The following is a 57,671-nucleotide window of genomic DNA, read 5'->3' as shown; positions in this document are numbered from 1 at the left end:
TTCCCATTTGATTGCTGTTTTTTGTCCTTCTGCAATAAAAGGATGAGATAGCCTATCAAGCTATAAAATCAATAAAAGCATGGTTTTATTACTGTTTGTATGCTGTAATATTTGTTTCTTTTGGCTGGGGCCTTATGTTCTTCATGTTCCATCATTATCCTTCAGATTTTTTTCCTGATGATCATGTGAATAGGTTCCAGTCCCTTGTTTTTTCAGGGGAGGCAATGTTTGGCATCTATCTTATTGGCAGTTGCTGGGTCTGTAGTACGGGTGTATATATGGTTATAAAGGGTGTGAAAAGACATTTCCTCACTATTTTTTCTAATCTTTGGTAGAAGAGGATCTCTGAGGGGGCCAAGCTCTCCAGATCCATGCCTCGGGATGGAGTCGCATGACGTGAGACGGCACATCGCGTTCTAACCTGTGGTCAAAGCAGTAGAGCTCATGACAATGGGCCTGGCGTGGTGGAAAGGGCGGCTATCACGCCTGAGTGAGAAATATCGCCTTGGGCTCGACGCTGTTGCCGAAAGGGCCTGGTCCGTGTGGTAGACTGCGCGCCTCGGCCTGCGCCTGCAACACATCCCCACCGGTAGCCCGTCATGGAAATCAAAGTCAATTTTCTCGAAAATCTCAGGCTTGAAGCCAAGTTTGACGATTTCACCGTCATCACCGACCAGCCCATTCGCTACAAGGGCGACGGCTCGGCGCCAAGCCCCTTCGACTACTTCCTGGCGTCCTCCGCGCTGTGCGCGGCCTACTTCGTGCGGGTATACTGCAAGGCGCGCGACATCCCCACCGAGAACATCCGGCTTTCGCAGAACAACATCGTCGACCCCGAGAACCGCTACAACCAGATCTTCAAGATCCAGGTCGAGCTGCCGGAGGACATCTCCGAGAAGGATCGCGAAGGCATCCTGCGCTCCATCGACCGCTGCACGGTCAAGAAGGTGGTGCAGACCGGTCCCGACTTCCAGATCGAGACGGTGGAAAACCTCGACGAGGACGCCCAGGCGCTGCTGATGGTGCAGCCTGACGAGGAAGCCTACACCTGGATCGAGGGCAAGGACCTGCCGCTGGAGCAGACCATCGCCAACATGTCCGGCATCCTGGCGGAGCTGGGCATGAAGATCGAGATCGCCTCCTGGCGCAACATCGTGCCCCACGTGTGGTCGCTGCACATCCGCGACGCCGCCTCGCCGATGTGCTTCACCAACGGCAAGGGCGCCACCAAGGAGAGCGCGCTGTGCTCGGCGCTGGGCGAGTTCATCGAGCGACTGAGCTGCAACTTCTTCTACAACGACCAATTCTTCGGCGAAGAGATCGCCAACAGCGCCTTCGTTCACTACCCCAACGAGGAGTGGTTCAAGCCGGGGCCCAACGATGAGCTGCCCGAGGGCATCCTCGACGCGTACACCCGCGCCATCTACGATCCGGATGGGGAGCTTGCCGGCTCGAACCTGATCGACACCAATTCCGGCAAGACGGAGCGCGGCATCGTTGCCTTGCCCTTCGTACGCCAGTCGGACGGCGAGACGGTCTACTTCCCCTCCAACCTGATCGAGAACCTCTACCTCAGCAACGGTATGAGCGCCGGCAATACGCTGCAGGAAGCGCAGGTGCAGTGCCTCTCGGAGATCTTCGAACGGGCGGTGAAGCGCGAGATCCTCGAGCAGGAGCTGGCGCTGCCGGATGTGCCTATGAAGGTGCTGCAGCGCTACCCGGCAATTCTCGAAGGCATCCAGGCGCTCGAGACCCAGGGCTATCCGGTGCTGGTCAAGGACGCCTCCCTGGGCGGGCAGTTCCCGGTGATGTGCGTGACCCTGATGAACCCGCGCACCGGCGGCGTGTTCGCCTCCTTCGGCGCTCACCCCAGCTTCGAGGTGGCGCTGGAGCGCAGCCTCACCGAACTGCTGCAGGGCCGCAGCTTCGAAGGCCTGAACGACTTCCTGCCGCCGACCTTCAATTCCCAGGCCGTTGCCGAGCCGAACAACTTCGTCGAGCACTTCATCGACTCATCGGGGCTGGTCTCTTGGCGCTTCTTCAGCGCCAAGAGTGACGTCGAGTTCAGCGACTGGGATTTCTCCGGCAGCAATGAAGAGGAAGCGGCAACGCTATTCGGCATCCTCGAGGAGATGGGCAAGGAAGTGTACGTGGCCGTACATGAGGATCTGGGCGCGCCGGTGTGCCGCATCCTGGTGCCGGGCTACTCCGAGGTGTACCCGGTGGACGACCTGGTCTGGGACAACACCAACATGGCCCTGGATTACCGTGAGGACATCCTCAACCTCCACGCGCTGAACGACGGCCAACTGGCCGACCTGCTGGAGCGCCTGGAGGAGAGCCAGCTCGATGACCACATGGACATCATTACCCTGATCGGTATCGAGTTCGACGAGAACACCGTGTGGGGACAGCTCACCATCCTCGAACTGAAGCTGCTGATCAACCTCGCTTTGCAGCAGCATGAAGAAGCGTTGGAGCGGGTCGAGATGTTCCAGCAGTACAACGACAACACCGTGGAGCGCGGCCTGTTCTATCAAGCCGTGGCCGCGGTGCTGGAGATCGTGCTCGACGACGAGCTGGAGTTCGATGACTATAGCTACAACCTCACACGCATGTTCGGCGAGCAGACCATGGCAGCCGTTGTCGGCTCGGTGAGCGGCGAGGTGCGCTTCCACGGCCTGACGCCCACCAACATGCAGCTCGAAGGCCTGGAGAAGCATCAGCGCCTGATCGAGAGCTACAAGAAGCTGCATGCCCACCGGGCCGCCAAGGCCGGGGTGGCGTTGTAAGCCGCATTGGTAACAGCTTCAAGATACGTAGCGCCCCGGGCCGATCAGTCGCCTGGGGCGCTGCGTTTGATACCAATAAAAAGAGGACACGGCATGGAGAAAGTGGCGATATTCGTTGACGTCCAGAATGTCTATTACACAGTGCGGGACGCCTATAAGTGTAATTTCGATTACAACAAGTTTTGGACGCAAGCCACCGCAGGAAGAGAGGTCGTCAAAGCCTTTGCCTACGCCATAGACCGGGGCGACCAGAAGCAGCGAGAGTTCCAGAATATCCTCAGGGCCATTGGGTTTGAGGTAAAGCTGAAGCCTTTCATCCAGAGGTCGGATGGCTCCGCAAAGGGAGATTGGGACGTTGGCATCACTCTCGATGCCATAGAGTACGCCGAGAAAGCTGATGTCATAATACTGGTGTCGGGTGACGGGGATTTTGACCTGCTGGTGAATAAAATTCGTGATGTACATGGAAAGAAGGTTGAAGTCTATGGTGTGCCTCAGTTAACGGCTGGCTCACTGATAAGGGCGGCCACCGAGTTCAAGCCTATTGGGAAAGAGCTTCTCTTGATATGAAATAGCTTCTGGTCGTCTGGTGCCAAGAAAGCAGCTTCCCTAACGCCGCTCATGCATCGTTTCCTCTGCACGCCTGAACCTTGAACGTCGAGTGCCTTACTTCGGCCCGGTGCGCTCCCTGCCTTCACTCAATCTGCTACGTTACCCAATGGCATTGCTACGTCGACGGGCGCTCAGTCATGTTGGGTAACGCAACACCGCGTTGAGACGATAACAGAGCAAGCCTGGCTACTAACGGAAAGGTACTAGCTGCAGGAGGCAACATGCCAGAAATTGTAAAAGCGGTTGCAGAGTGGGGTGTGAGCATCACGGAGATCACCGGCATCCTGATTATCGTCGGGATTGCCTTTCATGCGCTGGTATTCGTACCGCTCTTCCTGATGAAGCATCACAAAACCGAAGAAATATACACCCAGGTCCGTCAACGTCTCGGGAGGGGTATTCTGCTTGGCTTGGAATTTCTCGTGGCGGCAGACATCATTCATACCGTGGCGGTGGAGCTGACCTTCGAAACGGTGGGAATCCTGGCTATCATTGTCCTGATCCGTACTTTCCTCAGCTTTACGCTGGAAGTTGAGCTATCCGGCCGTTGGCCCTGGCAGAAGAAGGAATGACAGACTCGGCGAAACGGCACCTGAGGGAAACCGCAGAGACACTGGCTCGGATGTCGAAATCCGAGCGGGCCGCTCGATGACTGAGCATGGATTGTGTTCCTTCAGGAGATCACGATGACTCAGCTACGTGTGCCATGCTTCAGTCTGTCGCTCGATGGGTTTGCCGCCGGCCCGGAACAGAGCCGGGAGGACCCCGGCGGTCTCAATGGCTTGGAGCTCCATGCATGGCAGTTTGCTACCGCAACGTTCCAGCGGCGCGTGCTAGGCACGGAGAGCGGTGAGGCCGGGACAGACGACGACTTCGTTGCGCGCGGCTTCGAGAATATCGGGGCCTGGATCATGGGCCGAAACATGTTCGGCCCCGTTCGCGGCCCCTGGCGGGACGAAAGCTGGAAGGGATGGTGGGGGGACAATCCGCCGTTTCACACGCCGGTCTTCGTGCTGACGCATCATGCTCGCGTTCCCCTCGAGATGGCAGGCGGCACCACGTTCTACTTCTTCACTCAGGGCATTCATGAGGCCCTGAAGCGTGCACGTGAGGTTGCGGGCGGTCAGGATGTGCGCCTTGGCGGCGGCGTTGCGACCATCCAGCAGTTCCTGCAGGCGCAACTGGTCGACGAACTCCATCTAGCCATCACCCCTGTTCTGCTCGGCGCCGGGGAGCGCTTGTTCTCCGGTATCGACATGCGCGCGCTCGGCTACCGATGCGTGGAGAGGGTGGCTAGCGAGAAGGCTACCCATGTCGTCCTCCAGAGGAGGCGTTGAGTCGTACAGCGAAGGCTGGGCCGCTCGATAATGCAGGAGAAAGGGTATATTGACAGCACTTCTCGCATCTCTAGCCTGTTCAGCATCAAGAGTTAGGCAAGGGGGCAGCAATGGTCTTGTCGTTCAAGCCATTAACCACAGCAACCTGGCATGACTTTGAGTCGCTATTAGGCGCCTATGAGGGTTGCAAGGGTTGCTGGTGCATGCACTGGCGACTGACATTTCCAGACTGGAAGAAGCAGCAAGGTGAGGGCAATCGCCAGGCAATGAAGGCTTACGTGGATGCGGGCGACGTGCCGGGTATCCTCGCTTATGCAGAGGGGCGGCCTGTTGCTTGGTGTGGGTGTGGGCCTCGCGAATGGTATCCACGACTGAACAAATCGCAGGTTGCCAAACCGGTAGACGATCAGGAAGTGCTATCGGTTAACTGTTTCTTCGTCGACCGTCAGGCCCGGGGAAATAATATCCAGCTCGAGCTTCTCCATGAGATTTTGCGTTTCGCCAAGCAGCAAGGGTACAGAGTCGTTGAGGGTTATCCGGTTGAACCGGGGGAGCGTCGTCTCGATTCCTCCACCTCGCTTGTCGGCTTGGCCAAAGCTTTTGAAGAGGCCGGTTTTCATGAAGTGGCTCGCCGGAAGGAAGATCGGCCCATCATGCGTAAGGAGATTCAAACGGGCTAAACGCGAATGGTTGCCGGCCTGCCGAGGCTATGTCGAGCGCGCCACGGCCCGCCCGGCCTTTGTGAAGGTGGATGCGGACCAGATGGCGCATCTCGTGTCGGCTGACTGAGCCATACTGATGTAGTCACGAATGCTGTCCAGACGATTCGCAACGATTGCATGGAAATCCGAGCCATGAAAACCACGATACGCAAAGCCAAGGTAGAAGATGCCCCGAAGCTGGCCGAGCTGATGAACTTGGCAGGCGAAGGGATCCCTGCTTATCTCTGGGAGCGCATGGCCGACCCCGGTGAGGAAGTCATGGCGTTTGGCATTCGCCGTGTAGCCGGAACCGAAAGTGGATTCAGCTATACCAATGCGCATGTCGCAGAATGCGACGGCGTGATCGCTGGCATGTTGCTCGGCTACCGGATTCCCGATCCCTACGAAATCGGTCCACTGGATGAGATTCCCGCCGTCGTTCGGCCACTCGTCGAGATGGAAGCGTTGGTCCCCGGTTCCTGGTACGTCAACGCAGTGGCGACGGATTCAGCGCATCGCGGCCAAGGTGTGGGGCGCATCCTCATGGAAGAGGCGGAGCGACTTGCCGCTGAAGCCCGTGCAGCGACGCTTAGCCTGATCGTGGCGGAACAGAATGCTGCCGCTCTGCAGCTATACGAAAAGCTCGGTTACCAGATACAAGCTCGTCGGCCAATCGTTCAGTTTCCTCGCTGTCCGCACACGGGAGATTGGATACTGATGATAAAAGAAACAGTGCCCAGCTCATGACTATACCTGCAACTCGAAACGCTCAAGGCTTTACAATATTGTCCTATATATGTTGAGAAATCACAGTCCTTGAGGAGGCGGCATGCTGAAACCAGTCATACAAGAAGAGACTACAGGTTGCGGAATTGCGTACGTAACTGCAGGTTCTGAAGAAGGCTACTGGGCGCATGGCTTCTACTGTGCGCAAGGATGGCACACGAGCGGTACCACGGTGACGATGGTGACGAGACTCTGATGCTCAGGCCAGTCTCGTAGCGAAACAGATGTCGAATTGGCCTCGTCTCGTTCGTTTATGGGGTGAATGCCACCGCTTTACTTGATTCGAGGAACCCTTCATGAAAATCGCCATCGAAACCGTAGTCAGGGCCGATCTGGACAGTGTCTGGGCGGCTTGGAGCAACCCTGACGATATCAAACAGTGGAACGCTGCCTCTGACGACTGGCACACCACACGGAGTAGTGTGGATCTGCGCGAGGGAGGAAAATTCCTGTCGCGCATGGAAGCCAAGGACGGCAGTATGGGTTTTGACTTTGAAGGTACATACACCCGCATCGTACCATCCCGGCTCATCGAATATCGCATGAGCGACGGCCGGGAAGTTGAGGTCGAGTTCATCGAACGCGCCGACGGCGTCCTCGTCAAATCGGCATTCGATGCAGAACCGGAGAACCCGCCGGAAATGCAGCGACAAGGCTGGCAGGCTATCCTGGACAACTTCGGGCGGCATGTGGAGATGAAGCGTCCAGGTTAATGCGTAGGGGATCTTTTTGAGCACAGCGAAGCATATTCTCGAGCAGCTGGCCGGCTGCTCGCTTCCCACCCCAAATGGCAGCGCGCGCTCAGGCGAGCCTCTGAACTCGACGGTTTTCGCAGTGAGTGTCGAGAGCGCGAGCTGCTGCTCTACTCCGCGGAGGCGCGCTACCGGCGCCTCATCGAAGAATACCCTCACATCGCAAGCCGTGTGGCCGACCGGGATATAGCCGGCTATGTTCGGGTTACACCGGCGTCGCTCAGTCGGATCAAGGCACGCATCAGGCAGGCTCATACTCGCGTATGAGTCCAATGGTCTTATTTTTGTTCTATTTCCTGGCCTCGCTGTGTCAAAGTCATGAAGCAAGATCAGTTCATGCATGGACGCGCATAACTTATTTGCGGAGGCCATGAATACATGAATGACGTTGTCGTAGAGATGAATGTAGACACCACCGTTTATAAAACGCTGCTGGAGTCCACCAAGGCCATCCCTTGGAAGATCGACTGGGAAACGCTGCGCTTCACCTATATCGGGCCGCAAATAGAGAGCCTGTTGGGTTGGTCGCCACACAGCTGGGTTGGTATCGACGACTGGGTAGAACGCATGCATCCGGACGACCGCGACAGAGTCGTCAACTTCTGCGTCGAGCAGTCCAAGGCGGGGGTCGATCACGAAGCGGATTACCGCGCGCTGAAGGCCGACGGCAGCTACGTGTGGATTCGCGATGTCGTGCATGTAGTACGCAACGGCGCAGGCGAAGTGGAAGCGCTGATCGGCTTCATGTTCGACATCAGCGAGCGCAAGCAGAACGAAGAGAAGCTGCTACGGCTACAACGGGAGCTGGAGGAGCTCTCGTATCAGGATGGCCTGACCGGCATTGCCAACCGCCGCCTGCTGGATTCCGTGCTGGAGACTGAGTGGGCGAGTGCCCGCCGCAGTGAACAACCGCTCTCATTCATCATGTTGGATATCGACTGCTTCAAGCAGTACAACGACCACTACGGCCATCTCGCCGGCGACGACTGCTTGCGCCGTATAGCGCAGATCCTTGTCTCGTCGATCGTGCGGCCTCGCGACTTGCTGGCGCGCTTCGGTGGCGAGGAGTTCGTGCTCGTCTTGCCGGAGACAAGCCTCGAAGCCGCCCGGCAGGTGGCGGAGCGCTGCCAGGCAGCCATCGGTGACGCGGCCATCCCGCATCGAGCGTCCGACGTCTCCCACCTCGTCACCGTCAGTATGGGGGTCGCAACTGCAGATCCGACGGACGGCGGCGGCCAGGCCTCGCTGATCGAGAAGGCGGATCGTCTGCTATATCGCGCGAAGCAGAACGGGCGGGATCGTATCGTCGCGGAGTGACAGTGGAGGGCGTCGGACTAAATAAAAATTGCTGTCGAGGATCGGCTTCAGGCAATCTGGCAGCGCAGGAACTTCCGATAATAATTAAATGAAGGGGAAGCTATGAAAATAGTAATCGTTGCTCTTGCGCTGCTGGTGTTCAGTAGCAGCGTTCTGGCTCATGGCGGAGGCTGCCGCAAGAGTTCCCCGCCGGGGCAGTGCTGCCACATGGATAACAGCGTAGGTAGCGTTCACTGCCATTGAGCCAGTGCCAGGTAGCCCACCACATGTGTGGCGCTAAACCCCGGGCCAGTTAACTGGTTCGGGGTTTTTGTCTTGAGCCGTGGTCAGCTCGATCTCACTCGCCCTGGGGCTTCCAGCTACCGGGCAGCGTGAATTCGGCACCTGCAGCTCTCCTTGAGCCTTGACCGAATAGGACGATCGTCCTATGCTTTATCCGACGTTAGGGCATACGTCCTACAGTGCTTGAAGCGACTGCCGTGAGAGGGGAGAGGTCCCGATGCAAAACTCGACGCGTGAGCAAATCATCACGGCAGCGGACGATCTGTTTTATCGGCAAGGGTTCGAGCAGACCTCTTTCGCGAACATAGCGGAAGCTGTTGGCATATCCCGGGGTAATTTCTATTACCACTTCAAGACGAAGGACGAGATCCTGAAAACCGTGATCCAACGGCGCCTTGCCAACACGCGCGACATGCTCGACCAGTGGGAAGCCGAGAGTAGCGGGCCTGTAGAGCGCATCCGCAGCTTCGTCCGCATCCTGATCGGCAACCGGGGCAAGATCATGCGCCACGGCTGCCCGGTCGGCACGCTCTGTGCCGAGCTTGCAAAGCTGGAGCATCTCCAGCGCGATGCGGCGAATGAGGTCATGACCTTGTTCCGGACCTGGCTACACCGGCAGTTCGTCGCCCTGGGGCATGAGGCCGATGCCGATGCGCTAGCGATGCACCTGCTGGCGCGCAGCCAAGGGATCGCCTTGGTGGCGAATGCCTATCAGGACTCGAGCTTCGTTGACGCTGAGGTTGAGCAACTGCTCGATTGGCTGGACGCCTGCGTAGCACAGAGCACGCACGCTGAATAACCACAAGAAGGGGCTTGATGATGCACCTGGTATTTCTACGCTTTTCGGACAACAAGAGTGAGGCCGGCCGTTTCATGGAGGGCCACAAGCAATGGCTCGAACGCGGCTTCGATGAAGGTGTGTTTCTCGTTTCGGGCAGCATTCAGCCGAAGCAGGGCGGTGCCATCCTGGCGCATAACGTCTCCCTGGACGTCCTTCAGCAGCGAGTCGATGAGGATCCATTCGTGGCAGAGGGTGTCGTGAGCGCGGAAATCATTGAAGTAGCCCCAAACAAGGCGGATGAACGGCTAGCGTTTCTGCTCTCCTAGCATTCCGACCTGCTTCACTCAGGACGACAAAATGACAAATCTGATTTCTGGCCCCGACGGCCACCAACGTTGCCGCTGGTGTAGCGCTGCCCCTGAGTTTCTTGCCTATCACGACACCGAGTGGGGGTTCCCGGTCAGCGATGATCGGCGCCTGTTCGAAAAGCTGTGTCTCGAGGGGTTTCAGTCGGGTCTGAGCTGGCGCACGATCCTCGCGAAGCGAGAGAACTTTCGTGCTGCTTTCTGCGATTTCGACTTTGCACGCATCGCACAGTTTGATCAGCACGATGTCGAGCGGTTGGTTAACGATGCGGGAATCGTACGCCACCGTGGCAAGATCGAAGCCGTCATCAACAATGCGCGCCGTGCCATGGAGCTCGTCGAGCGGGAAGGCTCTCTTGCGGCCTTCTTCTGGCGCCATGAGCCAGCCCCGCAGCGGGACGTTGAGCCACAGAGTGCATCGACATCGGCGGAGTCGATTGCACTGTCAAAGGCACTCAAGAAGCAAGGCTGGAAGTTCGTTGGGCCGACGACGGTTTACGCCTTCATGCAGGCCATGGGATTGATCAACGACCACGCAATAGGCTGCGTCGTCCGTGACGAGGTCGAACGTGCCCGTCTGGGCTTCGAGCGGCCTGCCGCTGCGTAGTCACGTAGCCAACGCGCCACTAGTGCACCCCGAGCCAGGTACCTGGCCGGGGTACTACCGTTTAACGACGAAAGCCGGAACGGCCCTCTACACCTTGCTCACGATCAGCGCCGCATTCACCCCACCGAAGCCGAAGCCGTTGCACAGCACGTGCTGAGTCGCGTGCTCGCGTGCCGAGCCCGAGACGATATCCAGGTCGTGCAGGTCCTCGTCGCGGTTCTCCAGGTTCAGAGTAGGGGGCAGGCGGTCGTGCATCACCGCCAAGGCGGAGAAGATGCTCTCCACTCCGCCGGCGGCACCCAGCAGGTGGCCGGTCGAGGATTTGGTGGCGGAGATCGGGATGCCACCCAGGGCGTCGCCGAAGGCGTTGCGCAGCGATGCGATTTCAGCGCGGTCGCCTACAGGCGTCGAGGTGGCGTGGGCATTGATATGGTCGATTGCTCCGGGAGAGAGACCCGCCATCCGCAGCGCCGCGCGGACGGCCGCCGCGGCACCGGCGCCGTCTTCCGGGCCGGCGGTGATGTGGTGGGCATCCGCGCTGGTGCCGTAGCCACTTAGGATGGCCAGCGGCGTTGCCCCGCGCGCCTCGGCGTGGGCCAGGGTTTCGATCACCAGCAGTCCCGCGCCTTCCCCCATCACGAAGCCGCTGCGGGCCTGGTCGAAGGGTCGCGACGCCTTGGCAGGGTCGTCCTGCTCGGTGGAGAGCGCCTTCATGGCGTGGAAGCTGGCCAGCGAGAGTGGATCGATACAGGCCTCGGCGCCACCCACCAAAGCCACCTCGGCCTCGCCGCTGCGGATCAGGCGCATGCCGTCGCCGATGGCCTGCACGCCGGCCGCACAGGCCGTGACCGGGCAGCCGATCGGCCCGCGCAAGCCATAGCGGATCGAGACATTGCCCGCCGCCAGGTTGGCCAGGAAGGCCGGCACGGTGAACGGTGAGAGCCTGCGGTGGCCGCGCGTCGAGAGGGTGTTCTGCGCCTGTGTGATGGTAGGGAAGCCGCCGATGCCGGAGCCCACGATGGTGGCCGTGGCCAGCCGATCCGCATCGCTTTGGGGGAACCAGTTGGCCTGGGTCAGCGCCTCTTCGGCGGCGGCCATGGCGTAGAGGCTGAACAGCTCCAGCTTGCGGCGCTCCTTGACATCCAGCACGCGGTCCGGGTCGAGGCCGGCTTCCGGGTCACTCTCGATGCCGGGCACCGAGCCCGCGACCTTGACCGGCAGCTCGCCAGTATCGAAGCGGCTGATCGAAGAGATGCCGGAGCGGCCGGCAAGCAGGCGCTCCCAGCCTGCCTTGACGCCGCAACCGAGGGGGCTGATCATGCCCATGCCGGTGATGACGAGCGGTGATTGCATGGTAATTTCCTGAACAGCTTGGGGTTGTGCCACGCTAACACCGAGCTTGATATGATCAAGATAATATTCAGCGTGGGAGTGTGAAGTCGCCATGCCCTACTCGACGAACCACAAGGCCAAGTCTCGGGAGCGTATCCTCAAGTCGGCCATCGAGCTGTTCAGCCGCAAGGGCTTCGAAAAGGTCTCCATCGGCCAGATCATGAAATTGGCCAAGATGACCCACGGCGCCTTCTACGCGCACTTCTCCTCGAAGGAGGCGCTCTATCACGCCTCGGTGCGCGAAACCCTGGAGAGCAGCCGCGCGGCACGGCTGGTCAAGGGGCCCCTCTCAGTGAAGCACCTGACGGAGCTGGTCGCCAACTGCTGGAACTTGCAGGAGCTGGAACGCAAGCGCAAGCCGGGTCCCGAGTCGGTGCTGTTCAACGAGATCGGCAACGAGAACGCCGAGATCCGCACACTGTTCGAAGCCTCCTACCTGCGCATGAAGAAGATGCTGGAAACCCGCCTCATCGCGCTGAGTCGCCTCAAGAAACTCCCCTTCGAGCCCGACCGCGAGATCATCGCCGACAAATCCCGCGTGATTCTCGCCTCCTTGGTAGGTGCCGTGGCCATCGCCAAGAGCCTGCCCAGCGAGCAGGAGCGCCAGCGTATCCTCGACGCCGCCCAGCGCAACATCCTGCAGATGCTCGGCGTCGATGAGAGCGAACTGGACGGCATGGCGGGAGTTGCGGGGCAGGGCGGCGTTTGAGCGTACCCGATCGGCCCTGAATACCGGAGCGGGCGCGCCCGTCGGGAGCCGTCAGGTCGTCCAGTGCACCGGCGCGCGAGGGTCGGGCTCGTAGGCGAAATAGCTGCCGGTTCGGATCGTTCGTACTAGATGCTTGCCGAGGCTCGGGTGATGCTGCGAGATGCGCTTGAGGGCGTAGCGCAGCGAGCGGGTGGCGCTGGTGCGAGCGCGTTCCAGGCCGTCACCGACGGTTCGGGCCCGACCGTTCAGACCGACGCCGCGACGAAGCTCATCGATCAAGAACTGACGGTCGGCACGCGCCAGCTCAGCACGGTGGAAATCATTGTTTGCCTCGGCCTCGGCAATGTCCTCTTCGGTTTCGGCGAGTCGCTGCCGGTAGGCCTCACGGGCCTTTGAGTCGAACACTTCCAACCCCGCCTGGCCCAAGCCGGAATCAGCACCGCGCCTGGTGCCACCCACAGCGCCACCGACCGGGAGTGAGCCACGCTCCACAGCCACCAGATCGAGCACATGAAATTCCCGGCCGGGCTCCATCAGCAGGCGTTCCAGGTAGTGCATGCCCTTCAGATCCTTCAAGTACACGGTGAGGCCGTCGAACGTCACCGTGCGCATGTCCCCCTCGCAACGGAAGAGGCACTGCTCGGGCTCGGCCGCTTGACGCGCAGCCAGGACCGGCACGTGTTCGCGGGCCAGTTCCGCCCAGGGCAGGGCATGGAGGTTCTCGAAGGCTCGACACGCCGCGTCGAGCTCCAGCTCGGCCGACTTGTCGTTGCCCGCCGCGCGGTGCGCCGCCGCCAGTTCGACGCGCAGTTGCGCCGCCTCGAACGGCATTCGCAGCGAGACCCATTCCATGACGGCCTCGCTCAGAAGCCGTATCGCATCGTTCTGCTGACTGTCGAATAACGCTAGGCGACCCTGCGCGGCGAGCGCCGAGTTCTGCAGCGTGCGGCTCCGGTACGTCCGGGCGATCTCCGCGAGGTCGGCTGCGGCGGTGCGGGCCGTGCCGCCGTCTCCGGCCGCCAGCGCGATGACCACCTGGGCATCGCGCAAAGGAGCCCGCTGCAGGCCTCCCGAAGGCGGGCGCTCCTTCGACGGCACGTCGAATGGATGGTCGAGGGCGCCGTTGATCATGGATAGCGCTTCGTCGACCCGGCCCTCGGCCAATCGCAGCAGCGCCAGGCCCGGTTGAGGGAGCCAGGCGTTCTGATGCGCCGCGAGAAACGCCTCCTCGGCACCGGCGAAGTCACCCTTGCGCAGCCGCGCGTTGCCGAGTTCGGTCAACGGCCAGCCGTACTCCCGCCGCATCCACGGGCGCAGCTCCTCGCAGGCCAGCAGCGCCTCCTGCTCGGCGGCGTCGCAAGGCCCGCGCAGGCGCATGATTTCCGCGCGGTGCACCCGGCAGCGGCCGTTGAGCCCGCCGAACGCCGCCCCATGGCGCCAGCGTTCCATCGCCTCGGTCCACTCCTCGGCGCGGTCGTGCTGGCCGATCCACTGCATGGCGCAGATGACCTCGCACCACATCTGTCCCGTGGTGAGGGGATCGAGATGGCCGGAGCTCAGCTCCACGGCAACGTCGTCCAGTGCACTCAGCCCTTCATCCAGGTCGCCGTCATGGATGCGGACCCGCGCCATGGCCACCTGCCCGATGATCGACGGTGGGGCCAGGCTGTGCCGTTGGCCTTCGTCCATGGCCCGTTGCGCCCACTGCGCCGTGCCCGGCATGTCGCCGCACATCAGGCGCTCATAGGTGCGCACGGCGGCGAGCCACGCCCAGACGGGATTGTCCGGCGCGTCTTTTACCAGGCGTTCCGCCCGCGACAGCCAGGCACGCACGGTGGCCATCAGGCCCGTGTCCATCATCAGGTACATGCCGACCATGACGGCGGCAAAGGCAGCCTCATGGAGGCGGTTCGCTTCCAGGTGCAGGTGGTAGAGCTCGCCATAGGCGGCCAGCGTGCCTTCCAGGTCGCCGGTGCCGTAAGCCGCCTGGGCCTGTAGCGCCAGCAGCTCGGCTGAAGGTGGCATCGTCAACCCGGCGAGCTGTTGCTGGGCCAAGGCGAAGTCGCCGTCCTCCAGGGCGGTGCGAATCGAGGAGAGGTCCGCTTCCGTCATCGCTCGGTTGCCTTTGTTGCGGTTGTAACAAGGAATGTTACGCCCTTTATGTAGGTACCACGGTACCGAACCGAAACCGCATCCAAGAAAGGAACATCTCGACATGAACGAAACTCTTTATGACAGACTCGGCGGTCGAGCCGGCATTGACAAGCTTTGCGATCGCATCGTCGAACTCCACCTGCAGAACGACGTCGCCGGCCCACGCTACCAAGCGCTCGACCAGGAGGCGCTGGACCGGGCTCGCATCAAGGTCAAGGAGTTCATCGCGGCCGGTTCCGGCGGGCCCGTGGAATACACCGGGCGCTCGATGATCGAGACCCACACCGGCATGAACGTCAGCGCGGCCGAATACGTGGCCGTGATGGATGACATCATGCAGGCCATGAACGAGATGGAGTATCCGCGACCGGTCTGCGACGAAGTGCTGGGCATTGCCTATTCGCTCAAGGGGGAGATCATCCACAAATGAGCGAGGCTGAGCCATTCGGCCATTGCCCAACTGCGACCGGCTCGGCCGGCTGAAGGAGTGGGTGATATAGTTACCGGTATCGGTCGGCTTGCGCCGGTCGATAACGGCCTTGCATCCGGTCAGTGACGGTGAAGTGAACGCGATAGAAAGCCGGATCGTCATTTCTGGACTAATGCCAGCCTTACTATCGAGGTGCCGCTACATGCGCCCGACAATGTTTGACGATGCCACCTGGTTCGTGCCGTTCATCGAGACCTACACGAGCGAGAAGCTGCCATGGGCCACCACGCCGGCGATTCATCGCTTCGATCAGTTCCCTCCCTTTGAACACTACGAAAGCCTGATCCAGGACTACGCAAACCACGCCGGTGAGGCCGGCACCCGATGAAATGCCTCGTCATCACAGCGCATCCGCTGGCGCAGAGAGGAGTACGCAGATGACCAAGTCCGAACTCACGAGCATTTATCGGGACTACATCGCCTGCTTGAACAGGCAGGATTGGCCATCGCTGGAGCGCTTTGTTCACGAAGACGTCAAACACAACGGCGAGCAGCTCGGGGTATCGGGCTACCGGCGCATGCTGGAGAGAGACAGCTCCGAGATCCCTGATCTATTCTTCCATGTCGAGCTGTTGGTTGCCGATCCGCCCTTCATCGCCAGCCGACTCCGCTTCCACTGCACGCCCAGAGGTAATTTTCTTGGGCTGGCGGTCTGCGGAAGAAGGGTGTCCTTTGCCGAGAACGTGTTCTATGAGTTCCGCGGCAAGAAGATTGCAGAGGTGTGGTCCGTCATCGACAAAGCGGCTATCGAGGCCCAGCTACAGCCCTCTGTCGACCCGAGTCGCGCCTGACACCACCTCCCTCGCGTGTCAGGCATCAAGCATGGAGAGTCAGATGCATCAGGACGAAATCAAGGCGCTGTTCGACCAGCAGGCGGCAAGCTACGATGCGCAGTGGGCGAAAACGGCGCCGATTCGAAACTGCTTGCACCTGCTTCTCGGGTCGCTGTTTGCCGAGCTGCCATCGGACGCGCGGATCCTCTGTGTCGGCGTGGGAACCGGCGATGAGCTGCTCTATCTCGCCTCGAAGTATCCCGGCTGGCGTTTTACGGCGGTGGAGCCATCGGGCGCTATGCTGGCTATCTGTCGACGCAGGGCAGAAGAGGAAGGGGTGGCGTCACGGTGTGAATTCCACGAAGGCTACCTTGCCTCACTGCCGGCGCTGAAATCGCATGATGCCGCCACTTGTTTCCTGGTCTCCCAGTTCATTCTGGACGAGGTGGAGCGCTCCCGGTTTTTCAGCGAAATTGCAGAAAGACTCAAGCCGGGCGGACTTCTCGCGAGTTCCGACCTGGCGTCGGATGTCGACTCGCCTGAATACGAAGTGCTGCTGCATGCCTGGATGAACATGATGGCCGGGGCGGATATTTCCCCAGAAGCGGTGGAGCGCATGCGTAAAGCCTACGCTAACGATGTGGGTGTCCTCTCGCCGGCCAAGGTTGAGTCGATCATCGAGGCGGGTGGCTTTGAGCATCCTGTGCCGTTCTTCCAGGCCGGCTTGTTCCATGCCTGGATATCGAGACGAGGCCAAGACCCAGTTGCCTGACCAGGCTGTGCAGAGGATCCACGCTAGGCCTGCATTCAGACTTATGAAGGGGCATGCCATGACACGCGACAAGACCAAGCCACCGTCAGATGCGAAACCGAAGCTACTGTCGGGAGGCAACCCGCAGATCGCAAAGGGTGACGGCGACGGCCCGGTGCAGGCCTACATCGCCGCCATGCCGGAGTGGAAGCAGGACATCGGGCGGCGGCTCGATGCGCTCATCGTGCGTACGGTCCCCGAGGTGCAAAAGGCCGTGAGGTGGAACTCGCCCTTCTATGGCATCGAGGGCCAGGGCTGGTTCCTCACCTTTCACTGCTTCACCAAGTACATCAAGGTGGCATTTCTCAACGGCGCCTCGCTGGAGCCGCTGCCGCCCATTGCATCCAAGGACCCCAACACCCGCTATCTTCATATCCACCAGGACGAGCCAATCGACGAAGACCAGCTGACGCAATGGCTGCGCCAGGCCGCCAGCCTGCCCGGCGAGCCTATGTTCTAGCGAGAGCCTGGGCCTTGGCGAACGCGATCAGATGACGGCACCTCGACCGGGGCCTTATGAATGGCCTGCTCGAGGCTTCCGGTTTTGCGTCCTTCTGCCGCTTGATCCGTCTCCTGTTGTGAAAGCCTCGCCAAGGGCGAGGAGCTCACCTCTGGAGGAACCCAAATGAAGCAGAAAGCTCAGGCACCCGTATCGGCCGAGGCGACCGGGCAGGACAGCACAGCGCAGCCGTGCTGCGACCCAAGCGAGCAGGCCACCTGCTGCCAGCCACAGGCCAAGGCCGAATGCTGCGGCCCACCCACGGAGGAAGCTGCATGCGGGTGTCGGTAAGCGCGGACGACAGCCAGGACCAACGCCTGCTGTGGCAGGCGTTTCGCATCGAACTTCTGCGCTACGTGAGTAAGCGGGTAGCGGACGAGAGCGTGGCGGAGGATATCGTGCACGATGTCCTCATCAAGGCGTTCTCACACCGCGATGAGCTGAGGGACGGCTCCCGGCTGCGCGCATGGCTCTACCAGATCACCCGCAATGCACTGGTGGATCACTATCGGGCACACAGGCCGCTCGAACCGCTGCCGGCGGATCTGGAGGGACCGCCGGAGGCCGATGAGCGAGCGGAAGCGGAGCTGGCCCTGTGCCTGCGCCCGCTCATGGGCAAGCTGCCGGAAAAGTACCGCGCGGCGCTGCTCTCCACCTTGGAGAGCGGCTTGAGCCAGAAACAGTACGCATCCCAGGCGGGGCTGTCGAACTCGGCGCCAAGTCCCGCGTGCAGCGCGGTCGCACCATGCTGCGCGATGCGCTGGTGGAGTGCTGCCGGGTCGAAATGAACCAGCGCGGAGAGGTACTGAATTACGACATTGGCGAAGGGTGCCAATGCCGCTAGCGCAAGCCCGCCCTGAGACACCGACCTTCCACGTCGCCAATCTCTAATAGCCTGCCTCTCATAGCCTACCCCTATCGAGCCGAAAGCCTCCCTTCGCCTTGACGGCTTCGGTCCTGAATCCTTCACTGATATCTGACGGCTTACAGGTACGACAAAAAAATGAGGCGATGCGGCGTTGTCGGCTCAACTCTCCTGTAGGCCACCATCCAGTCGAGGAGAAGACCGTGTCTGAACAAAAGTCTACGCGCCGGGAGTGGGGGGCACGCACCACGCCCCGTCTGCAGGGCAACGAACACTGGTGGCCCGACCAGCTCAACCTCAACGTGCTGCACCAGAAACACCCCGACGCCAGCCCGTTCGGTGCCGACTTCAGCTATGCCGAGGCGTTCTCGCAGCTCGACGTCGACGAACTCTGCGCCGATCTCGATGCGCTGATGACCGACTCCCAGGAGTGGTGGCCCGCCGACTGGGGCCACTACGGCCCGTTCTTCATTCGCATGTCGTGGCACGCCGCCGGCACCTACCGTGCGCTCGACGGCCGCGGTGGTGGCGGCACCGGCGCCCAGCGTTTCGCGCCGCTCAACAGCTGGCCCGACAACGGCAACCTGGACAAGGCCCGCCGCCTGCTGTGGCCGATCAAGCAGAAGTACGGCGAGAAGATCTCCTGGGCCGACCTGCTGGTACTCGCCGGTAACCGCGCGCTCGAGACGATGGGTTTCCGCACCTTCGGCTTCGGCTTCGGCCGCTCCGACATCTGGGCGCCCGAGGACGACATCTACTGGGGCCCCGAGACCGAGTGGCTCGCCACCAACGACGAGCGCTATACCGGCAGCTGGGAAGACGGCAGCCGCGTGCTCGACAACCCCCTCGCCGCGGTGCAGATGGGGCTGATCTACGTCAACCCGGAAGGCCCCAACGGCATTCCCGACGCGATGAAGTCCGCCCAGGACGTACGCGAGACCTTCGCCCGCATGGGCATGAACGACCGCGAGACCGTCGCGCTGACGGTGGGCGGCCACACCTTCGGCAAGATGCACGGTAACGGGCCGGCCGACGCCGTGGGCGATGCGCCTGAAGCGGCGAAGATTCACGAGCAGGGGCTCGGCTGGGCCAACAAGCACGAGACCGGCCTCGGCGAATACACCGTGACCTCCGGCCTCGAAGGCGCCTGGACCCCGACGCCGACCAAGTGGGACAACTCCTACCTCAACACCATCTTTGCCCACCAGTGGGAGGTGAAGAAGTCGCCCGCCGGCGCCAACCAGTGGCAGCCGGTCGAGGTCAAGGAAGGCTACTGGGTGCCCGACGCCCACGTCGAAGGCAAGAAGAACCCGCCGGTGATGAACACCGCCGACATGGCGATGATCACCGACCCCATCTACCTCGAGATCGCCAACGAGTTTCACCAGAACCCGGACGTGCTCGCCGACGAGTTCGCCCGCGCCTGGTACAAGCTGCTGCATCGCGACATGGGCCCGCGCGACCGCTACCTCGGCCCGCAGGTGCCCGATGAAGTACTCGTGTGGCAGGATCCGGTGCCCGAGCACCAGGGGCCGCTGGTCAACGAGCAGCAGATCGCCACGCTCAAGCAGCAGATCGCCGACTCCGGCCTCAGCGCCAAGCAACTGGTGAGCACCGCCTGGGCCTCGGCCTGCACCTACCGCCAGACCGACCACCGCGGCGGCGCCAACGGCGCGCGCATCTGTCTCGAACCGCAAACCGGTTGGGACATCAACCAGCGCTCCGGCGTGTACGACGTCATCGACAAGCTCAAGCAGATCAAGGACGCCTCGGACGCCAACATCTCGCTGGCGGACATGATCGTGCTGGGCGGCAGCGTCGGCGTCGAAATGGCGGCCAAGGCGGCCGGGCACAACGTCACCGTGCCGTTCACACCGGGCCGCACCGACGCCACCCAGGAGATGACCGAGGTGGATACGACCGCCTACCTGGAGCCGAGGCACGATGCCTTCCGTAACTACATGCAGCCCCAGGTGACCTCCATCCCGGCCGAGCACCTTATGGTCGACCGCGCCTTCATGCTCAACCTCAGCGTACCGCAGATGACCGCGCTGCTCGGCGGCATGCGGGCCATCGGCGTCAACGTGGGTGACAACAACGACGGCATCCTCACCGAGCGCCCCGGCCAGCTGACCAACGACTTCTTCGTCAACCTCGTCGACATGGGCACCGTGTGGGAGCCCCTCGGCGACAGCGAAGAGCGCTTCGAAGGCCGCCACCGCAAGACGGGCGAGAAGAAGTGGACCGCCACCCGCGTCGACCTCGTGTACGGCTCCAACTCCCAGCTACGCGCCATCGCCGAGGAGTACGCCGCCAGCGGCGGAGAGGAGCGCATGATTGACCGCTTCGTGAAAGGGTGGGTCAAGGTCATGGAGAACGACCGCTTCGACCTGCACCGCTGAACGACAGGTCCGCGGCAGCAACGCGGACCTGGCTCCAAACCGACCCCGAAGGTGGGATTCCCGCCTTCGGGGTTTTTAGGCACTGTCGGAAAAATGCCTGCGCTCGGCCATACGGCGTTAAAAATCATCTCAAAATACTCATTTACAGCTCGTAAACTCCGTCTTTTCGATAATTTTTGCCTTGTCTGGCCATCGCTCGCCGATTTTTCCAGACAGCGCCTCGCAGCAGATGCAGATCAAGGGAATGGGCACTATCGCCGCCTCATGCTTTGGTTGGCGTTGCCCTAAACGTTTCTGTTGGTTACGGTTAGTAAAAAGTCACAGAAGATGACTAAGCAACCAAGACGTACTCAGGGACTGCCGCATTAGGATGATGCGAACCATCATCCATTCTGCCAGCAGGGGCGGTAGCGTGCCCCGACTCCCAAACTCCCCGCCTGACGAAATCAGTCCTATTTACATTCTTCAGTAACCTATTGGATTCAAACCGATTCGACCGCGCATGGTATTCTCTGATAATCGATTGATTCGAAAGAGATAACCCATGCGCCATGAAGGTAAACTCACCGAGTGGAACGACGCCAAGGGCTTCGGGTTCATCACGCCAGCCGCAGGCGGCCCTCGCGTGTTCGTCCACATCAGCGCCTTTCCTCGCGATGGCCGCCGCCCAACACTCAACGAGCCGATTACCTACCACCTGACTCGAGACAGCCAGAACAGACCGAAAGCGCAGAAGGCGGGCTACCTGAAAGCAGCACGCCACGCATCCCCACGCACCAAAGGGCTGACACTGGCAAGCATCATCGCCGCTGCGTTCTTCGCGCTCCTGGCAGTCCTGGGCGCTGCCGGCCACGTGCCAATGCAGCTCCTGTCGGCATACGCGCTGCTGAGTGTGATCACCTTCGCCATGTACGGCATCGACAAAGCCGCAGCAGGGAAGGGCAGAAGGCGCACACCAGAAGCCACGCTTCTCTTCGCAGGCTTGATCGGTGGCTGGCCCGGTGCACTGGTAGCGCAGCGGCTGTTTCGGCACAAAACCAGGAAGCAGCCGTTTCAGGCCATATTTTGGTGTGGGGTGGTGGTGAATTGTGGGGTACTTGGGTGGCTTGTTTATACGGGTGAGGCGACGCGGCTTTTGGCTGGTTTAGGATTCGATTAACAGTAACCAGGGCTGTGGCGTGTCATGACCTTTTCTGCACCCCGAAACATTAGGCAAAACGCATGCAGTATATTGGTACCAGCAAAACGCGAGCACATGCGAATTCTGCATAAATGGCCGAGCTATAGTTAGGTGTTTGAAGAATCAATGAGTTGGAAGAAATGAAGCGCATTAGATAATACTGTTGAACGCGCAGGATGTTCATTGAATATCAGGACGTGCAGTCTAATCACTGTTAGCCATATGAACGAAGAAGAACGCTGGAATCACATCGTGTCGCTTGATGAAGAGCTCTTAAAAGGCGGGGTCATCCTGTCAGAATGGTGCTCTTTTACCGTCCGAGAATCGGACTTGGCGTTTGTGCATGGAGTAAACCTGGCATCAATACTGACGGCAGTTTCTGGGATCGAAACCTATCTGCGCTCAGAGTATTCCGAGAAAGAGCGCAGCAGCCTCTTTGAGCTAATTGATAGTGCCCCCATAGCAGACGACCTTCGATCTGATTTGCACAAGCTACGGAAGTACCGAAATAAGTGGGTGCATGTAAATGACCCATGGGATGATCAGAAACTGCTTGATGACCCTGAAGCGTCGGAAAATGAGCTAGAAGAAATGGCTCAGTTCGCCGCTAGAGCGCTGAGAAGAACGATTTATGAGAACCAGTGGGTCTAAAATGGCTAACCAAGCAATGAAATTCGCTCCCTGCGGTCGCCGGACGCTCGTTCCTCGCGCCGTTTATTGCGGGCGTTAGGCTTTTTTGTGTCAACTTGTTAGGGTTTAAAAGTGAAGAAAATAAGGAAAAGTGGAAAATCTTTAAATAGAGGTAGGCGTGTTAAGAAAAGAGCAAGTGGCTTAAGGAGTGTTGATAAAAAAAGATTTGTTAAAAATAGAAGAATAATTGATGTTGAAACAGGCAATAGATCTGATGCGATAGTTATTCCCGAATATTACCAGCTTGTATTTTCAGATATTCATGATGTTCATGGAAATAAAATATATAAAAAATATGTATTAGATTCCAAGTCTTTTAGGCGTCGCGCGATCTGCAGCTCCAAAGAGCTTATTGTTGGGAAAGATTTTAACCAGCAATATGAGGCTCTACAAAATATTTTATCTGAGTTAGAAGATGAAATGAAAAGCGTGATAAAAGGACACTCCGTATTCTTCTGGCTTCATCTATACAGGCGAATAGCTCCGTGCCTATCTAATGATTTAGGTGCCAACACAAGTGAAGCTGTAACGGTGAATGTTAGACAGCAAGTGGAGCAGGCGATTAAAAAATTTGGAAGCTTGTCTAGTCAAGATGATTATGCCTTGTCTTCTGAGATTGATTTTGACTTAATCTTAGGTGGTCTATTAAGTCAATTGTATAAGAGGATTTTTAAGAAGGATGTTGTTTCTTTTTTTGAGAGAGAATTAAAGGTTAGTCGTCAGTTGGTTTTGACTGATTTTAGTATTGATGATGTTTTTAATATTTACTATGTGGAAGGGCTTTCTTACCAATATTGGTATATTTCAGCTAAGATGCGTTCTCTAGGAAAGGGTGTTGTGTTGTCAGTTTCTGGGCTGGGTGATGTAAATGAGGAGAGAACAAAAAAACAGGAGCGTTTAATTTTAGATTTTGATAGAAGGAACGAAGAAGACAACATTCAGTTGGGTATTGCTAGTAATGTTGGAACTTATACGGCTTCAAATTTAAAGGAAGTGAATAGTCCTCATGAAATGATTGCTGTTGCATATATTAATTCTTTTCGCTATACGGCCAAAGATTTAGGTCTTGATGATCTGCCCAAAGAGTTTAGTCCAAATTATATACCTTGGTTTATTAATGCCAATGATTTCTATAAGTCGCATTCGTACCTATCACAAAAATTTTTTAAAAAATTTGGATTTGGTTTGCTTGAGCTTCTTCAGTTTGCCGGGTTTCTTTCAAATTATATAATGTCAGATGATCCTAGAAGAAAGCTAGTTAATGAATCTATGGGGCTGAATTATTACTCCAAGTTCCAAAGAGGTTATTGTGTTCTAAGTCACTCTGCAGAAGAAATAAAAAGCTCGATTTTAAAATACTATAATGATCTGAAAATTAGCGGATGCGTGCAAGAATCTGAATTGGAGTCGCAAATAGATGCTATTTTTGAACATGTTTTTTTAAATGAAGATAAGCAAAAGAATATAGGTGTTTGGTCGAGAGGGCCGCAGTATGTGTTGATTGGTATAGAGAAAGGGTTTTTGTGTGACTCGTCCTCTTGGCATTTTTTGATTCAAAATATGTTTTATGGTCTTCGGCATTACGATCCTAAGTCAATTAAAGGTCATGAGTTTGAGTCTGCACTAGCTGATATTTTAAAAGATAATCATTTTGATGTGGTAATGAATTCATTTGTTATCCGCAAAGAAGATATAAAGCGCGAGATAGATGTAGCTGTCAGAATTCAAGATAATCTATATTTGTTTGAGTGTAAAGCCTCGGAAAGACCATTAAATTTTGACATCGGAAATCCAAAAACGATCTCAAGTCGGATAATGGATTTTAAAAATAAGTTGGAACAGGCAGAGTCTCTCAAAGAATTTGTCTTGGAGAATAAAATCGGAAATAATTATGATTTATCGTGGGCTGAGAGCATTAACTATTTCGTTGTATCACCATTCACAGAGTGGGTTTGGGATACTAGCCCAGACCTTTGGACAGAGTGCAAGCGCTTTCCGAGGCTTATGTCTGTACATGGTGCTATAAAGTATTTAACTTCGGAGAAGTCTAAGCTGGTTTCTTAATGTGAATTTTCATTGATATGTTTCGTATCCTGTCCTCCCTTTAAAATTAAACCTAGCGTTGCCTAACAATAAGCTACATAGGACGCATACTGCGCCTATGAGCTTGATATTAAAGCACCAGCTATGGAAATCGAAGCAATTTTGATAGAACAGGTAAAGGCTTTGCTTACCTCAGAGGTGCGCAGTTCCGCTACTCGGCTTCAGGCCTTGCTAGCTCCCGATTTTTTAGAAATCGGAGCATCAGGAGACTTTTTCGGAATAGATAGCGTACTAGATCGACTGCCGCAAGAGACCGATTGGTAGGCGGTAGCGCAGGACTTTCAGCACAGGAGGCTAAGCCCGGAACTAGTGCAGCTATTTTATCGGGTTGCAATTAGTCGTGAAGGCGGCTCTGGTAAAGCTTATTCGCGGCGAACATCGATATGGCGAAAGGAAGGAAATGAGTGGAGAATGGTTTACCACCACGGCACGGCTCTTCCACCTTTTGAAGTCCAGCCTTAACAATGGCAGTCACCCGAGCCATTTTCGCTCCGGCTTCGCCTCCACAAAAATGGCCGGGTGCTGCCTGGCGTTAGGGCTTAGCTACCCTGAGAATTCAAAGGAATATTAAATGTCGTTATTGAGAGAAATACAGGATGCTGCAATAGACTCAAAGACTGAGCTCGCGGTCCTGCTGAGGAAGTGTAAAGTATTAGCCGCTCGTCTTGGAAATCCAGAATTTAAGCAGTGGGTTGAGTGCGAGTTAAGTGGTTATGAAGATATTGATGGCCTTCCAGATTATCGAATTCTTACAGTAAATTCTAAAGGACACTTCTCTGGCCCCTTCCAGTCAGGCCTACGAAATGCCGATATTCCATTAATGTGCATCAATGAGAAATTTCGAAAGAATTTGACACACTCCTATCTTAATCAAGGAGTGGCATCAATGGAAAGTTTGGTGAATGATGCGAGTCGCGGCACACTACAAGAACCCTGGAATCCTGACTTGGTAGCCTTTGTAGGTCAGGATATTTATGAAGGCATGAATTGCATGCAGGCATGGAAGGTTATACCTGTTACTGGAATAGTCGCAGCTCTAGATGCAGTGAGAAATAGAATCTTAAATTTCGTCCTTGAAATTGAAGCAGAGTCACCTAATGCAGGCGAAGCTCCAGTCAATTCCAACCCAGTGCCACAAGATAAGGTTCATCAGATATTTAATACCTACATTTCTGGTAATGTGCAAAATGTGGCGACAGGTAGTAACGACTTCGAGCAGCATGCAATTAACAATGAAACAACCCCTGAAGTATTTTCCCAATTGCTAGAGGCACTGGAGTCGGTGCGTGATGAACAGGCGTACGATTCTGCAAGGAACAGCGTTATTGAAATGCAAGAATGTTATGGCGCTGATAGCTTCAAAACTAAATATCAAAATTTTATGTCTGCTCTAGCTAATCACATGCAGGTTTTGGGGCCGGTAGTTGCCCCCTATCTACCGGCGTTGACGGCACTGGTGCCCTAACAAGGCTAGGCACAGCGACGGCTTTCCCGTTGCGGCTTCGCCTTCACTACAAAGCCGCGAGTGCTAGCGGCGTTAGGACTTTCAAAATTAGAGTATGGATGAAGAAATATGAGCATTCAGTTATCTGACTTGATGAGTAGAATATCACCTTCCAACACCGTTCTATTTTTTGGTGCTGGGTCATCCATACCTTCGCGTGCGCCATCAGTGAATAAAATAATATATACCTTATCAAGAAAACATAACATTGATTCCGAAGGCTTTAGCCTAAGCGAAGTTTCCAGTATTGCTGAACATAAGTCTTCCCGAAGAGACTTAATCAAAACTCTCAGAAGTCTATTTGATGGCCTTTCTGCTACGGGGGCGATACTTAACTTGCCATTGTATGATTGGAAAAACATATATACTACCAACTATGACAACCTGATTGAGCAAGCCTTTGAAAAAAAGGACGTGCCCCTATCTGTCTTTACTTCCAATTTCGATTTTCAGGTACAGCGTCACCCTGAATCCGTCAAGCTTTACAAGCTACATGGAACTATTGATAAAGATGTATCTGACGGAGTGCAAAGCAGAATTGTTATCACTGAAGGTGATTATGACCAGGCGGCGGAATATAGGGATGCACTTTTCGATGCTTTGAGGTTGGACCTAAATGGCGCGAGCTTAGTGATAATTGGGTATTCTTTGTCCGACAATCACATAAAGGAAATTGTCAATAGAGCTATTGAAATCAACGGGCGCTCATTTAGCCCCGCTTCAGTGTTTTTAGTTTTATACGAAAAGGATGAAAATAGAGCCTCTCTATACGAAAGAAGAGGGATCACAGTTGCTTTTGGTGGTTTAGATGAGTTTTTCCTTGAGCTACAAAAAAAATGCGCAGCAAAAACTTTGGTCTATTCCTCCACGGGCGATCCTCTAGATAAAGCACCAATTTTAAGGCCAATTACGTTAGATGTATCTCATGAAATTGACAAAGGTCAAAAGAATGCATCGGCAATGTTTCACGGCTGGCCTGCATCTTACGCAGACATCAAAGCCAACCTGACCTTTGAGAGAAGTACAGGGCGAGGTATCGAAAAGCTTCTACTAAATTCAGATAAACTATGTGCCGTAATAGTCGGGGCAAGTGGAACTGGAAAAAGCACGCTCTCCCGTCAAGTGGTATCCTTTCTCTATGGTAATGGTTTCCGATGTTGGGAGCATAAGATTGACCATACGCTTCTTTCTGATCAGTGGATCTCAGTAGCTAGGGAACTTTCCAAAAATGGCCAAAAAGGGATTTTGTTTATAGACGATGCCCATGTTCATTTGGCGGAAATAAATAAACTGGTTGATCTTCTCGTATCCGAGAATATAGCATCGCTCAAATTGCTTTTTTCATCACCTAGAAGCCAGTGGAATCCGAGGATAAAAACGCCAAACATATTTAAGAATGGAGATCTGTTTTATCTCGGGCGTTTAGATGTGTATGAGATTGAAAAGCTACTTACCCTTGTGGATTCAAGCTCTGATTTGCAGCCTCTTGTAGAGAGTAGCTTTTCAGGTTTCTCAAGATCTGAAAGGAAACGAAGACTAGAAGTTAAATGCGAGTCAGAAACGTTTGTATGCCTTAAAAATATCTTTGCATCAGAAAAGTTTGATGACATAGTTCTTCGGGAATTTGCGGAACTTGGTGAAGAACTTAGGGAGATTTATAGACTTGTAGCTGCAATGGAGTCTTCAGGAATTAAAGTGCATCGCCAAATGGTCATCAGGCTTTTAGGAATACCAGCTGAAAATATACAAAGCTCCCTGTCACAGCTAACGGATATAATCCATGAGTATAGTGTTAGTGAACGAGAAGGTATTTATGGCTGGAAAGGACGACACCCGGTCATAATGGAGATCATAACAAAGTATAAAATGACGGATTTTTCCGAATTTTATAGTCTTTTTGAAAAAGTTATAGATAGCTTGGTTCCCACATATGATATTGAGGTTAGAACTATAAAGCAGTTGTGTGCATTCGATTCAGGCATTAGCCGGATTCCAGACAAGCACCTTAGAAATAAATTGTTGCGAAAGATGATTTCAAAGGCCCCGGGCGAGCGCATTCCCCGCCACCGGTTGATCAGGTATTTGATTGATATTAATGAACTTGAGAAAGCGGAGACGGAAATTCGCTTATATGAGCACGATTTTCGTTCAGATGGTCCGATTCAACGATTTAAGATCATATTAATGCTTGCTCGTGCGGAGCGAACACCCGGCATCCTTGATGAGGATAGGAAAGCTATTCTTGAAATGGCTAGAGAGCAATCCATTAACTCTGTCGATCGCTATCCAGATAATAAAGACATATTGCGAACGTATTGCGATGTCGGCATTGAGTATTTTAAACGTACAGGGGAGATGTTCGTCTTTGATGATGCCATGGAAAAACTTCGTTCTGCTGAAGGAAGAATTGCTGACCCCGATATAACCAGTATAATTGCAAGATATGAGCGAAGAATATCGGGCATAGAATATGATGACTCATACGAAGAATCGTCCTAACAAATGCAGGCACAGCGACAGCTTTTTTCGTTGCGGCTTCGCCTTCACTACCAAGCTGCGCGTGTTGGTGGCGTAAGGCAATACATCTAAAATTGGAATTTATATGGCTTCAAAAATGCCTGTTGCTATAGATAGCACTAGGAGAAAGATCACTATATCTATGGCCGAATGCTCAGATTATGAATCCCCTCTTGAATGCGAATTTTGTGATGCCAAAGTTAGCTTCGTGAATGGTTTCACACGAGAGGTTGGCGACAACATTATTTCTGTAAACCCATACTTCAGATTGAAGACAAGTAATACTCACGGATCGGAATGCAAGTACAACGTTGAAGGCCAGGTAAAGGTAATTGTTCGAGAGTCTGAAGGGAATGTTCTCACTCAAACAGAATCAGGTAAATTTGAACTACGATTATTAGCCGTAAAAAAGGCTATTCAGAAGCTACAAGATCTGGCAAATAAAAAGAAGAATGGGGGCTCAGATGATCAAAAAGAAATTAAAGAAAAAGGATACATTAAGTCTGGGCAAAAGCTTGGTTCGTATATAAATAGTGCTCTAAGGGTTTTAAAGGTTCGGTCGTTTTGCGAAGAAAATGCTGATATAGAAAATCTACTGGAACTGGTTTTCGATGGCGTTCGCCTTCCATGGAAGGATTTTTACTACGAAGACAAAGACTATTTTAGGTGTTATTCGAATATACGTAAGGCAACCGTTACTGTTCCCATTGCAATTATTGGGGTTATCAAATCTGTTAGAGCCATCGATGGTGAAAAAGGTAAATTTACAGTAATTAACTTGGCTGGCCCATATAGAAAAACAGATAAGAAAGATACATTGGATTCAGTTTATGTGTCTATATGGTCCCCTGATGTTGGGCTCTTTGAGGGCTATAAAGCTGGTGACGTATTGCTATCCTTTGGTATTTTTGATGCTGCAAAGGTGACTGAAAAACCAAATAATTCCTCCACATCATCAGTTAGAAAATTCCGTAACCACGATTTAAGGCTGTGGCCTATAAGCAAATCACAGCTATGTAAAGTAAGTGGTTAGTTCGATTGTTTTATAACGCGGGCCTGCAAAAGCCAGGAGGTATCACTAGCCTAACAAAGGGCTGCTGTCGGACAAATTTTCCGCTGCGCTCCAAATTTGCCGCATAGCGCGGCGTTAGACATTCGCCAGCATCTTTTAAAGGGATAAGTGCTCCTACATGAGTCAGAATAGACCGAAAAAAACTCGTCTTAAGAAAGGTCGAACCATTGCAGGTTGGCGACTCATCGAAAAGCTGGGTTCCGGAGGAAATGGCGATGTTTGGAAAGTCGTCAATGACTCCGGAAACGAGTATGCAATGAAATTCCTACGGCAAATAGATGACGTCACATATGAGCGTTTTAAATCAGAAGTCCATATTCTTTCGACCGTAGACATCGACGGAGTTATCAAGGTAGTCGAATCATTTATACCTCAAGAAGGATCTGAAGCTATCCCGTGGTTTGTAATGCCACTGGCAGAGAGTTTTACAGATTATATAAAAAAAAACAGCATTAGATGTTGTGGCAGACTTTGTGTGTTTGGCTAAAACTCTGGAAAAACTTCATCATAAGGAAATATCTCATCGTGATATCAAGCCTGAAAATCTACTATCTTTAAATGGCCGTTTATTTTTCACTGATTTTGGCCTTGTAAAATATCCTAAAAAAGAAAAAGTGACTCCTCAGAAGCGGGATGTAGGAGCTAAATTTACAATGGCTCCGGAAATGAGGCGTATAGCAAGCGACGCAGATGGTAAAAAAGCTGATATCTATTCATTTTCCAAGACACTCTGGATCGCGCTTACTGGTGAGTCGAAAGGGTTTGACGGCCAATATGTTCCTAACGGGATACTGGGGCTAAATAAATACCATCGTGGTCTATATTTAACATCTTTGGACGAGCTAATAGTACTATCGACGGATAATGAGCCAGGTTTGCGGCCATCGATGGATTATTTCTATGAGGAGCTAGAAAAATGGCTCCGATTAAATGAGGATTTCGAAGAAAGAAACGTAACTGAGTGGTTTGAGCTACAAAAAATTATTTTTCCCATTGGGGTGCCTGAAAGCACGGTGTGGACAAATTTAGACTCAATTGTTGCTGTTATTAATGAGCTGTCTAAAGCGCACTCTCTCAATCACATGTTTTTCCCCGATGGCGGTGGCCACACGATCACCGGAGCATCAATTGCGTATGAAGACGGATTTATTGCTTTGCATGTCGGTGAAAAAGTTGCTGAGCTATTGAGGCCCAAAAAGCTCACGTATGAATCGTTCGGTGTCGATCCTTCTTGGGACTACTTCAGGTTAGAGGCGGAACCGGTTAAGCCAACAGGCATAGAGAACGCGGTGAGCTATGACGGTATTGTAGAAGCTCTTACTGAGATTGAGCCAGGGGAGTACGTACCCTATGGGGCTTGGGATCATGGTGAATACAACGGGGAAGAATTGCCTGATTTCGCCCGCCCTGTTAGTCGTTACTTAAAGGCATCTTTTGTCTTTTTCTGTACGACATCGATCTATAACAGGTTGAGAGGTAAATACGATGCCTATAATGCAGGTCATAACAAAGTGACTGAAGATGAATTTCGGGAATTTATTCGATCCGGTGCCGAACATGTGGCTAAACTTAGTAAAGTCTAACAAGTTTCTGCACGCGGATAAATTACTCGCTACGCTCCTAATTTACCGGTGAGCAAAGCGTTAGAGCTACCAAATGAAAATAAAATTAGCACATAATTCGAAGCCTGGGAATCATCTATCATTGCTGGCTTCTTTAATTGAGAGCTCTGAAGAATCGATACTTTGCTCTGGCTGGATCAAACCAGAGGGGATTCGGGCACTCCGTCCTTCGATAGAAAAGGCACTTGGAAAAAGTGCAAAGATTTCTATTATCTCAAATAAGGCACACACTATAGGTAGCTCCGCTAAGATTATTGGTAGATTGACGAACGTCTTTCACCTTATGGCTAACAAAACGCATGGCACTATCCATTCGAAAATTTACTATTTTCAAACAGGAGCTTCTTATAACGCAATCATTGGCTCCGCAAATATAACGAAGGGCGGGCTATCCAGCAGTGACGAACTGAGTGTTCATCTGTCAGGATTAGTAGGCGACGAAATTCAAAAGGAAATCAGAGTATATCTGGATGAAATGCAAAGTAATCTACGCACACAGCTCTAACAAGCGGCAGCAGTCGCCGCAAGCGGCGGCGGGACGCTCGTAATCTCGCGCACGTGTGCTTAGCGTTGAGGCTGTAGCAAAAGCCCATGTACTTCAGATGATCGCGCTCGTATGCGAAATCTGCCGAGCTTCTGATGAGAACAGGTCTGGATTTTACGAGAGAGCACGAAAGTCAGTGCAAAAATTGATCAATTCGAGGCTTTTGAAAGGCGCGTGCCCTTTGCTTCAGCTTCGTTAGGCATAGGGGGAACAACAGAACGTGGATAACCTTACGATCCGCCTGCATTGGCGAGGACCATACTTGCTGGAAGAGGTATGCCGCTCTGATATTGGCAATGGCCTTTACCTACTTACAGGCAAGCGGAAATATGAGCGGAACGAGCAGATACAGTATTGCGGTATTACTGAAAGTCTTTATAAGAATCGATTTAAACAGCACCACAAAATTTTCGAGATTACTCGCGACCTTGGCGTTTGGTTAGGTGAGGTGGTCTATCCGCAGGAGCACTCGTACTCACTTGAGATTGCTGAGTCGATAATCGTGTATTTTTGGCAGCCCAACCTGAATGAGCGAAAGAGGATTTATCCGCCGCGTCCCACGGCGCTTTTGTCTCACTGGTTCAAGAACGACGGCGCGCCGCGGTATAACCAGCTATCTATTTATGCCGACCTTCACGATGTCCTGTGCTGGGATGGAGAGTTATGGAGGTCGGGCAACCTTAGGGTATGGTCCGAGTGAACGGCTCGGTAACAACCTGACAAGGAGCCGCAGCTGACGGCTGAGCTTTGTCGTTAACCAACCATCCCTCTCTTGCCGCACCCACGCGGCAAAGGACCACAAATTGATCATCCCCCAAGACGGGCGCTTGCGGCTGGATCGTGAGCGCTTGAAGCAGCATCGGAAGCGGCTGGGCCTGAGTCAGGAGGCGCTGGCCGAGTACTGTTTTGACCGGCGCTTGTGCGTCTCTATCGCTTCCATCAAGCGGACGGAGAGTGGCAAGGCGGTGTTGTATCGTACCGCTCGCCATCTGGCCGAGATCTACGGCGTCGAAGTCGAGGAGCTGTCGGCGGAGGACGAGGAGGCCGCCGCCGTCGCTTCCGATATCGAGGAGATGGAGAGCGCCCGCGTACTGATCCAACTGCATGCCGTGGCGGCCGATCCCTCGGCGCTGGCGTGCTGGGTGCAGCATTTCGGCGGTAGCCTGGAGGAAGGGGGTACGGCGCTGTTCGGGCTGCCTCGAGCTTACCGCAGCGATGCACAGCGCGGCCTGTTGTGTGCCTCCACCCTGGTGAAGCAAGGGGGGGCGTGGTGTTTTTCTTCAGGTCGGCCACTGAGTGAGATAAATAATAAAAAAAGCTACCGTCACGGTAGCTTTTTTAAGTAACCAGGTAATCTGTCTTATTTTTTTGAGGATTTGCTAGGTTTTAATTCCGAGGTATTTCCCGGTGTGTTTTTATTGTCACGTCGTCGTTGATCAAGTTTCCCTGTTGATTTGGCAGTTGGCTTTGGACCTGGTTTAAGAGCCATGGTGGTTTTCCTTATGTGTTTGAGAGCAAGCCTCTCATGTGTCAATGTGCCGGTATTGATGCATGTGTCAATAGGCACGAGATGGATGCAGTAATGGTTTCCGACTGACCCACACCTCGTGGGCTCCCTATAGTTAAGCAGTGTTTTGTGCCGTTTATCTGATTTCCTTCTTTGTCGTCTTGGGAAACCCTTTCTTGAAAGCGGCATAGAGTGTCATCCCCCATCATGCTTCGCCCTTGGTGCGGGGGTTTTGCATTGTAGGTGGCCAGATAGTTGTCCTGGTCCTGCTGCATCTCTTCTAGGGCATCTCACCAATAGTTGGCAGCGACGACGCTAAGCGACGTGCCACCAACTTTCAGACCTGCTTTCAGGTACGTATAATCAACCGGCGCTCTATTCTATCCCGATACCTCAGTTACAGGAACCAACTTGCGTCTCGGCTACCAGCTTTGGCTGCCGGCGCAGATTGACGATCTGCAGCAGGGCACCCAGCGCTGCCACACCGCCAGCGCACGCTGCCAAAGACCATATTGGTAGCTGAAGCAGCAGTAAGAAGCCACCGGCTGCTGCACCAATGGCGCTGCCCAGGTACAGCGCTGATTCATTCAGGGCAATGGCTAGATTGCCGTCGCCCTTCGCTTGGCGAGCCCGGATGAGCTCGTTGTTTTGCGGCACCTGCAAAGCCCAGCCAACGGCCCCCCAAAGAACGATTGGTAGCATCACCAGCCAAGTACTTAGCGCGGCTGCAAGCGGAAGTACAAATAGTGATGCTGCAAGAATCAACATAATGGTAAAGGTGACATTGGGCCCCTTGAGACGATCTACCAGTGGCCCGACCAAGAAGCTGCCGAGTACACCGCCAATGCCCCAGACCCAGAGATAGGGTGTGACTGAGCGCACGGCCCCATAGGCCGGGTCAGTCAATAGCGGAGCGATGAAGGTGTACATGCCTAGGCTGGCAATGGCTGCCAGCAGGGAAACTGTCAGAATGACCAGAACATGGCCGTCGCTGAGAATCGTCAGCTTCTGTCTTAGCGAGCTGGCTGTCGCTGCGGGCAGGGCCGGCAGTTTCAGAAGCAAGCCGACAAAGGCAATCAAGCCGAGTAGGGCGACAAGCCAAAGCGCCGATTGCCATCCCATCTGCTCAGCAAACAACAGGCTGAGCGGTACGCCAAGCACCACACCGCTGGCCATGCCGCCCATAATGATTGCAATGGCCTTGCCCCGGTGTTCTGGGGTGGAAACTGCCGCAGAGGCACCAATGCCCATGGCTAGGTATACGCCGGCACCTACGCCTGCAATGGCGCGCCAGATCATTAGCACAGTGAAGCTTTCGGCCAGTGCGCTAGCGGCACTGGCGATGACGAACATGCCTAGAGACAAGAGCAGGCCGGCACGCTGTCGATGGGCTGGGGTCAAGGCAACGAAGATAGGAGAGCCCAGTCCATAGGCAAGGGTGAAGGCAGTAACCAATTGTGCAGCCATCGACACCGATACCGCGAATGAGGCTTCGATCATCGGAATCAGCCCAGCGGTAACGTAGGAGGCCATGCCGAGGGCAAAGGCTCCCAAGGCTATTAGGTAAACGGAAGATTGGTTAGGAGTATTCATACTCATTGCTCACTTAGGTTCCAGATAGTATTTAGGGGAAGGGATGTGGCCCCGAGTCGGGACCACATCGCGTGAGAGCTAGAGTTCGAGACTCACGTCGTACTCGTTCAGCCAACTGTTGAGGCCGACCGCCAACTCCATGCCCATGCGCTCGTACATGGGCGAGACACTACCGAGCGGCTTGGCAAGTGTTTGCTGGATTCGGCCTCTGTCGAGGAGTGGCGTCACCGGCGCGTTTCGATCAGCTTGGATAGCGGCTAGGGCATCGCGCAGGGCCTGCTCATAGGCCGGGTCTTGGGTCGAAGGGTAGGGGCTCTTGACCCGCTCGCTGATCGACTCCGGCAGCAGGTCGCGAGTCGCTGCGCGCAGGATGCTTTTCTCCCGCCCGTCGAAGGCCTTCATCGCCCAAGGAATGTTGAAGGCATACTCGACCAGCCGGTGGTCGCAGAAGGGCACCCGCACCTCGAGGCCGACGGCCATGCTCATGCGGTCCTTGCGATCCAGTAGGGTCTGCACAAAGCGCGTCAGGTTGACGTAGCTCATCTGGCGCATACGCTGGTCTATCGTACTTTCGGTCGGCAGTACCGGTGCTTCGGAGATCGCTTGGGAGTAGCTGTCATGCAGGAAATTCTGCATGTCCAACTGTGCTAGCAGTCCCTGATCGAACAGAGGCTTACCGTCGAAATATTTGCCCGTGACTGAGGTCAGCCAGGGAAAGGTGTGGGCCTGGATCGCCACAGGGTCGTGGAACCAGCGGTAGCCGCCGAATACCTCGTCCGCGCTTTCCCCGGACAGTGCCACTGTCGATTGCCGGCGCACCTCCTGGAACAGGCGGTAGAGCGACGGCCACATGTCGCCCCAAAAGGCCGGTGGCAAGTCGAGGGCGCGAACGATCTGTGCACGTAGCGCTGGGTCGGCCAGTTCGCGACTGTCGAGGACAATCTCCTGATGACTGGAGCGGATCTTCTCCACCAAATCACGGACAAATGGGGCGTCCGGCGTGCCGCGTACGGCGTCGCTGGTGAAGCCGCCGCCGTGATCAACGAAGTCGACGGAAAAGGAGCGAATGTTCTCCTTGCCGGCTGCCAGCAGTTTCTTGGAAGCCAGCGCGGTGATAATTGAAGAGTCGAGCCCGCCTGAGAGCAGGCTGCATAGCGGTACGTCAGCGATTATCTGGCGCTCGACGATGTCCTCCAGCAGGTAGCGGGTATGGCGAATGGTCTCGTCCAACGAGTGGCTGTGCTCACGTGCTTCCAGCTTCCAATAGTGGCGGCGGTTTAGGCCTTGGCGGTTGATTCGCACTATCTCGCCTGGCATCACTTCGTTCATGCCGGCGAATACGGCATGCCCCGGGGTTTTCACCATTTCCAGTATTTCTCGCAGGCCATCGGCGCGCACCTTACGCGGCACTAGGGGATTGGCCAGCAGAGCCTTAGGCTCGGAGCCGAATACCACACCGTCGGAGGTTTGGAAGTAGTACAGCGGCTTGACACCCACGCGGTCGCGAATCATCAGTAGTTCTTGGATGCGCAGATCCCAAATGGCGAAGGCATACATGCCATTGAGACGTTCGACGAAGGCTTCGCCCCATTCCACATAGGCGCGTAGAACCACTTCGGTATCACTGCGAGTCTCGAACTGGTGTCCGAGTTGCTGCAGCTCGGTGCGCAGCTCTCGGAAGTTGTAGACCTCGCCGCTGTAGGTGATAGCAGCCACTTCACGCAGGCCGCCGTGCATGACTGTCATAGGTTGACGGCCACCTTCCAAGTCAATGATCGACAGGCGTCGGTGGCCCAGGCCGACCGGACCGTCGATCCACAACCCACCGGCATCCGGTCCGCGTAGGGCCATGGTGTCGGTCATGCGTTGGAGGGTGCCGCGTTGCGTTTCCATGTTCTGGCTGTAGGACAGCCATCCAGCGATTCCACACATAGTCTTTCTCCTTGTGATTGAGCTACCCGAGGCTTTCCAGGTCGCTGTCCTCGGCCAGCAGCACGCGCGTTTCGCCATGGACGTAGCGAACCGGTGGTGGGGTTTGGGCGTGGTTGTCGAGCTCGTTAAGCAGGCGCTGTAGCTCCATGGCGGTTTCGAGATCGGCGAAGGCTTGGGGTGGTTGCTCCTTGAGTGCCACTGCGTGAACCACCTGCCGGCATAGACGCGAGAGTTTGTGCAGAGTGTCGAGTCCAGGCTCGTCAGGGGCGGCTGCGAACTCGTGCAGCACGTCCTCGGTTCCATTGGCGTTGCGTGTCCAGATTCGAAGCTGGTCGTGGTCCCAGCGCGGCGTGTCGAACACTAGGCGTGCGTGTATCAGCCGGGTATCGCGATCGACGAAGCTGAAGTCCACCGTGCGCTGGCGAGCGATGTTGACGAAGCTGGCGTAGCCGGTGATCCGCGCCTCACCCAGACTGGCGGTGAGCTGTAGGGTGTCGAGCACCTCGCTGCCGGAGATCGAGAAGTCCGAGCGCACGCCGAGTACGCCATGCACCTTGAGCTGACCGGCGCGTGGGCAGATCCAGCCAAGTAGATCCAGGGCATGGATCACTTCGCTGGTCACACCGCAGGTGGGGCGGTAGTCGTTGATGCGATCCTTGCCCCAGTGGAAGCTGGCGCGCACCAGTTGCCAGTCATGGCGTTCGACCCACTCGCGCAATTGCCGGCTGGCGTCCGAGTAGCGCTCCACCAGATCCAGAGCAAAGCCACTGATGTGTTTCAGTGCGCCGAGCAGCTTGTCCAGGTTGTCCTGCGGCGTGGCCAGTGGCTTCTCGCAGATCACGAAGCCCCTGTAACCGGCCAGCTGTTGCAGCACTGGCGCATGGCTGTGGTCGTTGACGCTGACCACGACGATATCCGGGGCGAACTCCTGCAGCGCCCGGTCTACGCTGTTGAAATAGGGCAGCTCGGTCGGTTTCTGCCGGCGCCCGACGTAGGCCAGCGACAGCGGCAGGTCAGTGCTCGCGGCGATATTCTCGAAGGCGCGTTGGTAGCGATTGCCGGCATAGCCTAGGCCGATGATCAGGATCTTCATGCCGAGGCCTCCTGACGGATCAGTAGGCGCTCGTCGCTGGTGGCGAAGCCCAGTGTCTGGTACAGCTTGTCGGCAGCCTCGGTGCTCTGAAGCACCACGGAGCCTACGCTGCAGCTGGCGAACCAGCGCAGCAGGTTCTGCATCAATTGTCGGGCTATGCCACGGTTACGCCATTGCGGCTCCACCACCACCGACTGTACCCAGCCGGACAAGCCGTTAAGGCATCCGGGAGCTGGTGCACGTTGATCGATAATCGCGGTTGCACAGCCAAGCACTTCACCAGTTTCCTTGTGTTCTGCGGCGAGAACATGCACGCAATTGCTTGTGTTTAAGTGGCTGCTCAGCCAGGTGCGGTAAGCCGCGCGCCAGCGCATTGAGTCTTCTGGTGTCTTGCTTGAATACATGGCTTCAGTACCATCCAGCAGGTAAGCACGCAGCTCCACTAGCCTGTTCAGGTCGGCCACCATCGCAGGGCGCACGATAAGGAAGGGTTGATTCATCTCATGCCACCTCCGCGCTGAACACTTGGGACGCAAGCGGAATGGAGAAATGCTCGAATGTCTCGCGTAGCGACACTGCCAAGTGCTCGATTTGGGCGTCGCTGTGGTTTGGTGTGGCATTCACTCGGAAGCGCTCGGTGCCCACCGGTACCGAGGGATAATTGATAGGTTGCAGATACACACCATGGGTATGCAGCAAGCGTTCGGCCGCAGATTTACAGCGCTTTGCTTCGCCCACCAGCACTGGTAGTACGTGCGTCTGTGAGCAGGGCATGACTGGAATGTCATGTTGTTGGAGGTTTACGCGCAGCTTGGCCGTTTGGGTGTGCAACCGCTCCCGCTCAGCACTGTTGGCCTTCAAGTGCTCGACACTAGCCAGGCAACCAGCGGTGATTGCCGGAGGAAGCGAGGTGGTAAAAATGAAGCCGGTAGCGAAGGAGCGCACGGCATCGACAAGCACATGAGTCGAGGCGATATAACCACCAATTACCCCGATGGCCTTGGCCATGGTGCCTTGAATGATATCTACCTGATCGGTAAGGCCGAGTTCAGCCGCTATGCCTGCGCCACGTGGGCCGTACATGCCAACGGCATGTACTTCGTCGAGGTAGGTGAGAGCGTTGTAGCGCTTGGCAACGGTGACGATCTCTTCGATGGGGGCAATGTCTCCGTCCATCGAATAGACTGACTCGAACACCACGAGCTTTGGACGATCCAGTTGATAACTGGACAGAATCTGCTCCAGGTGGGCTACGTCGCTATGGCGGAAGATCTGGCGTTCGTTGGGCGTCGAGCGGATGCCGTTCACGATAGAGGCGTGGTTCAGTTCGTCACTGATCACCACGCAGTTGGGAATACGGCGTAGAAGGCACTGGATGGTAGCGTCGTTGGAGCCGAAGCCGGTAGGAAAAACCAGAGCAGATTCCTTGCCGTGCCAGTCCGCAAGGCTTGCCTCCAGGCGTGCGTACACTTCGTGAGACCCACCAATATTGCGTGACCCACCGGAGCCGGCGCCATAGATCCCTAGTGCTCTGTGCATCTCGGTAAGTACGCACGGATGCTGGGACATGCCCAGATAGTCGTTACTGCACCAGATAACCACGGGCTCTGGGTGATGATTGCTCAGCTTGGCTAACGGATACTGGCCGCAGAGGCGGCTGAGGGTGGTGAAGGTTCGATACTGATTGGAGGACTTCAGAGTCTCTAGCTGATCGCGAAGAAGTGATTGGTACATCCTGTTAACTCCTTTGCAGATTGATGACACATCAATGTGTAAACTCTTAATCAAGCAAGAGTCCTGGCCCGGGTTCGTCAGCCAGGAATGGGTATTCTTCTTCGGTTTTTCGAAGGGTACAATTTGACCGTTTATGCTATTACTTGAGGTAACCGTATGAGCGCACCTCAGACACCCTCCCAACACACCCGAGCAGAGCTGGCTGAATTCCTTCGTAGCCGTCGTGAGCGAATCTCGCCTAAAGAGGTTGGATTGCCTGCTGGTGGCCGGCGGCGCACACCGGGGCTGCGTCGCGAAGAGGTGGCAGCCTTGGCTGGGGTTGGCTTGTCTTGGTACACGTGGCTGGAGCAAGGGCGGGACATTAAGGCATCCTCTGCTTTTCTCGATAACCTCTCACGAGTGCTCAAGTTGGATGAGACCGAGCGTCGTCACCTTTTCTTGCTAGCTCATCAGCGGTTGCCACAAGAGTTAGGGCGTACTTTGTGTGTAGTCCCGCCTTTGATAAATCGGTTAATGAATGATATTCCTTCGCGACCCTCCTACGTGCTTAACCTGCGTTGGGATGTGTTGACTTGGAATCCAGCTGCAGATCGTGTGTTCGGCTTTTCAAGTCGTCCCGCCGATAGGCGTAATCTCTTGTGGATGCTATTTACTAGCCCCGGCATGCGCGAGCTGTTTTCTCCTTGGGATGAGCAGGCGCTACAGATTTTATCTAGCTTCCGTCGTGACTTCGTGCGTGCCATACATGATACTGATATCACCAACTTGGTGGCGGAACTAGAAAACGTATCACCTGATTTCAAGGCCTGGTGGCAACAGCAGGATATCCATGGTCCATGCCAAGGCATTCGCCACTTGCAGATACCCACGGTTGGGCAAGTAGAGTTCGAGCATACCTCACTGTCTATCGATGAAGATCGCCACCTGCGTCTTGTGTACTATGCAGCAAAGGAAGGTAGGCCTGAGAGTCGAGCCTTTGAGAAGTGGCTTCAGCAAGAGCCAGTTCAGGCCTAGACTAGGAATTAATTTTTTGGGTAGGTGTTAGACTCCGCGCGGCGAACGATCTACATCTCGGACGCGGCAAGCTCAAGGCGTATGACGATTCCTGACCTTCGAGACGCCTACGTCTGCCGTGAAACGATCTACAGTGCCATCTATGCCTTTCCTGTCGGTGAGCTGAGGAAGGATTGATCCACTGCTTGCGGCAAGGGAAATCCACGCGGAAGCCCCGCCGTGGGCAAGTCGATCGACGCAACCAGATTCCTGACATGGTCAGTATTCACCTACGTCCTCCTGAGGTGGAAAAACGCGAATTCCCAGGGCATTGGGAAGGCGACCTCATCAAAGGCAAGGGCAACGCATCGGCAGTCGGTACCCTCGTCGAACTCAAAAGCGGTTATCTGATTCTGGCGAAGATGAACGATGCGACCGCTACCTCCGCGGTAGAAGGCTTCAGCGCGGCGCTGAATCGTATGCCATTGGCCGCACGAAAGAGCATGACGTATGACCAGGGACGTGAGATGGCGCAGCACGCCAGGATCACCCAGAACACCGGCGTCGCCATCTACTTCTGCGACCCGCACAGCCCATGGCAGAGAGGGGGGCAACGAAAATATCAATGGCCTCATACGGCAGTACTTGCCTAAGGGGGCGGACCTATCGGTGTACAGCCAGAAGGAACTGGATGAAATAGCCCTTGAGCTGAACATGCGCCCGCGAAAACGCTTCGATTGAAAGTGTCCCATTGAGATGATGAGCGAGCTGATGGCGAAGTACCATGAGGCTCCGTCATCAACTCATTAACGGTGTTGCATTCAGAAACTGCATCCGCCCATTGTTGAAAGTGCCAGCGCGTTCATCCATATCAGGACGCGCAGTCCAAACACTATTATGCAGCTAGTTCTACAACGTCACACTTTGGTTTTACATTGGCTTATCTAACTTTCAATATATGAGTAAATGAGGTGATCATGTTTGATTTTGTTAGCGGTGTGACCACAGGAGTCGCAGGAAACTTTGCCACTAAGCTTATCGAAGCATTCTGGGGTGGCAATAAATTGTATTCGGAAACACCAGAACCTAGCAATGATGAGAATCAATTCGATGGCTCAGCGCATAGTGCTGAACAGCATCCTAAACTTTTTGAGACGTTTCATATCAAGAATGGTTTTAAAGACATATTGAGGTATGTTGAAAAGCCAGTAGTGCATGCTATCGTTGAAGACTCCCCGACTACTCACTATCACCTAATCACACTGGTTGTTGAGTGTCAAAAAACTGGAGAGTGGTTTGTTTCACAAAAAGGAGAAATGGCATTTGAAGGAGGCGGGGGTGGTATTAGAGTGGCACGAAATGTCATTGAGTTGTGTGCTGGAAGAAGATTAAAAGTTACGCCTTGGGTTCTGAGCGTTGAAAAATCTGAATTATTATCTTCAGGTCGTTTACTTTGGCATGACGTTAAACAAGAATTGATTCCCTTGCTGACGTATGCCAAGAGTGAGTATTTTATTGATCGTATAGCTAAACGCTATAGAGAGTTAACTGCATGACAAAATATTTAATAGGCTGTGCATCATTGTGAGGACATGTGCCGCGGTGATGAGGGACTATGAGCACTGTGCTTTTAGTGGTCGACTGTCAGGTAAATACCGCCACACTTCAGGAGGCGCGCGATGGGGTTAAGGCATGCAACAGAGCAGGACTTGCCGAGGATCGTCGAGATCTACAATGCAGCTATCCCGAGCAGACGATCCACTGCTGATACTGAGCAGGTCACGCCTGAGTCCCGCCTTGAGTGGTTCCGCAAACACCAACCCGAGCGTCGTCCGCTGCTTGTGTATGAGCGCGAGGAAGGGGTGGTGGCGTGGATGAGTTTCGAGGATTTCTACGGCAGGCCGGCTTATCGCCACACGGCAGAATTGAGTATCTACATCGACCCCAGGTATCAGGGCAAACTACTCGGGAAAAAGTTATTGCACGCAGCTGAGGAGATGGCACCGAAGCTGGGGCTGCACTCCCTCGTTGGCTATGTTTTTGCCCATAACACGCCGAGTATACGGCTCTTGAAAGCGCTTGGGTTTCAAGAGTGGGGACGTTTGCCTGACATCGCGGAGATGGATGGCAAAGAGTATAGCCTCTGCATCATGGGCAAGCGGCTCGCTCGCACCGAGCCAAACACCACCCTCTAGCCCTATCTGGGCGGTCAAGGACTCAACCAGTGATCATCCCCCAAGACGGGCGCCTGCGGCTGGATCGTGAGCGCTTGAAGCAGCATCGCAAGCGGCTGGGCCTGAGTCAGGAGGCGCTGGCCGAGTACTGTTTTGATCGGCGATTGTGCGTTTCCATCGCTTCCATCAAGCGGGCGGAGAGTGGCAAGGCGGTGCTGTATCGTACCGCTCGGCATCTGGCCGAGATCTACGAGGTCGAGGTCGAGGAGCTGTCGGCGGAGGCCGAGGAGGCGGCCGTTGTCGCTGCCGATATCGAGGAGATGGAGAGCGCCCGCATACTGATCCAGTTGCACGCCGTGGCGGCCGATTCCTCGGCGCTGGCGAGCTGGGTGCAGCATTTCGGCGGTAGCCTGGAGGAAGGGGGCACGGCGCTGTTCGGGCTGCCCCGGGCTTACCGCAGCGATGCCCAGCGCGGCCTGTTGTGTGCTGCCACCCTGGTGGAGCAGGGGGTGGCCCGTGGCGTTTATCTTCAGGCCGGCCATTGGCCTACGGCTGTGCCGCTTTCGATGTCGGGTGGGCAGAGCGGCGTGTGGGTCGAGCGTGGCGTGGCGGTCCAACTGGCGGAGCGCTTCGTTTTCGATGACGAAGGCGGGGAGTGGCTGCGCTATCGTCAACCCCGGGACGAGGCTCATGATGCTCGCTTCGAGCTGGTGGGGCGCCGGGTGCAGTTGGGCCAGCTGCAAGCCATCCTGGAGAGCACCCAGGCCTACCAGGCCGGTCATCTGATCTATATCCGCGGTGTGGCGGGCATCGGCAAGACGCGCCTCAGTGCGGAGTTTGCCGAAATGGCCGCGGCCCATGCCGATCATCACCAGGCTGAGGTGCTGGATTTCGGTACCCGTGCCGACGAAGGCCCGCTGATGCAGCTCGCACGCTCGCTGCTGCAAACCTCTGCTGAGGCGAAAGCGGAAATTCTGGACGAGGCTCTCCTGCTGGCTCGTCTCTCGGCGCTTCGCCTGCCCATGGATCACGCCATGCTGCTGCGTCCGTTGCTGGGCTTGCCTCAGCCGGAGGAGGCGCAGTCGCTCTATGCCGCCATGACCCCCGCGACCCGCAGCCAGCGCTTGGTGCTGGCACTGCGCGATCTGCTCCTGGCGCGTTCCATTCATCGCCCGCAACTGGTTGTGGTGGAGGACCTGCACTGGGCCGACGAGGCGTTTCTGGCCACGCTCACCGGGCTGCTGCAGGGTACCCAGGAAGCGCCGGTGATCTGGCTGTTCACCTCGCGCCTGGAGCAGGACCCGCTGGAGAGCCGCCTGCGCCCGCAGCTGCCGGAGCTGCCCCTCACCCTGATCGAGCTGCCGCCGCTGCGCCCGCAGGAGGCCGAGGCCTTGGTGGCCAGCTACGGCACGGTGCCCGCCGAGCACGCCGCCCGCTGTGTGACCCAGGCCCAGGGCAACCCACTGTTCCTGACTCAACTGCTGCTGTTCCATCCTCATCGCAGCCTGCCGGCCAGTCTCGCCAATCTGGTACAGAGCAAGCTGGATCAGCTCACCGATCTGGATCGTCGGGCCATGTGCATCGCCGCGGTGATGGGGCAGCGCTTCTCCCTGGCCTCGCTGCAGGAGGTGCTGGGGCAGACCGATTATCAGCCCGAACTTCCCCAGCGCTACAGCCTGGTGCGCCCGCTGGAAGAGGACAGCTACCGCTTCGTGCATGATCTGATCCTGCAAGGCATCTACGAGGGGATTCCCAAGATCCAGCGCGACCGGCTGCATCTGCGCCTGGCCGCGCTCTACGGCGAGGCGGAACCGGGCTTGCGGGCGCGCCACCTGCATCGGGCGCGCTCGCTGGAGGCGCCGAATGCCTTCCTGCAGGCGGTGGCGGCGGAAATGGCTCGCTATCGGCACGAGGAAGCCATGGCGCTGCTGAAGGATTGCCGCGCCATTGATTACGCACCCAAGGATGAGTACCGGCTGATGCTGCTGCAGGGGCAGGTGGCGATGGCCACCGGGCAGATCCAGGCGGCGCGGGAGCACTTCGAGGCGGCGCGCAGCTTCGCCCGGGAGGAGCGTCAGCGCATCACGGCCGATCTGTGGCTGGCTCGGGTGCTGAACATGCTCGATGCGCTGGCGGCGGAGGAGGCGATACTCGACGGCCTGCTACCCCTGGCCGAGGCGCTGGAGGATCCCTTGCCCCTGGCCGAGGCGCTCTATCTCAAGGGCAATCTCTATTTCCCCCGGGGCGACTTTGCCACCAGCCGCGCCTATCACACTCGCGCCCTGGAGCAGGCCCGCCGTGGCGGCGACGTGCGCACCGAGATCCAGGCCCTGAGCGGGCTGGGCGATGCCCACTATGCCGAGGGGCAGATGCTCAGCACCCTCGAGCTGTTCGACCATTGCGTCACGCTGTGCCGAACTCATGGCCACGCCGACCTGGAGGCCTCCAACCTGTTCATGCTGGGTACCGCCCGCATCTACGCCAACCAGACCGAAGCGGCGCTGGCTGATTGTTTCGACGCCGCCGAGCTGGGCAAGCGGGTCGGCAATCGGCGTGCCGAGGTGGTGGCGCGGCTCACGGCAGGGTGGATTCTGCTCTCCCAGGGCGAGCCTTATGCGGCGGACGAGCAGATCGAGCAGGGGCTGACGGTGGCTCGCGGCCTGGGCTCGGGGCGCTTCGAGGCGTTTCTGCTGGAGAGTCGCGCCCGGATCGAGCTGATCACCGGGCGGCTGGCCGAGGCGCGGGCCAGCATCGAGCGTGCCTGGCAGCTAGTCGAACAGCACAGCCTGAAGGCTTTCATCGGCCCCTGGGTGCTGGGCACCCTGGCGCTGCTGGAGGAGGAACCTGAGACCCGCCTGGCGACTCTGCAGCAGGGCGAAGCGATATTGGATGCCGGCTGCGTGGGGCACAACGGCTACCGCTTCCTGATCGCGGCGGCGGAGGTCAGCCTGCTCGACCGGCGCCCCGAGGCGGCCCGCCACTATGCCCGGCGCCTGACCCAGCTGATGGGGGCGGAGCCCTGTACCTGGGGTGAGCACCACTGCGCCCTGATCGAAGCCCACGCCGATTGGCTTGAGAACGGCGCGGGGAGTGAAAAAGAGAGCGGCGAGGAGAGCGCCCTGGAAGCCCTACGGGCGTGCTGGCACCGTGGCGAAGCCGCTGGCCTGGTGATGACGCTGCCTCGCCTGGCTGCCAGCCGACGCTAACCGCAGGGGACCGTCGATCCGACGCTCCGATGCCGTCAGCAGCAGGGCGACGAGATGCTCCGATTGCTCCAGGCACTGTTCCTGCAGGCCGGCGCCGCGAGTCCAGCCGCCGGCGAACAGCAGTGGGCAGCCCTTTTGGTCTTCGGCGCTGCGCCGGGCGGTGGTCTGGTTGTAGCGCTCTATCTCCGCTTGCGCCTCCAGGCAGTTGGCATCCAGCACGTTGTGCTTGAACAGGGTCCAGGCCTTGGCTTCCAGGGCGGGGTCCAACGGCGGCAGCCGGTCGCGGTAGCCTGCCTCGCCGGGGGCAGTGTCCGACAGCGTTGCGGGTGCGTCCAGGGGGGAGGACTGCCGCTCGAGCATCTCACTGCGGGGAATCCGGTTGAGGTCGTCCACCAGGGAGACGAAGTACTGCGGCAGGCCTGCCTGATTGTAGGCGGGGTTCTCGGCATCGTTCTGGTGGCGGTTCGCCACGTAGTCGATCCGGTAGGGGAAGAAGGTGTCCTCGTGGTTACGCACCTCGATGTTGTAGGTGCGCCACAGGTTGCGATTGGGCGGCAGGCGCGCGGCGGCGGTGTGGCAAACGCTGAAGCTGCGGGTGTAGCGCACCTTGCCGAGGATGTGCTGCAGCTCCCGCTGGGTGTCACTCAGGCCGTCGCCGAAGGTCAGCAGTGGTAGGGCATCTTCGGCATGGGTGGCCATGAACAGCAGGTCGGCCTCCCAGCGGCGTTCGCCGGGAGCACGCTCCGTCAGCGTCACTCCCTGGGTCATGAGACTTGCCTCCACCTCGATGCCGCGCAGGATCTGAACACGGGGGCCCGGCGTATTCGGGTCGGTGACATGCGCGGCCAGGGCCTCCAGCCAGTGCTGGGCGCCGTGCTCGAAGTAGCGGCGGTCCGGGGGCGAGCCGCCCTCCTGAATGCGGTAATACTCGAAGGGGGCCTGGAGCGGCATGCCGCCCGGGCCGCGATCGTCGGCGAAATACATGGCCGAGATGCGGGGGTAGTAGATGGTCTGGCGGATACGCTCCAGCCGCGCCGGTAGCTCGGGGTCCTGCCAGTCGATGGAGACGTTCAAACGCTCCGCTGCCGCGGCCAGCATATCGGCGGGGGCGGCGATACAGGCGTCGAAGAAGTCGTCCACGGTATAGCGCGGCGTAACGCGATGATTCTCCACCAGGGCGATGGCGCTTTGGTGAACCACCGGGATCAGCAGCGCCAGCCTACCGCCATCGACCTTGCATAACTCGTGGGCCGGATCGCTGACGCCACGGAACAGCTCCTTGTCGTCGGTCAGGGCGATGCTCCCGTCACGGCTGAAATAGCTTTCGGTATTCTCCAGGGGCTTCATGCGCTCCAGCTCGCCGATCTCGCCGAGTATCGTGCGCAGGCGGTGGTAGGTCGCCAGGTTGACGTCATTCACGCCGAGGTCGGCCCAGCGGCGGTAGGGCGAGTCGGGCTTTCCCGGATGACGCCGGCAGCCCAGGTCGACCCACACCGTCTCGGCGTTGCCGCCCAGGGTTGCCTTGCGCTCGAAGATCGTGACCTCGATCTGCCGGGCCGTCTCGTGCCCCAGCTTCTGGCAGCCGAGTTTTTGCAAATAGTAGGCCAGCGACAGGCCGGAGACCCCGCCGCCGATAATGGCAATCCGTAGCGGTGCATGGTCCATGGTGACGCCCCCTTGTAGTTGTTCACTCAAGAATCCACCAAGAGCACGCCGCAACCAAGGGCCTGAGGTGAGCTGATACCGAAGTGATCCGTTGCGCTTCGTGGGGCTGTTTCCAGCGCTCGTGGTGATACCGAGGTGATGCGGTCGGTATGAGATATCTGAACTGGAATGCTTAGGGCAGTAAGCCGCGACCGGTTGCCGGCCGCCGATTCCAGAACAACGCACGAGGTATCACCCCATGAACGCTCCGCAAACCATCGACAAGCAGCTGATCGCCCACGACTTCCGTGTCGCCATGCATGGCAAGCTCGAGCCCGAGAAGATCGACGAGGCCACCCAGGCACTGGTCGCCTCCGAGAAGGCCTACGCCGCCAACGGCAGCGTGGCCAGCCTGATCTTCTATCTCAAGTTCCAGGTCAACATCACCGACGGCAAGACCTTCGACGGCCATGCCGGAGGCGCCTCCTCACCGGGCGGCGGTGCACTCTTCGGGCACGTCTACACCAACGATCTCGACCGGCTCTATCGCGATACCGTGAGCTTCGAGTTCCAGGCCACGCCGGTCTACCTGAGCATCCTGTTCTTCGACAGCCACAGCAACCTGCTGGGCCACTTCCAGTCGGGGGCAGTCTCCATCGTCACCGGCGTCGGCGGAGGCAAGGGTAGCTGGAGCTGAGCGGATAAATTGTCAATAGCTTGGCTATATACGGGGGCGCTTCGGCGCCCAGATGAAGCCCCTGAGTCAGTGATCTGGCTCAGGGGCTTTTCCGTATTGTCTCGCGTCTAGTAGACAGTATTTGCGGGGGCTGCTCACTTTTCCTTGTAAGCCTTTTCCTACACGTTTATCGGCGATGTGCCACAGATACCCGCCGCTTCGATTGATATGCTCTCTGCGCGAGGAATTGCGATTCCTCTAATGGATTAATAAGAGCAATACCTTTCACGCAGGGAGGCACCATGGCCGATGCAAGCGGATGGCAATTCACCCTGGACTTGGCCGGGGCCGACGATCTGGCGGTCATTGAATTCACGCACAAGGAAGCGCTGTCCCAGCCCTTCGAACTGACGGTGCGCTTCGCCAGCCGCAACGGCAGCCTCTCCGCCACCGATATCCTCGACCGCGAGGCCACCCTGACGATCTGGCAGGAGGGCGAGGCGCTGCGCCGCGTCCATGGTATCGTCAGTGAGTTCGCCCGCGGCGACCGCGGCCACCGCCGCACCTTCTATCGCGTGACGATCCAGCCCGCGCTGTGGCGCCTCTCGCTGCGGCAGAACTCGCGCATCTTCCAGGAAGTCTCGCCGCTCACGGTGCTCAACACCCTGTGCGACGAACACGACCTCACCGACATCGCTTTCGATGCCACTCGGGAACCCGAGTCCCGCGAGTACTGCGTGCAGTATCGCGAGACCGATCTCGCCTTCGTCCAGCGCCTGGCTGCCGAAGAGGGCCTGTTCTACTTCCACGAGTTTTTCCAGGTCAGCGATGCAGAGGGGGGCAGTGCCGCCCACCGCCTGGTCTTCGCCGACGCCCCCCAGGTCCTGACCCACCTGGGCGAGCGCACCTACCACGGCCGCGCCGGGGGCACGCCGCCCACGCGCCACGTCCGCAAGCTGCAACAGCATGCCCGCGTCGCCCCGGCCTCGACCACGCTCAAGGACTACTCCTTCAAGCGCCCGGCCTATGGCCAACGGCACGACCACCTCGCCGACGGGCTGGAGGAGCACGCCCAGCGGGTCGACTACGAACACTACGACTACCCCGGCCGCTACAAGCGTGACGCCTCCGGCCAGGCCTTCACCCGCATCCGCCTCGAAGCGCTGCGCCAGAGTGCCAGCACCGCCGATGCCGAGAGCGACCTGCCCGAGTTGGCCCCGGGTACCCGCTTCACCCTGACCGATCACGACCTCGATGCGCTCAACCAGGATTGGCAAGTGCTCGGCGTGGTCCATTACGGCAAGCAGCCCCAGGCCCTGGAAGAGGACGGGTTCCTGCAGGACCAAGAGCAGGGAGAGGGTGACGCTAGCAGCCTGCAGGGGCGGGCAGGCTCGGAAGCCATGACCCGCTACCACAACGACCTCGTGCTCATGCCCGCCGACCTGACCTGGCGCCCCGAGCCTAACCCCAGGCCCCGGGTCGACGGCCCCCAGGTCGCCTTCGTCGTCGGGCCCGACGGCGAGGAGATCTACTGCGACGAGCACGGCCGGGTCAAGGTGCAGTTCCCCTGGGACCGCTACGCCGAGCCCAATGAAACCGCCAGCGCCTGGCTACGGGTCAGCCAGGACTGGGCTGGCGGCGGCTACGGCAGCATGGCGATTCCCCGGATCGGCCACGAGGTGATCGTCAGCTACCTGGAGGGCGATCCCGACCAGCCGCTGATCACCGGGCGGGTCTACAACGCCGTCAACACGCCGCCCTACGAACTCCCGGCGAACAAGACCCGCACCGTCATCCGCACCCAGAGCCACCAAGGCGAAGGCTTCAACGAACTGCGCCTGGAAGACCAGGCCGGTGAAGAGCAGATCTGGCTCCACGCCCAGAAAGACCTGGAACTGCTGACGAATAACGACCGCACCGAAGAGATCGGCAACGACAGCCACCTCACCGTGCACCGCAACCGCATCAGCGAGATCCACAGCAACGACCACCTCACCGTGCGCGGCCAACGCCACCTCCAGGTCGATGGCGACGACCACCTCATCGTCGGCGCCACCCGCCACGAAAAGACAGCCCGCGCCCAGCTCGTCGAAGCCGGTCAGGAGGTTCACCACCAGGCCGGCAGCAAGACCGTGATCGACGCCGGCGCCGAGATCACCCTCAAGGCCGGCGGCAGCTTCCTCAAGCTCGACCCCAGCGGCATCACCTTCGTCGGCGCCCAGGTCAAGATCAACTCCGGCGGCAGCCCCGGCTCGGGGAGCGGGCAGGGGGCGCAGTCCCCGGAACTCCCCCAGCGCGCTGAGCGCGAGGAACATACCCAAGTCGCCTTCTCCGGCCATGGACCCAGCCAGCAGGCGCAACTGGTCGAGGCGGAAGGGCTGGGCGAGCGCGAGTTTCTCGTCGACGTCACCAGCGGTAGCCAGGACGGTCAGCAGGTTCGTCTGCGCAAGGGGCGTGCTCGGACGAATGGAGGACAGAACGGATGAGCGAAGGCGATCTCAAGGAACTGCAAGACGAGAAAGTCGACCTGGGCGTGCGGCGCCGTGTCGAATATGAGGACGACGAAGACGGCACTCTGGCGCTGGTCATTCCCAAGCGTGAAGGCGGCGGTGAAATCGAGATACCGCTGCAGGAGCATGCCAGAACCGTTTTCGAGCGCACCGATGGCAGCCTGCAGGACAACACCATGCTGGCCGTTCGCCCCCTGGCGGAAGTCGGGCGCAATCGCCCCGTTCAGCGGAGTGGGGTAACGACCAATACCGGTATTGCTACCGCCATGCTACGCCCGGGGTACTTATACGTCTTCTTCGATAACCGCCTCTGGCGCGAACTCGAGGTCGGCCCTGATGGCAAGCTCAGCGATGTGGGCGTCGAACACTATCGCGAGCAGGCCGAGGGCGGCGATACCCCCAACGAGCGCGACAGCGCAGGTGAATGGCTCGATAACATCCTGCTACCCGCCATGCTGCAGGGCCAAGCCACCCTGCACCAGGTGCGCCTCGCCTACAGTGAGATCGCCTGGAGCTGGCCCTATATCACCTGGCTGGAAGCCAATCCCGGGCGGCTCGAAACTCGCACCACACCCGTAGGGCACGCCCACGCCGTGATTCTCGATATGGAAGGCTGGCTCTCCATGCAAACGGGGTTTCCCGCCGGGCGCGTAGCTGACCAGCCGCCCCTGCGTGAACGCGATCTCGGTATCGAACTGATGCTGGAAGCGCCCGAAGCTTATACCACCGACTTTACCGCACCAGCGGGAAACGAGCTGTGCGCCAAGCTCAAAGCCTTGTGGGAGCAAGCCGGGGAAACCGATCGCGCTGCCACTCTGGCGCTGGAGTGCGAGGCAGGCGAAGACCTCTTGGCTGCCATACGGGATAACGCTGGTATCGTTGCCGTGGCACTGCCGGACCCCCTGTTCACGCTGCGCCATGCCCTGGCCCAGATCCACCTCGCCGAACACTATCTGGATGGCCTCGACAGTCGGCTGGCCGACAATCCCTTGGGACATTCGGCCAAGCTCATTCGCCAGGCTCTCTTCACCGCGCCGAGCAGTGGCGAGGCGAATCCACTTGCCGAGTTTCGGGGTGCCATCGACCCGACAAAGCTCGATGCCACCCTGGAGCAGGCCGAACGCAACGTCGCGCTTGCGGTAGTGCGCACACAGCTCGACGCCCTCCAGCAACTGGCCAGCCAGGGCCAGCTCACTGCCGTGCTGCGTGATTTCACCAGTCACGATGAACTGGGTATCTGCGAAGGCTATGCTCTGTGTGGCGACTTGTTCGGTGTGCTGCAGCAGCTTCCCGGTGTGCTACACGACCAAGGCGACACCGGCCAAGAGGCCCGTACCCGACAACTGCTCAAGACCCTTCTGACCGATCGGGAGTTGCAAGCGCTTTGGAGTGCCGACGAGAGCGAGGCATCTGAAGCAACGGCCGACGGCGACACCAACACCAACGATGGCAGCGGCAACTTCCGGCCTGCCTTCCTGCGTCAGCTTGCCGAGGACGACCGCGACATCGACGAAGCCCTTGCCGAAAGTCTGGGGCTGGAGACCCTGGGGCTGGTCGCCCAAAACCTGACTGAGCAGGAACAAGCCCAGCAGAACCAAGTGCTCAGCGTGGCCAACGCCATCAAGGTTGGCGGCTTGGTCAACACGGTAGTGGGGCAATGGAGCCAGGCCGTGCTGCGGGTAGCAGAGCGGATCGGCGACGACGTGGAAGTGATCCACATGCGCCGTGTGTTCACCGCCGTTAGCACCCATGCCAACCTGGTCGATGGCTCCCTGAGGGGCGAGCTGCAAGTCATGCATCGCGGCGACGTCGACCTGAGCCGCTACGTCATCATCGGTGTGCATGGCGATGGCATCGAATGGGGCCTGACCGACCGCGACCGCACCAGTGGCGTGCTCCAGACCCAGCGAGACTACCTCTACGCCGAGCAAGTGGATCCCAGGGGCAATGTGCAAGCCTCGACCAGCCCGAAACGCATGTCTTCAGAAGTAGACGATGCTATCCGCCAGGCTGCCGGCCATGTTCTGGTGTACGTTCTCCCCGCCGGCCACCCCGAAGCCGCAAAGGTAGCGCAACTACGTCTGACCAAGCTAGCCGGTCAGGTTAAAGTAGTGATAGATGGCCCAGCGGTGTCGAGACTGTTGGTGGGGTTTGCGATATATAACTTGGGCATGGAGATGTCCAATCTTGTTGAGGCAGAGAAAAATGAAAGGCTTTTACTGCAGGTGGGAAAAGTAGTTGGTGCCGGAGTTGATCTATCTGCAGCCTCAATGAAACTACATGCAGCTCTATATCCAGAATCCGTTTCTATGACTGGACGAATTATTCAGCGTCCTTTGTTCGATATGAAAAATATTCCTGGTGTTGGTCCTTGGCTAGCAAAGCGACTTGCGCGGCAGGGTGGTAGTAGTTTAGTCCGGACGCTGGGGCTGGCTAATTTCTTGGCTGGCGTGATGGTCGTGGGAGTCAGCAGTTGGGAATTACGCAATAGTTTGCAGCAAGGGGATCGCGATGCTGCTATCGGCCATGGTGTGGCGATTGCAGGAGGAGCACTGTTTCTTGCTGCTCCCCTGATGGCGGGGCTGGTAATGATCCCCGGTTGGGGGTGGGCACTGCTGGGCCTGGGGTTGGCCATTGGCGGTAGCAGCTATGCCGCCATGAATCAGGATATCCCCTTCGAGCAGTTGCTCAAGCAGGGCCCCTTGGGTACCCATCCTGCCAGTACGGTGACATCGGCCGACGATACCGTTTACTACCCGCAGCTGTTGACGCAGCTGAGCCCGGCCCAAATCGAAGTGACGCGCTACGGCAGCCTTGATACCGAAGAGCGGCAGGCACTGCTAGAAAGCGTATGGGAATCCACGACGGATACCCCTAGCAGCCGCGACTATGTGGTCACGATCAGCACGCCGTTGATCAGCCGCTACAAGATTGGCGAGACGTTGAACCTGGCCGTGCAGGAGCTGGAGCAGACCGATACCGGCACCATCACCCCGCTTGGCACATACGAGCAGCTCTCTCATATCACAAGGTCGCCAGAACCTTTTGAAATCGGCAAACGTCAATTGTTGCCACAGCAAAGTGCGGTACGCTTTCTGGTCAAGCGCAAGGTGGCGGAGGAGAGCTTCCAGATGGGTGGCACCAGCGTGACCTCCACGGCTCGCCTGCGTATCGCCTTGCAGGCGAGAGTTGAATGGGAGTTGGGCGAGATGGTGTTGCCCACCCCGATGCTCAAGGAGTACGAGCCCTTTGTGGAAGGCCAGCATGATGCACTGCCGGCTCGGTCGTATCGCACGGTGAATAACCCGATCGCCGACTTCATCAGATCCTTGACGGGGCGCTCACAAGATCCCCGTTACTGGTATATCAAGGAATTTCAGGTATGAAAGAGGCAAGCTCCTCCCACTATGGTCCCGGTGCCTACCGTGCTAGTGCCATTGCTGCGATGCCGGCAGCGCCGAAGAAGCGCGAGCGTATCGGTGAGGAGCTGCTGCCTTTTGGCGACTATGCTGGTATTGATCCCTATCAGCAACTCTGTGAGGATGCCGAGTTCGTTCAGCATCAGGATCGTCAGGACAAGGCATTCTACGAAACGGATGACTGGTGGTGGGATCATCTACGTATCCAATTTATAGAAAGCAAAATAGGGATTTCATTCCTTCTATTGGTGGTGCCTTATTTGTGGGCAACTTCTCTTCTTGCTCTCCTTGTCTACGTAACTACTAAAGTTGGGTATCTTCTGATTCCTGATTATCCTGTGCTCGGAGTTATTTCTGTTGGGGTTATGGCGGTGCTGGGAGTTGTGAGTGTGATTCTAGTTTCTGTTTATACGGCGCAATGGGTTCTTAATAGTATCGCCCGATTTTTTTCTTTCTTACTCACTCCATTTCATAATTTGATCGTTAGGAGTGCTGACCAGTATATGAAAAATCAGAGCAGTGAATTCAACCGCCAAACCGGGACGGTGAGCTTCGCCCAAGGCAAGAAGAAGCCGCCATTGAAAGCGCCTTTCGTCGAGTTCGATGGCTATGTGGAGCGCGTGGTACAGCGTGGCGGGATCTTTTATCGGCTGATGTTCGTGCATCGCTATACCGGCAAGCAGTTCAGCCAGACCTCGCTCAGCGCCATCGTTGATCACAAGCATGAGGTACACGCCACGTGGGACATGCTGCAGCGCTATATGGACGTAAGCCAGCCCATGCCGGACGTGCCGCGCCTGGAGCCCTTCCGTCATCTCGACCCCACCACCGCCGAGCACGATCGGCAAACCGGGCGCGACCCGCGCTACTGGCGCGACCTGGATCTGGAAGACTGGAAGGCGGGTGAGGGTGCCACTCTCCTCAAGGCGCAGATCGAGTATCCCTGGTCCCGCCAGCGCTGCCAGCTCACCCCGCAGCTGGGCAAGGTGGAGATGGCTATTTACCGAGAGCGGCAGGAGGCCGCGGTGACGTGAGGGAAGCGGTTACTACCTACTATTGAGCTCGGTTTAACTGGGAACATCCCACGGCAAGAAAGAAAAATGGATTATAGGAGATATCCATGCGTGACTTCATCGCCATGACGTTCGGTGGCCTTTCGCTGCGCTACTTCCTGCGTCAGCTGTTCTTCGGTGCCGGTATGTCGGCTCTGATCGTATTCATGGTTGTGCAGGGAGACGCGCAGCTACGAATGGATCAACTGGTGCTGCTGATGGCAAACGCCTTGTTGTACCCCTATTCACGCTTCGTCTATGAGCAGGTGATAGGCTTCTTGATGGGAGACAATGTGTTCTTCGTCAATGCCGTGATGATGCTGGTCGTCAAGATGTTCACCATGACGCTTTGCTGGGGCTTCGCATTTTTCATTGCACCGCTGGGGCTTGCATATTTGTACTTCTACCATCGCCGGGCGCAGAGGCAGGAAAACCTCGAGGGGTAAGAAAACCAGGGAAGCCATAGCAAGCTCGCTCCCAGCGCCGCCCACAATTAAAGAGCCCCCGAGCCAGTCACCTGACTCAGGGGTTTTCCGTTTCTATCACCTATTTACTTCGCCGCCAGCGCCACACCTACCTTCGAACGGTTCGGCCGGCCGATGCTCTGGGTGATCCAGGTGCCGGTTTCGGCGAGCTTGTAGAGATCAATGCCGGTTTCGATGCCGAGGCCATTGAGCAGGTAGACGACGTCCTCGCTGGCCACGTTGCCGGAGGCGCCCTTGGTTGTAGGGCACACTACCGATGCCACTTTCGATCACCCTAGACCCTAGATCTATGTTGCGAAATGTCCCCGCGGATATAGTGTTTTTCGTCGCCTGCTGCGGTAACCAGGTGCACTTAGCGTAGATGGGACATTATGCGCGGTTTTTATGCTTAGCCTCCATATCCTTGGATGGCGGCAAGCCGAAGAATCGACGGTACTCACGGCTGAACTGCGATACGCTCTCGTAGCCCACTGCGAACGCCGCGCTGCTCGCTGACGCACCTTCCCCAAGCATCAGTCGACGTGCCTCGATCAAACGCAATTGCTTCTGAAACTGCAGCGGTGTCAGTGAAGTCTGTTTACGAAAGTGATGGTAGAAGGAAGAGTTCTGGTCTGACTCGTATTTCCTATCCTGGCTTTTCCGCCTACTCGGCAGTCAAGGGGGCAGTGGAAGTATTGAGTGTCTACATGGCCAAGGAGCTGGGAAGCCGCGGGATAGCGGTCAATACCGTGGCACCGGGGGCGATCGAAACCGACTTTCTTGGTGGGGCAGTACGCGATACTCCAGATTTGAATACGGCCTTCGCAGAGATGACAGCTCTTGGCCGTGTGGGTGTGCCTGACGACATCGGCCCAATGATTGCCAGGTTGCTAGGAGAGGAGAATCGCTGGATCAATGCCCAACGCATCGAGGTTTCTGGCGGTCAAGCGATTTAAACGCGGTGACCGGCAATAAATGAATAGCTCAACAAGTGAATCGCCCCGGTTTCATCCCTGATCCGGGGCTCTTCACGTCATTCTTCTGCTTACTTCGCCGCCAGCGCCACGCCCACCTTCGAGCGGTTGGGCCGGCCGATGGTCTGGGTGATCCAGGTGCCGGTTTCGGCGAGCTTGTCGAGGTCGATACCGGTTTCGATGCCGAGGCCGTTGAGCAGGTAGACGACGTCTTCACTCGCCACGTTGCCGGAGGCGCCCTTGGCGTAGGGGCAGCCGCCGAGGCCGGCGACGGAGCTGTCCACCACGCTGATGCCTTCTTCCAGCACGGCGTAGAGATTGGCGAGGGCCTGGCCGTAGGTGTCGTGGAAGTGGGCGGCGAGCTTGTCCATGGGAATGTCGCGGCTCACGGCTTCGATCATGCGTTTGGCGGCGAGCGGGGTGCCGACGCCGATGGTGTCGCCGAGCGAGACTTCGTAGCAGCCCATGTCATACAGGGCCTTGGAGACTTCGGCCACCTTGGCCGGGGCGATCTCGCCTTCGTAGGGGCAGCCGAGCACGCAGGAGACGTAGCCGCGCACGCGCACGTTGGCCTCTCTGGCTCGCTCCAGCACGGGGGCGAAGCGCTCCAGGGACTCGGCGACGGAGCAGTTGATGTTCTTCTGCGAGAAGGCTTCACTGGCCGCGCCGAATACCGCCACTTCCTCCACGCCGCACTCCAGCGCCGCTTCCAGCCCCTTGAGGTTAGGGGTGAGGGCGGCATAGGTGACGCCTTGGCGGCGCGTGAGGCCGGTCATCACTTCGCGATGGTCGGCCATCTGTGGCACCCACTTGGGCGAGACGAAGCTGGCGGCTTCGATGTACTTGAGGCCGGCGGCGCCCAGGCGGTCGATCAGTTCCAGCTTGGTGGCCGTGTCGATCGGGTTGGGCTCGTTCTGCAGCCCGTCGCGGGGGCCGACCTCGACCAGGCGCACGCGCTTGGGAAATGCCATATTTACACTCCTTCCTGTCCTAGGCCGTGGCCATGAACCGCGGCTGATCCGTCGACAGGGCTACGAGGAG

Annotated in this window: 51 protein-coding genes and 3 pseudogenes (1 of these 54 running past the window's edge); 43 read left to right on the top strand and 11 right to left on the bottom strand. The window is 57.1% G+C overall.

Going from position 1 to position 57,671, the window contains the following annotated elements; translation table 11 throughout:
• The 12 genes from HBJ55_RS14230 to HBJ55_RS14175 form a co-directional block, all read left to right on the top strand.
• On the top strand, positions 1–46 hold the 3' end of the coding sequence (locus HBJ55_RS14230) for a hypothetical protein (RefSeq protein ID WP_167116120.1). 200 nt of this gene lie to the left of the window's left edge; only the last 46 of its 246 coding nucleotides appear in the window; the start codon falls outside the window, past its left edge; the stop codon is at positions 44–46.
• Between the two features lie 553 nt (positions 47–599).
• Positions 600–2,792, top strand: coding sequence for an OsmC domain/YcaO domain-containing protein (locus HBJ55_RS14225; RefSeq protein WP_167116117.1), 2,193 nt, complete (start codon positions 600–602; stop codon positions 2,790–2,792).
• Between the two features lie 93 nt (positions 2,793–2,885).
• On the top strand, positions 2,886–3,362 hold the full coding sequence (locus HBJ55_RS14220) for a LabA-like NYN domain-containing protein (RefSeq protein ID WP_167116114.1): 477 nt from the start codon (positions 2,886–2,888) through the stop codon (positions 3,360–3,362).
• Positions 3,363–3,625: 263 nt separating this feature from the next.
• Complete coding sequence (locus HBJ55_RS14215) at positions 3,626–3,976, top strand: DUF1622 domain-containing protein (RefSeq protein ID WP_167116111.1); 351 nt, start codon at positions 3,626–3,628, stop codon at positions 3,974–3,976.
• Between the two features lie 114 nt (positions 3,977–4,090).
• A complete protein-coding gene (locus HBJ55_RS14210; RefSeq protein WP_167116108.1) occupies positions 4,091–4,741 on the top strand; it encodes a dihydrofolate reductase family protein in 651 nt (216 codons plus the stop codon).
• A 110-nt stretch (positions 4,742–4,851) separates the two neighbouring features.
• Positions 4,852–5,421 carry a GNAT family N-acetyltransferase gene (locus tag HBJ55_RS14205; protein WP_167116105.1) on the top strand — a complete coding sequence of 190 codons (570 nt, stop codon included), beginning with the start codon at positions 4,852–4,854 and terminating at the stop codon, positions 5,419–5,421.
• A 174-nt stretch (positions 5,422–5,595) separates the two neighbouring features.
• Entirely contained in the window at positions 5,596–6,189 is a 594-nt protein-coding gene (locus HBJ55_RS14200; RefSeq protein WP_167116102.1) for a GNAT family N-acetyltransferase, read from the top strand.
• 335 nt (positions 6,190–6,524) lie between these two features.
• Positions 6,525–6,941 carry an SRPBCC family protein gene (locus tag HBJ55_RS14195; protein WP_167116099.1) on the top strand — a complete coding sequence of 139 codons (417 nt, stop codon included), beginning with the start codon at positions 6,525–6,527 and terminating at the stop codon, positions 6,939–6,941.
• A gap of 417 nt (positions 6,942–7,358) precedes the next feature.
• Positions 7,359–8,297, top strand: a complete 939-nt coding sequence (locus HBJ55_RS14190) for a GGDEF domain-containing protein (RefSeq protein ID WP_167116097.1) — start codon at positions 7,359–7,361, stop codon at positions 8,295–8,297.
• Positions 8,298–8,796: 499 nt separating this feature from the next.
• Entirely contained in the window at positions 8,797–9,378 is a 582-nt protein-coding gene (locus HBJ55_RS14185) for a TetR/AcrR family transcriptional regulator (RefSeq protein ID WP_167116092.1), read from the top strand.
• A gap of 17 nt (positions 9,379–9,395) precedes the next feature.
• Positions 9,396–9,686 carry a YciI family protein gene (locus HBJ55_RS14180; protein WP_240936118.1) on the top strand — a complete coding sequence of 97 codons (291 nt, stop codon included), beginning with the start codon at positions 9,396–9,398 and terminating at the stop codon, positions 9,684–9,686.
• 31 nt (positions 9,687–9,717) lie between these two features.
• Positions 9,718–10,332, top strand: coding sequence for a DNA-3-methyladenine glycosylase I (locus HBJ55_RS14175; protein ID WP_167116089.1), 615 nt, complete (start codon positions 9,718–9,720; stop codon positions 10,330–10,332).
• Between the two features lie 87 nt (positions 10,333–10,419).
• Here HBJ55_RS14175 and fabF read toward each other — a convergent pair whose 3' ends face one another.
• Positions 10,420–11,685, bottom strand: coding sequence for a beta-ketoacyl-ACP synthase II (fabF, locus tag HBJ55_RS14170; RefSeq protein ID WP_167116085.1), 1,266 nt, complete (start codon positions 11,683–11,685; stop codon positions 10,420–10,422).
• 91 nt (positions 11,686–11,776) lie between these two features.
• Here fabF and HBJ55_RS14165 point away from each other — a divergent pair, with 91 nt between their 5' ends.
• Positions 11,777–12,433: a TetR/AcrR family transcriptional regulator gene (locus HBJ55_RS14165; protein ID WP_167116083.1), complete on the top strand. Its 657-nt coding sequence runs from the start codon at positions 11,777–11,779 to the stop codon at positions 12,431–12,433.
• 51 nt (positions 12,434–12,484) lie between these two features.
• Here the strand turns inward: HBJ55_RS14165 and HBJ55_RS14160 are convergent, their stop codons facing one another.
• Entirely contained in the window at positions 12,485–14,650 is a 2,166-nt protein-coding gene (locus HBJ55_RS14160) for an ATP-binding protein (protein WP_206022648.1), read from the bottom strand.
• Between HBJ55_RS14160 and HBJ55_RS14155 the strand changes: the two genes are divergently transcribed.
• The 19 genes and pseudogenes from HBJ55_RS14155 (at position 14,649) to HBJ55_RS14070 (ending at position 33,005) form a co-directional block, all read left to right on the top strand.
• On the top strand, positions 14,649–15,017 hold the full coding sequence (locus HBJ55_RS14155; RefSeq protein ID WP_206022646.1) for a truncated hemoglobin: 369 nt from the start codon (positions 14,649–14,651) through the stop codon (positions 15,015–15,017). The genes HBJ55_RS14160 and HBJ55_RS14155 overlap by 2 nt on opposite strands.
• A gap of 202 nt (positions 15,018–15,219) precedes the next feature.
• A complete protein-coding gene (locus HBJ55_RS14150) occupies positions 15,220–15,405 on the top strand; it encodes a GFA family protein (RefSeq protein ID WP_167116074.1) in 186 nt (61 codons plus the stop codon).
• 49 nt (positions 15,406–15,454) lie between these two features.
• Entirely contained in the window at positions 15,455–15,868 is a 414-nt protein-coding gene (locus tag HBJ55_RS14145) for an ester cyclase (protein ID WP_167116071.1), read from the top strand.
• A 43-nt stretch (positions 15,869–15,911) separates the two neighbouring features.
• A complete protein-coding gene (locus HBJ55_RS14140; RefSeq protein WP_167116068.1) occupies positions 15,912–16,622 on the top strand; it encodes a class I SAM-dependent methyltransferase in 711 nt (236 codons plus the stop codon).
• A gap of 58 nt (positions 16,623–16,680) precedes the next feature.
• Entirely contained in the window at positions 16,681–17,121 is a 441-nt protein-coding gene (locus tag HBJ55_RS14135; protein WP_167116066.1) for a DUF1801 domain-containing protein, read from the top strand.
• 314 nt (positions 17,122–17,435) lie between these two features.
• Entirely contained in the window at positions 17,436–17,948 is a 513-nt protein-coding gene (locus HBJ55_RS14130; protein WP_206022644.1) for a sigma-70 family RNA polymerase sigma factor, read from the top strand.
• 280 nt (positions 17,949–18,228) lie between these two features.
• A complete protein-coding gene (gene katG, locus HBJ55_RS14125; protein ID WP_167116063.1) occupies positions 18,229–20,427 on the top strand; it encodes a catalase/peroxidase HPI in 2,199 nt (732 codons plus the stop codon).
• Positions 20,428–20,971: 544 nt separating this feature from the next.
• A complete protein-coding gene (locus HBJ55_RS14120) occupies positions 20,972–21,586 on the top strand; it encodes a DUF1294 domain-containing protein (protein ID WP_167116060.1) in 615 nt (204 codons plus the stop codon).
• A gap of 243 nt (positions 21,587–21,829) precedes the next feature.
• Positions 21,830–22,258, top strand: a complete 429-nt coding sequence (locus tag HBJ55_RS14115; RefSeq protein ID WP_167116057.1) for a hypothetical protein — start codon at positions 21,830–21,832, stop codon at positions 22,256–22,258.
• A 111-nt stretch (positions 22,259–22,369) separates the two neighbouring features.
• The gene (locus HBJ55_RS22645; RefSeq protein ID WP_167116054.1) at positions 22,370–24,361 is read left to right on the top strand and encodes an NERD domain-containing protein; all 1,992 of its coding nucleotides are present in this window, start codon (positions 22,370–22,372) and stop codon (positions 24,359–24,361) included.
• Between the two features lie 123 nt (positions 24,362–24,484).
• Positions 24,485–24,862, top strand: a pseudogene (locus HBJ55_RS22725) (nuclear transport factor 2 family protein).
• A gap of 109 nt (positions 24,863–24,971) precedes the next feature.
• A complete protein-coding gene (locus HBJ55_RS14100; RefSeq protein ID WP_167116048.1) occupies positions 24,972–25,865 on the top strand; it encodes an AbiTii domain-containing protein in 894 nt (297 codons plus the stop codon).
• Between the two features lie 108 nt (positions 25,866–25,973).
• Positions 25,974–28,403, top strand: a complete 2,430-nt coding sequence (locus tag HBJ55_RS14095) for an SIR2 family protein (protein WP_167116045.1) — start codon at positions 25,974–25,976, stop codon at positions 28,401–28,403.
• Positions 28,404–28,506: 103 nt separating this feature from the next.
• Positions 28,507–29,454, top strand: coding sequence for a hypothetical protein (locus tag HBJ55_RS14090; RefSeq protein WP_167116042.1), 948 nt, complete (start codon positions 28,507–28,509; stop codon positions 29,452–29,454).
• A gap of 157 nt (positions 29,455–29,611) precedes the next feature.
• Entirely contained in the window at positions 29,612–29,980 is a 369-nt protein-coding gene (locus tag HBJ55_RS22575; protein WP_206022634.1) for a protein kinase family protein, read from the top strand.
• The gene (locus HBJ55_RS14085; RefSeq protein WP_206022632.1) at positions 29,955–31,076 is read left to right on the top strand and encodes a protein kinase domain-containing protein; all 1,122 of its coding nucleotides are present in this window, start codon (positions 29,955–29,957) and stop codon (positions 31,074–31,076) included. Before HBJ55_RS22575 ends, HBJ55_RS14085 begins: the two co-directional genes overlap by 26 nt.
• 73 nt (positions 31,077–31,149) lie before the next feature.
• Complete coding sequence (locus HBJ55_RS14080) at positions 31,150–31,620, top strand: restriction endonuclease PLD domain-containing protein (protein ID WP_167116039.1); 471 nt, start codon at positions 31,150–31,152, stop codon at positions 31,618–31,620.
• Positions 31,621–31,879: 259 nt separating this feature from the next.
• Positions 31,880–32,359 carry a hypothetical protein gene (locus HBJ55_RS14075; protein ID WP_167116036.1) on the top strand — a complete coding sequence of 160 codons (480 nt, stop codon included), beginning with the start codon at positions 31,880–31,882 and terminating at the stop codon, positions 32,357–32,359.
• 103 nt (positions 32,360–32,462) lie between these two features.
• Positions 32,463–33,005: a helix-turn-helix domain-containing protein gene (locus HBJ55_RS14070; RefSeq protein ID WP_206022624.1), complete on the top strand. Its 543-nt coding sequence runs from the start codon at positions 32,463–32,465 to the stop codon at positions 33,003–33,005.
• A gap of 554 nt (positions 33,006–33,559) precedes the next feature.
• Here the strand turns inward: HBJ55_RS14070 and HBJ55_RS14065 are convergent.
• The 5 genes from HBJ55_RS14065 to hemA all read right to left on the bottom strand — a co-directional run bounded on the left by HBJ55_RS14065 (position 33,560) and on the right by hemA (position 39,518).
• Positions 33,560–34,759 (bottom strand): MFS transporter, encoded by a 1,200-nt coding sequence (locus HBJ55_RS14065; RefSeq protein ID WP_167116033.1) that lies wholly within the window; start codon positions 34,757–34,759, stop codon positions 33,560–33,562.
• A gap of 78 nt (positions 34,760–34,837) precedes the next feature.
• A complete protein-coding gene (gene asnB / locus HBJ55_RS14060; protein ID WP_167116030.1) occupies positions 34,838–36,691 on the bottom strand; it encodes an asparagine synthase (glutamine-hydrolyzing) in 1,854 nt (617 codons plus the stop codon).
• 22 nt (positions 36,692–36,713) lie between these two features.
• Positions 36,714–37,784, bottom strand: coding sequence for a Gfo/Idh/MocA family oxidoreductase (locus HBJ55_RS14055; RefSeq protein ID WP_167116027.1), 1,071 nt, complete (start codon positions 37,782–37,784; stop codon positions 36,714–36,716).
• The gene (locus tag HBJ55_RS14050) at positions 37,781–38,284 is read right to left on the bottom strand and encodes a GNAT family N-acetyltransferase (RefSeq protein ID WP_167116024.1); all 504 of its coding nucleotides are present in this window, start codon (positions 38,282–38,284) and stop codon (positions 37,781–37,783) included. Before HBJ55_RS14050 ends, HBJ55_RS14055 begins: the two co-directional genes overlap by 4 nt.
• A 1-nt stretch (position 38,285) precedes the next feature.
• Entirely contained in the window at positions 38,286–39,518 is a 1,233-nt protein-coding gene (gene hemA, locus HBJ55_RS14045) for a 5-aminolevulinate synthase (protein WP_167116021.1), read from the bottom strand.
• Between the two features lie 156 nt (positions 39,519–39,674).
• Between hemA and HBJ55_RS14040 the strand changes: the two genes are divergently transcribed.
• The 5 genes and pseudogenes from HBJ55_RS14040 (at position 39,675) to HBJ55_RS14020 (ending at position 45,891) form a co-directional block, all read left to right on the top strand.
• Complete coding sequence (locus HBJ55_RS14040) at positions 39,675–40,532, top strand: helix-turn-helix transcriptional regulator (protein ID WP_167116018.1); 858 nt, start codon at positions 39,675–39,677, stop codon at positions 40,530–40,532.
• A 63-nt stretch (positions 40,533–40,595) separates the two neighbouring features.
• Positions 40,596–41,321 (top strand): annotated as a pseudogene (locus tag HBJ55_RS14035) (IS30 family transposase); the annotation flags it as partial.
• A gap of 167 nt (positions 41,322–41,488) precedes the next feature.
• Complete coding sequence (locus HBJ55_RS14030) at positions 41,489–42,067, top strand: hypothetical protein (protein ID WP_167116016.1); 579 nt, start codon at positions 41,489–41,491, stop codon at positions 42,065–42,067.
• A gap of 123 nt (positions 42,068–42,190) precedes the next feature.
• Complete coding sequence (locus HBJ55_RS14025; protein ID WP_167116013.1) at positions 42,191–42,706, top strand: GNAT family N-acetyltransferase; 516 nt, start codon at positions 42,191–42,193, stop codon at positions 42,704–42,706.
• A 29-nt stretch (positions 42,707–42,735) separates the two neighbouring features.
• Positions 42,736–45,891 carry an AAA family ATPase gene (locus HBJ55_RS14020; RefSeq protein WP_167116010.1) on the top strand — a complete coding sequence of 1,052 codons (3,156 nt, stop codon included), beginning with the start codon at positions 42,736–42,738 and terminating at the stop codon, positions 45,889–45,891.
• Here the strand turns inward: HBJ55_RS14020 and HBJ55_RS14015 are convergent.
• A complete protein-coding gene (locus HBJ55_RS14015) occupies positions 45,814–47,586 on the bottom strand; it encodes an NAD(P)-binding protein (protein ID WP_240936117.1) in 1,773 nt (590 codons plus the stop codon). The two genes, HBJ55_RS14020 and HBJ55_RS14015, sit on opposite strands and share 78 nt — an antisense overlap.
• A 208-nt stretch (positions 47,587–47,794) precedes the next feature.
• Here HBJ55_RS14015 and HBJ55_RS14010 point away from each other — a divergent pair, with 208 nt between their 5' ends.
• The 5 genes from HBJ55_RS14010 to HBJ55_RS13990 all read left to right on the top strand — a co-directional run bounded on the left by HBJ55_RS14010 (position 47,795) and on the right by HBJ55_RS13990 (position 55,638).
• The gene (locus HBJ55_RS14010) at positions 47,795–48,232 is read left to right on the top strand and encodes a VapA/VapB family virulence-associated protein (RefSeq protein ID WP_167116007.1); all 438 of its coding nucleotides are present in this window, start codon (positions 47,795–47,797) and stop codon (positions 48,230–48,232) included.
• Between the two features lie 281 nt (positions 48,233–48,513).
• Positions 48,514–50,697 carry a type VI secretion system Vgr family protein gene (locus tag HBJ55_RS14005; RefSeq protein ID WP_167116004.1) on the top strand — a complete coding sequence of 728 codons (2,184 nt, stop codon included), beginning with the start codon at positions 48,514–48,516 and terminating at the stop codon, positions 50,695–50,697.
• On the top strand, positions 50,694–54,107 hold the full coding sequence (locus tag HBJ55_RS14000; RefSeq protein ID WP_167116000.1) for a toxin VasX: 3,414 nt from the start codon (positions 50,694–50,696) through the stop codon (positions 54,105–54,107). The genes HBJ55_RS14005 and HBJ55_RS14000 overlap by 4 nt, the downstream gene beginning before the upstream one ends.
• On the top strand, positions 54,104–55,174 hold the full coding sequence (locus tag HBJ55_RS13995) for a hypothetical protein (protein ID WP_167115997.1): 1,071 nt from the start codon (positions 54,104–54,106) through the stop codon (positions 55,172–55,174). Before HBJ55_RS14000 ends, HBJ55_RS13995 begins: the two co-directional genes overlap by 4 nt.
• 86 nt (positions 55,175–55,260) lie before the next feature.
• Entirely contained in the window at positions 55,261–55,638 is a 378-nt protein-coding gene (locus HBJ55_RS13990; protein WP_167115994.1) for a hypothetical protein, read from the top strand.
• Positions 55,639–55,742: 104 nt separating this feature from the next.
• Here the strand turns inward: HBJ55_RS13990 and HBJ55_RS13985 are convergent.
• Positions 55,743–55,925 (bottom strand): annotated as a pseudogene (locus HBJ55_RS13985) (hydroxymethylglutaryl-CoA lyase); the annotation flags it as partial.
• A 121-nt stretch (positions 55,926–56,046) separates the two neighbouring features.
• Positions 56,047–56,235: a helix-turn-helix domain-containing protein gene (locus HBJ55_RS13980; RefSeq protein ID WP_338072028.1), complete on the bottom strand. Its 189-nt coding sequence runs from the start codon at positions 56,233–56,235 to the stop codon at positions 56,047–56,049.
• Between HBJ55_RS13980 and HBJ55_RS13975 the strand changes: the two genes are divergently transcribed.
• Complete coding sequence (locus HBJ55_RS13975) at positions 56,199–56,612, top strand: SDR family oxidoreductase (RefSeq protein ID WP_479688607.1); 414 nt, start codon at positions 56,199–56,201, stop codon at positions 56,610–56,612. The genes HBJ55_RS13980 and HBJ55_RS13975 overlap by 37 nt on opposite strands.
• Before the next feature lie 89 nt (positions 56,613–56,701).
• On the opposite strand, the gene HBJ55_RS13970 is transcribed toward HBJ55_RS13975, so the two are convergent.
• Positions 56,702–57,601 carry a hydroxymethylglutaryl-CoA lyase gene (locus HBJ55_RS13970; RefSeq protein WP_167115991.1) on the bottom strand — a complete coding sequence of 300 codons (900 nt, stop codon included), beginning with the start codon at positions 57,599–57,601 and terminating at the stop codon, positions 56,702–56,704.
• Positions 57,602–57,671: the final 70 nt, after the last annotated feature.

The organism is Billgrantia bachuensis (assembly GCF_011742165.1).
Classification (GTDB): domain Bacteria; phylum Pseudomonadota; class Gammaproteobacteria; order Pseudomonadales; family Halomonadaceae; genus Halomonas; species Halomonas bachuensis.
Note: the sequence above shows the minus strand (reverse complement) of the source record. Positions and strands in the feature narration are given on the sequence as shown.

Bases quoted from the DNA above. Each gene is read 5' to 3' on its own strand.
- HBJ55_RS14225 (WP_167116117.1), top strand. From the start codon at position 600: ATGGAAATCAAAGTCAATTTTCTCGAAAATCTCAGGCTTGAAGCCAAG.
- HBJ55_RS14220 (WP_167116114.1), top strand. From the start codon at position 2,886: ATGGAGAAAGTGGCGATATTCGTTGACGTCCAGAATGTCTATTACACA.
- HBJ55_RS14215 (WP_167116111.1), top strand. From the start codon at position 3,626: ATGCCAGAAATTGTAAAAGCGGTTGCAGAGTGGGGTGTGAGCATCACG.
- HBJ55_RS14210 (WP_167116108.1), top strand. From the start codon at position 4,091: ATGACTCAGCTACGTGTGCCATGCTTCAGTCTGTCGCTCGATGGGTTT.
- HBJ55_RS14205 (WP_167116105.1), top strand. From the start codon at position 4,852: ATGGTCTTGTCGTTCAAGCCATTAACCACAGCAACCTGGCATGACTTT.
- HBJ55_RS14200 (WP_167116102.1), top strand. From the start codon at position 5,596: ATGAAAACCACGATACGCAAAGCCAAGGTAGAAGATGCCCCGAAGCTG.
- HBJ55_RS14195 (WP_167116099.1), top strand. From the start codon at position 6,525: ATGAAAATCGCCATCGAAACCGTAGTCAGGGCCGATCTGGACAGTGTC.
- HBJ55_RS14190 (WP_167116097.1), top strand. From the start codon at position 7,359: ATGAATGACGTTGTCGTAGAGATGAATGTAGACACCACCGTTTATAAA.
- HBJ55_RS14185 (WP_167116092.1), top strand. From the start codon at position 8,797: ATGCAAAACTCGACGCGTGAGCAAATCATCACGGCAGCGGACGATCTG.
- HBJ55_RS14180 (WP_240936118.1), top strand. From the start codon at position 9,396: ATGATGCACCTGGTATTTCTACGCTTTTCGGACAACAAGAGTGAGGCC.
- HBJ55_RS14175 (WP_167116089.1), top strand. From the start codon at position 9,718: ATGACAAATCTGATTTCTGGCCCCGACGGCCACCAACGTTGCCGCTGG.
- fabF (WP_167116085.1), bottom strand. From the start codon at position 11,685: ATGCAATCACCGCTCGTCATCACCGGCATGGGCATGATCAGCCCCCTC.
- HBJ55_RS14165 (WP_167116083.1), top strand. From the start codon at position 11,777: ATGCCCTACTCGACGAACCACAAGGCCAAGTCTCGGGAGCGTATCCTC.
- HBJ55_RS14155 (WP_206022646.1), top strand. From the start codon at position 14,649: ATGAACGAAACTCTTTATGACAGACTCGGCGGTCGAGCCGGCATTGAC.
- HBJ55_RS14160 (WP_206022648.1), bottom strand. From the start codon at position 14,650: ATGTCGAGATGTTCCTTTCTTGGATGCGGTTTCGGTTCGGTACCGTGG.
- HBJ55_RS14150 (WP_167116074.1), top strand. From the start codon at position 15,220: ATGCGCCCGACAATGTTTGACGATGCCACCTGGTTCGTGCCGTTCATC.
- HBJ55_RS14145 (WP_167116071.1), top strand. From the start codon at position 15,455: ATGACCAAGTCCGAACTCACGAGCATTTATCGGGACTACATCGCCTGC.
- HBJ55_RS14140 (WP_167116068.1), top strand. From the start codon at position 15,912: ATGCATCAGGACGAAATCAAGGCGCTGTTCGACCAGCAGGCGGCAAGC.
- HBJ55_RS14135 (WP_167116066.1), top strand. From the start codon at position 16,681: ATGACACGCGACAAGACCAAGCCACCGTCAGATGCGAAACCGAAGCTA.
- HBJ55_RS14130 (WP_206022644.1), top strand. From the start codon at position 17,436: ATGCGGGTGTCGGTAAGCGCGGACGACAGCCAGGACCAACGCCTGCTG.
- HBJ55_RS14120 (WP_167116060.1), top strand. From the start codon at position 20,972: ATGCGCCATGAAGGTAAACTCACCGAGTGGAACGACGCCAAGGGCTTC.
- HBJ55_RS14115 (WP_167116057.1), top strand. From the start codon at position 21,830: ATGAACGAAGAAGAACGCTGGAATCACATCGTGTCGCTTGATGAAGAG.
- HBJ55_RS14100 (WP_167116048.1), top strand. From the start codon at position 24,972: ATGTCGTTATTGAGAGAAATACAGGATGCTGCAATAGACTCAAAGACT.
- HBJ55_RS14095 (WP_167116045.1), top strand. From the start codon at position 25,974: ATGAGCATTCAGTTATCTGACTTGATGAGTAGAATATCACCTTCCAAC.
- HBJ55_RS14090 (WP_167116042.1), top strand. From the start codon at position 28,507: ATGGCTTCAAAAATGCCTGTTGCTATAGATAGCACTAGGAGAAAGATC.
- HBJ55_RS22575 (WP_206022634.1), top strand. From the start codon at position 29,612: ATGAGTCAGAATAGACCGAAAAAAACTCGTCTTAAGAAAGGTCGAACC.
- HBJ55_RS14080 (WP_167116039.1), top strand. From the start codon at position 31,150: ATGAAAATAAAATTAGCACATAATTCGAAGCCTGGGAATCATCTATCA.
- HBJ55_RS14065 (WP_167116033.1), bottom strand. From the start codon at position 34,759: ATGAATACTCCTAACCAATCTTCCGTTTACCTAATAGCCTTGGGAGCC.
- asnB (WP_167116030.1), bottom strand. From the start codon at position 36,691: ATGTGTGGAATCGCTGGATGGCTGTCCTACAGCCAGAACATGGAAACG.
- HBJ55_RS14055 (WP_167116027.1), bottom strand. From the start codon at position 37,784: ATGAAGATCCTGATCATCGGCCTAGGCTATGCCGGCAATCGCTACCAA.
- HBJ55_RS14050 (WP_167116024.1), bottom strand. From the start codon at position 38,284: ATGAATCAACCCTTCCTTATCGTGCGCCCTGCGATGGTGGCCGACCTG.
- hemA (WP_167116021.1), bottom strand. From the start codon at position 39,518: ATGTACCAATCACTTCTTCGCGATCAGCTAGAGACTCTGAAGTCCTCC.
- HBJ55_RS14040 (WP_167116018.1), top strand. From the start codon at position 39,675: ATGAGCGCACCTCAGACACCCTCCCAACACACCCGAGCAGAGCTGGCT.
- HBJ55_RS14030 (WP_167116016.1), top strand. From the start codon at position 41,489: ATGTTTGATTTTGTTAGCGGTGTGACCACAGGAGTCGCAGGAAACTTT.
- HBJ55_RS14025 (WP_167116013.1), top strand. From the start codon at position 42,191: ATGGGGTTAAGGCATGCAACAGAGCAGGACTTGCCGAGGATCGTCGAG.
- HBJ55_RS14010 (WP_167116007.1), top strand. From the start codon at position 47,795: ATGAACGCTCCGCAAACCATCGACAAGCAGCTGATCGCCCACGACTTC.
- HBJ55_RS14005 (WP_167116004.1), top strand. From the start codon at position 48,514: ATGGCCGATGCAAGCGGATGGCAATTCACCCTGGACTTGGCCGGGGCC.
- HBJ55_RS14000 (WP_167116000.1), top strand. From the start codon at position 50,694: ATGAGCGAAGGCGATCTCAAGGAACTGCAAGACGAGAAAGTCGACCTG.
- HBJ55_RS13995 (WP_167115997.1), top strand. From the start codon at position 54,104: ATGAAAGAGGCAAGCTCCTCCCACTATGGTCCCGGTGCCTACCGTGCT.
- HBJ55_RS13990 (WP_167115994.1), top strand. From the start codon at position 55,261: ATGCGTGACTTCATCGCCATGACGTTCGGTGGCCTTTCGCTGCGCTAC.
- HBJ55_RS13970 (WP_167115991.1), bottom strand. From the start codon at position 57,601: ATGGCATTTCCCAAGCGCGTGCGCCTGGTCGAGGTCGGCCCCCGCGAC.